Genomic DNA, 48,201 nt, shown 5'->3' with positions numbered 1-48,201 from the left:
CATACAAATAGAAATAAAAAAGTCATCCTTTCTCATAAATTTACAGATAGAATCATGTTTGATTTTTATAATTTTTGTAAAATAGTTTTGACGTATTTATTTTTTCACTATAAAATAATATTCATTCATCCAAATTTAACCAGAAGTATATAAAAGATATATTTTTTATATGCATAGGTATGTATTTTTTTAAGTTTTAGGGGGGAAAGGTTAATATGAAAGTAAAGAAACTAGTTACGCTTGCAGTACCATTTATGCTATTAGCCGGTTGTGGAACGGAGAAAACAGATGCAAAACCAAAAGAAAAAGTGGAATCAAAAGCAGAAACAAAAGAGAAGTTATCGAAAGACAAGTATCCTGAGCGAATAACAGCTATATCAACTGAATTCTTGCAGAAAGTTACTGAAATGTCTGAAATAGCAAAGGATAGAACAACTAGTGATAAAGAAGTAACTGAGAAAATATTAGCGCAAGTAAAGGCTATACAGAAAACCATTAAGAAGTTTGATACTATTGAACCACCAGTAGAGTATCAAGACGCCCATAAAGACATATTAAAAGCAGTAGATTGTTATAAAGAAGCATACTCGATTCAAGAAGAAATTTTAACATCAGACAAGAAAACAGACGAGAAAGCACTTAAGGATAAAGCAGATAAGTCAAAAGACTTAATTAAAAAAGGATCTGAACTTTGGGCATCTGGTTACAAACCAATTCAAGATGTGATAGTGGGTAAAACGAACGAAATTAAGGATAATTCTGACTCTAAAACTGACAGCCCTTCAACTTCTGATACTTCTACTCTTAGTAATAAAGATGTGCAACTATCAATAAGTGGTAAAGAATTAGTAGGAGAATGGGGGAAATACGAAGGTTCTGAATTTATCAAAGCAATTGAGTTTCGTGAGGATGGTACATATATCGCTTATGATGACAAAGGTAAAACACCTTATGAGCAAAACCATATGGAAGGAAGCTGGTTCTACACTCAAGAAAAAAACCAAGTATCATTAACGGCGAAAGAAGTTGTAAAAGACGGGAATAAGATCGATACAAGTCAGTTAAAGATAGCAGTAGACTACAAGGTTGATTCATTTAAAGACGATTCGTTCAAGATGACAGACGCAAAGGGAAATAGTCTACAAGCAGTAAAACGTAAGTAATTCATGCAAAGTATGTATGCTATTTGATTTTAATTCATTCAAAAAAGACATTTACTTTTTCAGTAAGTGCCTTTTTTATATCAAAGAAACAAATATCACATTAGTGTAATTATTCAGTTTTTTTATTTAGCTATATATCATTATAGTGTACCTTGTTTATATAAGTACAGGAGACTGATAAAATCATAGTTAGGAGTGTCTCATAAGACTTGTATCAAAAATGATGTGATATTTTGCGGAAAATCGGTTATATACGTGTCAGTTCAACATGGATATTATTTTTGAAGAAAAAGTTTCCGGAGCAACAAAAGATCGTGAGCAACTTCAAAAAATGTTAGAGAATATACAAGAAGATTACATCATTTATGTTACGGACTTAACTCGGATTACTCGTAGTACACAAGATTATTTGAATTAATCGATAACATACGGAGTAAAAAGGCAAATTTAAAATCCTGAAAAGATACATGGCTGGATTTGTCAGAAGATAATCCCTACAGTCAATTCTTAATTACGGTTATGTCGGGTGTAAATCAATAAGAACGTGATCTTATTCGTATGCGGTAGCGTGAAGGAATTGAACTGGCTAAGAAAGAAGGAAAGTTTAAAGGTCGGTTAAAGAAGTACCATAAAAATCATGCAGGAATGAATTATGCAGAAAAGCGTTATAAAGAGGGAGATATGACTGTAAAACACATTTGTAAAATTATAAATGTGTTTAGGGTCTCATTATATAGAAAGCTATCGGAAAGGAACAGTTGATGAGTTATACCGAAAATTTGAAATATATAATAGAAAATAAGTTTCATATAGAGGTGGAATTATATGCCTAAAATTGACAATATGTTAGCGATTCTATGGATGCTTCGTTCAGGTGAAAAAATTACTGCAAAACAAATTTCAGAAAAGTTAGAGATGAATATAAGGACTGTGTATCGTTATATTGATACAATTTCAACTAGTGGCGTACCTATAATTTCAGAACCCGGACATAACGGTGGATACACTTTATTGAACAATTTTATCGAGGCTCCTCTTTTTTTTGATTTTGAGGAGCAAACTTCACTATTTCACGCTGCTGTTTTTGCAGAAGAAGCCGGATATTATGGAGGGGAAGCACTAAATAGGGCCATTTCAAAACTAAGTAAATACTCAAATCAAGAGCAAGAAACAAAGATAAACCACCATTTAACTAGTCTTGAAGTAATAAGTCGATTCAGTTCACTCTCTATAGAACCTTTTTTGAAGGCATTGGAGCAGTCCGTAGCAGACGGATACTCAGTAAAAATTCTTTACCATAAAAGTAGCGAAAAGCAATTAAATGATAGATTGGTCGATCCATACAGGATTATCTATTGGAATAATAAATGGTATGTGATTGGATTTTGTCATCTTAGGAATGATATTCGTAGTTTTAGAGTAGATCGAATTGAAAGTTTAACGCTAACCGAAAATAAGTTTAACCGGCCAGAAAATTTTTCAGCACGTGACTTTTTTATAAAAAATCTTCTTCCAACAATAGAAGATAAGGAAGGGATTATTTCTTTGGTTATTAGTGGGGATAAAAATGTTTTGGCTGATATTTGCCAACATTGGTTTTTAGGACATTATTTACAAGAACGGACTTCAAATCAAGCAGTTTTTCTTCTTGAAAAAGATATGCTACATAAATATGTACCTTATTTACTTTTACCGTATAATAAATCCATTAAAGTTATTGAGCCAATAAGTCTTAAGAAAAGGCTTATTGAAGTTCTGTCGGAATTAATACAATTTCATCAAGTATAATAACTTCCCTGACGCTAACTGTCAGGGAAGTTATATTATAATAGCTATATAAATTGTGATTGGAGTGTTATTGGATGCAAACAAAAAAAGCTTTTCTATATGTATTTAATACAATGTCGGACTGGGAATATGGATATTTAATTGCTGAACTAAACTCAGGAAGATATTTCAAAAAAGATTTAGCACCTTTAAAAGTAATTACAGTAGGAGCTAATAAAGAAATGATAACCACTATGGGAGGACTGAGCATAAAACCAGATATTTCCCTTGATGAATGTACTCTTGAGAGTAAAGATCTTTTAATTTTACCAGGAGGGACTACTTGGAGTGAAGAAATTCATCAACCTATCTTGGAAAGAATTGGCCAAGCTTTAAAGCTTGGCACTATTGTTGCTGCAATTTGTGGTGCAACTGATGCCCTCGCGAATATGGGATACTTGGATACTAGAAAGCATACAAGTAATAACTTAGAATATACTAAAATGGTATGTCCTAACTATAAAGGAGAAAAGTTCTATGAGTTGGGAACTGCAGTATCTGATGCGAATTTAGTTACTGCATCAGGAATAGCTCCTCTGGAATTTGCAATGGAGGTACTGAAAAAAATAGATGTATTTACACCAGATGCATTACATTCATGGTATAACCTAAATAAGACTCATAAACCTGAATACTTCTTCCAGTTAATGAATTCAATAAATAAATGATATAACTAAAAAGCTCAATTTCTCTATTTTGATTTGCAGAGAAGTTGGGCTTTTTAATTTGGAATTCCCTTATCGTTGTAAATCGGCATTTTCCTGACGCTATCCCTATGTAACCTTCTACATATAATGTCCATTTATAGGTACATTTCATTAAGTAGAAAGTAATAAATTTATTGAGGTTTAATAATTCTAATACTGATAATTTGACATACTTAATACCAAAAGTTGCATGTTATATTATTAGGCACAACAATATAAATAATACCATTTGTTTATTCCGTAAATAATGTTGATAAAAAGGTTAAAGGATTTTTAAAGATAAAAATAGAAATCTATATAAAAAAATATTTAAATGGTAGGGATATTATGAAAATCGGTAAGTTTGGAGAAGTAAATAACATAAGTATTGATACAATTAGACATTATATGGATCTCAGTCTCATTATTCCTGAAAAAAAAGGAGGGTACTATTTTTTTGATGAGTATTGTCAAACAGATTTAGAACTTATATTACATTACAAAGATTTAGGATTTAGCTTGAATGAAATTAAAGAACTATTTTTTTATAAAAATTTAGCGAAATCTATGAATTACGAAAAAGATACCTTTTACCAATCTTTATTTAAACTGAAATATGACAAGATGGAACAGGAAATAGAACTTTTGGAGAAGAAACGGGATAAATTAAAGGGAGTGTTACATGATTTATCATTAACAAATGAAACTTCTAATTCAATTATAGGGATAGATTTAAATGTACTACACTTACTTACATGTTCTAAGTGTAATAGAAAACTAATTCTTCAAGATGGTATTATTAATAACAATCAAATTGTTGAAGGAAAGTTAAATTGTAATTGTGGTGAAGAATACATGATTACTTCAGGAATTATAACTGCTGGTAAATTATTTAAAGCAAATGAGCGGACGTCACTTGATGATACTATTTCGGATTATATTCATGAAACTGATAATGAATATTTGGAAAATATGCATAGAGAAGGGGAATGGGCGAAAAAGAAACTACTACATTTAGATTTAAATAACAAATTAATACTGGATATAGGATCAGGACTTGGGTTCTTTTTGAGGAACATTTATGAAGAACTACCGGAAGATTGCCTATACATCGCAGTGGATCGAGATTTCAATAAACTATTATTTTTAAAAGATGTATTAGCGAGAAGAAATCCGAGAAGAAATATTCTCTTTATCTGTGCGGATTTTTTGAACATCCCTATTCAAAAGCAGTCTGTTGATATTGTAATTGATCACTCTGGTACGAGCAATTATAGTTTTGAGCATGAGAATTTTTTACTTCACGAATTAAATCCACTTTTTAAATTTAATTGTTATTTATTAAGTTTATTTATTTTATTTAAAAATTTCAGCTCAAATAGTCAAATTACAAATAACTTTCGAGCAAATTTTTCACTTTCAAAAGTAACGAAAGAAATCCAAAATCTACAGTTTCAATCGATTGATGAAAGTATTTCAAATTATTTGAAACAAGGCGGAAAGTACGAGGATTTCTTTGTTCAAGGTGAAGAAATTTATACATATTCATTTTTCGGAAAAAGATGGGGTTAACTCCATCTTTTATTTATTTCCCCTTAAAATTATTCAAATCGTACATATTGCGATTGGGTTGACCCAAGAATTTACAATGTACGTAACACAAAATTAGGCAGGGGGAAAAGTTATGGCAAGTTTACGATTACATATAGAAAATAAAAAAAGCAATCAAGAACTAAGAAATATTTGCTTATATTCAATTGCAAAAACAGTATCAATATTCGGTAATTCTATTTATAATTTCGCATTAGGATTATATGTTTTACAAATAACCGGATCTGCTTTAAATTTCGCGATTACGCTTATTTTAGGGACGATTCCAATGATTGTTATGAATCCATTTGCCGGTGTAATTGCTGATAAGGTTGATAAAAAGAAACTCGTCGTTTGTATGGATTTACTAAGCGGATGCTTATTAATAACGGTTTATATATTAAGCAGCTATTATGGGTTAAACCTATTTATCATTTATACTACTACCTTTCTTATGACAGGATTTACAACATTTTTTGGAATAGGATTAGAGGCTGCAAAACCAAATATCGTCTCTAAAGAGAGACTAATGAGTCTTAACTCTATAAGTAAAATTATCGACTCTATATCTTTAATTCTAGGACCTATGTTAGGAGGCATTGTTTTTGCAGTCTTTGATATGAAAACTTTTATAATTATTAACGGTATTTCATTTATCCTTTCAGCTATATCCATATTGTTTATAAACTTTAAATTGTGCGAGCAATACATAAAAGAGGAATGTTCAATTAGGGAAATTAATTTTATTAAAGATATAAAGGAGGGATGCTCTTACTTAATGGAGCGGGAAAGCCTAAAAAATACGTTTAGTATTTTAATTTCACTTAATTTTTTCCTTGGATTTGCTGTAACTGTTCCATTGCCATACATTATTAATACAGTTCTCAACCTTAGTTCTAAACAATTCGGTTTGATTCAAGGGACTTTTCCAATAGGTATGATAGTTGGTGCAATCATAGTAAAAAAGATAACGAATCGCTTTTCTTATTCCTATCTATTGAAAAAAATAAGTTTTATGGTGGCAATTTTTATGATAGTTTCAGGTGTCCCTGTTCTATTCAAAAGTATTGAAATGAATAATATTGTATTTGTTCCTATGTATTGCGCTATTATGTTCTTTTTAGGGCTAATGATAGCATTAATCGATATCCCTTTAATTTATTTTATGCAAAAAGAGATTCCAGATGAATATAGAGGCAGAGTACTTAGTATTGGATTAAGTTTAGGTAAAATGATGCAGCCGATAGCACTGATATTATCAGGTCTATTATTAAATCATATTCCAGCCTACGCGCTTCCAATTGGAGGAGGAATCGCATTTCTTATTTTGAACCAGGCTTACTCAAATAAGTTAAATTTCGAAATTCATTCAAAAGGGTATAGTGTTGAACGTGATTAAATAATATCGAAAAAGCGCCGGATCCTTATCCTGCGCTTTTATATCTTAATTCAAATGTTCTTCCAATAATACATTTATCAATATCATCTTCTTCAATGCTAATAAATAATCCCCATTTTTTCAAATTGAGTTTGTAGAAATATTGTTTGTTGTATCATGTCTCTTCACTGAATACTTAGACAAAAAAGATCTTAAACGTTGAGAAATGAATTAGAGGGGGGATGGAAAAAGTATACGGTGAGTGGATTTTCTACCACTATAATACATGTTATCATATGTTCATATTGTTAAAACCTAAATTTTCCATCAAGGACGAGAAAAGGAGCTGTTATTTACTTTATTCTAGTCAAATACAGCACTTTTTTAATAGAGTTGTACATAAGGAAAAATGCGATTCAAATATATATAACGTCCTAAGGCACAATAAACAATATTCGTAGAGGAAATGAACGAGGAACAACAAAGAAAGAGTTGGAATGAAAGTAGAAATAATCTAAATCAAAGGGGTATATATCAATGAAACGTAAAATATTAACTGTAGTCTTACCAATTACATTAGCGTTAGGGGTAGGTTGTAGTAAGGATGTCTCCGAAACAAAGAAAACTGATAGTATAAAAGCAGCAGAAGAAAAGCAAGATGATGGTAGACTGAAAAGTGCTCATGAGTACAAAGAGAAAGTTAATGATGTAGCAAAAGAGTGGGTGAGTCAGTATCAGGTTATATCAGAAGTAATAGCAAAAGACCCTTCATTTGCTACTACAGAAAATGAGTTTAAAATAGAGATAGGTAATTTAAAAGTTGTAACACAGAAAATGAAAGAGATAAAACCACCTAAGAAATATGATGATTTACAGAAAGAGTTGTCTGATGCAATGTTAATGTACGAAGACTCTTTATCGGAAATGATAGAAGGTCTAGATAAAGGTAACCCTGAAACAGTTACACAGTCTTCTAAACATATGGATGATGCTTTAAAGAAGATAACAAAAACAATAAAGACAATCAAAGAAATAAAGGATAAATAGAAGTAATTAGATATCCTAATTTTGAAGTAGAGTATGATGCTGCACGTGTATTTATAGAACTTGAATATACCATTGGGATTAATTATTATATTAGTCTACCAAATAATCAATGTAAATTAGAGACTTTAGAGTTTAAGAGATTACTTTGAAGAAATACAGTGGTGACAGAAGGACACGATATTAATATAAATTAAAACACAAATTATAAAAAGCGCAGGATGGTGATCCTGCGCTTTTCTATCGTAATTCAGCTGTTTTTCTAATAACAATCTTATCAATATCATCTTCTTCATCACCAATAAATAACCCGCGTTCTTTTAAATACGCCTCAAAATATAAATCTGCTTCTGCACGTTCATCATATGGTTTTACAGATAGAACGAAACCTAATTTGTTTTGTTCCTCTAAATGAGAAGTGGAGATGTAGGCCGGTACATTGTGGCGTAAAAAGAGTTCTTTAACCGGAATAATCATATCTTTCATTAATTTCGTTAACATACCCATTTCAAACTCGAAATTAAAGCGATCTATGCTACATAAATCAGCGAATACTACACCGATAAAACCTGTATTAAATACTTCTTGATAATCTACTTCTTCGTTACCATAAAAATTCTTTTCGATTAAATAATTGATAAAGTAAGCCACACCATCACTTTGTTCAAATGGTTTCGTTGAAAGAACAAAGCCGATTTTCTTTTGTTTATGTAAATACACACATGACATATATGCTGAAATGTTATGTTCTTTAAATAGAGAGCTTGTTGCTCCAGATAGACCATCTAATACGTGATGAACAATTTGAAGTTTTTTACGGGCGAAATAATAGGATTTCTTTTGTAACTCCAATGTATCAATAAAGACAGAGCCGATAAAGCCTGTATTTGAAATAATAGGTGTTTGCTTTTTTCTTCCTCTGCGCTTTGATTGAGCCATTGTAAAAATCATCCCTTCATGTACAATTAAAATAAAAAGAACGTTTGTTCGTGTATTTATATTTTACTATTAAAACGCTATAAAGTAAAGGGTTTTTGACGAAAAAAACAACAAAAAAGACACCTGTAAAAGGTGTCTTAAACGCTGTAGGGAAGAGGATTCATCCATACAATTTATATTATATTATGATACAGAAACAATCTCTTCTGTATCTTCTACATCTAAATGACAGTCCATTGTACGAACATCTTGATCTTCATGACTTCCGAAATAAATAGTAATTTTCATATGTATCGCTCCTTTATTCTAGGAATACCTAAAATAATTACTAGTAATGTTAATATTTATTATATACCACTTTTTTCATTCCGACAACGTTATATCATTTTTTATTCTTTTAGGGCGCAAAGAGTGATGTAAAGAGATATTTTTATAGAAATAGGTACATTTCTTATATGTTATATTTAATACTGAAGTATTCGAATACAAATATTATGAAAGGAGCAAAATGAATGAATTTTAAACAGTTACTAATAGATAATTTTACATATAAAACTTCATATATCGCGCGGCAGGCACAGGGAATGAATGTAAAAGAAACGAAGGATTACATTGCTGTCGACTGTGGTTTACCTGCAGATACATTTAATATCATTACTTTACTAGACAATCATTTAACGGAAGGTTTCGAGAAACTATATAAGGAGGTAGAATATTTTAATCAAAAGAAATTTCCAATGAGTGTTTGGTTTTGGGACGAGAAATCAGAGGATAACATAGAGAACAAATTAGTAAAGATTGGATTAAAAGAAGCAGAACAGAATATCACGATGGTAGCAGACTTAAATACAGTTCATCCAACAATAAACATGCCAGAAAGTTTTACAATACACCAAGCCTCTTCGTCAGGACAAATTAAAAAGTTTGGAGAAGTGTTAGCCAGTCTATTTGGTACATTAGAGGAAGGGATACATGTTCAAGCTTTTTACAATCAAACTGCTTCTTTCGACTTATGGAATAGTGAAAATATGAAACTGTACTTAGGACTTTATAAAGATGAAGTTGTATCGGTAGGCTCATTAGTATGTACAAAAGATAGTATTGGTATTTATGATATAGCAACGAAAGAAGAAATGAGAGGAAAAGGATTTGGTTCTACTATGTTTAATTACTTGCTGCAAGAAGCAAAGGAATTAAACGTTGTTCAATGCGTATTACAAGCTTCACCTGATGGGATTAATATTTACAAAAAGGCTGGTTTTCAATCTGTTGGACAAATGACTGTATTTGAAAATCGACATTTATTTGAATAAATTATCCAAGTCAAATTGCTTTCATGTAGGAGTTAATACATCATTATGAAAAAGAAATATATTGTTACAATCATTTGCACCTTTACTGTAATAGGTTCTTTTGTTTTCCATAAAGTAAATGAACTTAAGTACACAAAAGCTATTAATCAATTGAATCCTATAAAAAATATTGCACATAGAGGCGCTTCTGCGTATGCGCCAGAACATACAATAGCAGCATATATATTAGGACAACAATTGAAGGGCGATTATATAGAAATAGATCTTCAAATGACAAAAGACGGACATTTAATAGCTATGCATGATGAAATGGTAAACCGTACTACAAATGGTACGGGGCCAGTTAAGGAATATACATTAGAAAAATTAAAGCAATTAAATGCAGGCTCTTTTTTCAATGAAAAACATCCAACTTTAGCAAAGAAAGAATATGAAAAGGCTAAAGTTCCAACACTAGAAGAAATAATTGAAATGTTTGGGCATCACACGAACTATTATATTGAAACCAAATCACCTGATGAATATCCAGGAATGGAAGAAAAGTTATTAGAAATTATCAATCACTATGAAATACAGGATAAAGTTATTATTCAATCATTTAGTGAAGAAAGTCTGCAAAAGCTACATAGTTTACAATTTAATATACCTCTAGTCCAATTACTTTCTTACAAGAAGGCAGTTCAATTAGCTGAATCAGAGATAGAGAAGTATAGTACATATTGCATAGGTCTTGGTATGAACTACAAATATATTGATGCAGCTTATGTAAAGAAAATAAAGAAACACGGATTAGAAGTTCATCCATTTACTGTAGATAATGCAACAGACATGAAAAAGTTACTATTATGGGGAGTTGACGGGATGTTTACGAATTATCCGGATCGTTTACATTCAGTTTTGAAGTTAAAAAACTCATGAATTAAAAGTAGAATTCTTAAAAGAATAATATAAGAGGTTATTAAAAAACGATGTAAGGATCCACTGTTATTCAATAAGAGTTCGTCATCCAGATGATAACATCATTAATTACATAAAGCCGATATTGAAATGAAATCCGAAAAAGAATCCAATACTTTTATTGGATTCTTTTTATTTAGTTCTAAGTGACTAACTTAAAGCAATATGATTTTGAATTTATAAATAAAATATTACATTGAGTATGATTTTTCATAATAATCATCAGAAAGTAACGAAAATGTAATGAATTTTAACTACGCTTTTTATATTTTTTTGATACACTGGCTACGAGAGGAATACCGATTAATGTAGGTAAAAACCAAAACCATATAGGCGGCAATAAATTAATTATGGGAATATGAATACCTATGTTTACTAATAGTGCGGTAACGGCACCGATATAAGAGCCTAACATACCTCTAATATGGTGATGAAGCCAATTTTTCCATCGTTTTTTTCGTGCAAGGTAGCCATAAATTGCAAAAGCATAAGAGAAAATTGCTACATAAAATAAATATGCGATTTTATCCCAGTTTATAATGGATAATATAATTGCAGTAAGGGTGATGACCACATAGGATGCATGATATATTTCCCCCCATTCCGTATGTTTTCCTTTCTTCTTTTGAGCAACCATCGCTACAATACCGGTGATTAAGCATATTGTCCCAAATAATATGTGGATGGTTAAAAGAATGTTAAAAATGCTCATAATAATTCCTCCTTTCTTATTTTTATAGTATTGCAGTATAGGAGAAAAGTTGAAACATATAGTTTATTCGTCTTAATATATTGAAATAAAGGTACTCTTAGAACAAATTTAAACGGACAAATTTTCTTGAATTTAGTGAGTCCCGTATTACGTGAAATGAAGGAGTGACTTCCATGTTTACATCTATTACATATTTACAATCAGGGAATGACAAGCAACAAAAGGTATATGATGTTTTGAATAAATTAAACATAATGGAGGATTTAGCTTTGTATAGCCCCGTTCTTTGCGGGACTATCCCAATAAGAATTGATACTCTTCAATCTGACTTAGATATAGTAATGGAAGTACATAACTTTGATGTTTTTGAACAAGAAATGAGATCTTTATATGGCTCTTATGAAGGATTCAAAATAAAAAAGAAAAAAATAAAAAATACCGAATCGATAAAAGTAAATTTTGAATTTGAAGGTTTTGAATTTGAATTATTTGCTCAGCCTAAGCCAGTGCGTAACCAAAATGCATATAGACATATGATAGTAGAGCACATGCTATTAATGCAGCATCCCCATATAAGGGAAGAAATTATTCGCTTGAAAGAGAACGGTTTGAAAACAGAACCTGCTTTTGCTCAAATATTAAATATTGACGGAGATCCTTATGAGGAACTTATTTTGTTAGGGCAGGAAATGAGATTGTGGTAAATAAAATACACAAAAACTCCTCTATAGAAAAAGAGGAGTTTTTGTTATGTCATTAGCTTACGGATTAATTCACTTAACAATTTAATCCCGTGAGTGATTTGTTCAGGGGAAGCATATCCATACGATAAACGTATGTACTGATCTGATTCTTCTTCATAAATACGTCCTGGGTTTAAAAGAATTCCTTTTGACAATGCCTCTGAAAATAGTTTTTTCATTGGAATGCTAGGTGCAACCTTTAACCATATAAAGAATCCACCGCTAGGAATATCCCACGATGCAACGTCTGCACAATACGTATTTAAAGCTTGTATCATTATTTGTCTTCGTTCTTTTAGTTGAATTCTTACATTTGCTACATGTTTTTCATAAAAACCTTTATTTATCCATTCAGCAGCAACTCTTTGGGATAATGAACTCGATCCATAGTCTGTTTGCATTTTTATATCTGACAATCTATCAATTACTGGTTCTGGACCTATGATCCATCCAATTCTAAGTCCAGGACTAAGTGTTTTAGATAGGCTACCAACATATAATACATGTCCATGTTTATCTATCGACTTTAAAGGAGCTGGAGGGGGTTCATCAATCCATAACTCGCGGTAAATATCATCTTCAATAATAGGTAACTGTTCTTTTTCACATATTTTTAATATTTCTGTTCTTCGCTTCTCAGACATTAATACCCCTGTTGGATTTTGAAAACAAGGAATTGAATATAAAATATTTTTCTTCTGACTGTATTTAATTCGTTTTAATAACTCGTTAGGTAAAACACCGTGAGAATCCATAGCTATACCAGATAGATTTATATTTGCTGATTGAAATACATGAAGTGAGTATAAGTAAGAAGGTTGTTCAAGTAAAACAGTTGATTCTCTATGTAAAAGGCCAATTGATATTAATTGCAATGCTTGTAATGCACCAGAGACGATTAATATAGAGTTAGGTGATGCATGTATTCCGAATGATTTTACGTATTTACTTATTGCTTCACGTAACGGTAAAAAACCTTTTTGTTCTTCATATCCAAAATAATCTAATTCCTCACATACACTTTTCATAATGGACTGCATTGTTTCTAGTGGAAAAAGTTGAGGCGCAAGTTCACCTTTACTAAGATGAATAAGTGTTTTATTTGCTTCTGCTTCATTTATTTCTCGTACCATTAACTTGCTAGGTTTATGAATACCAGCTTTAACATATTCACTCCAATCAGGCGGAGGATTCGTCGCTAATAATGACCATGTATTATTCGTTACAATTGTTCCTGCTCCGATTTGTCCTTGAATTAATCCATCTGCCATAAGTTCATCTAGCGCAGTTATCACAGTACTTCTATTTACATGAAATGATTTTGCTAACTGCCTTTGACTAGGAATTTTGCTTCCAATTGGCCATTCGCCATTTTCAATTTTTTCTTTCATATAATCTATCAACTGCCGATATTTGGGCAGTTTTTTATTCGTTGTCATATAAAGAACTCCCTCGATTACTTTAAAAATGAAAAGTGGTTGGTTTTCTTATTAAATAACTGGTTGAAGACATTGTATCAACTATTAAATATGATGAAAAGAAATAATTGGTAATTATAAAATGGTTGGTTTGAAGGGGAGAGAAAAAATGAATAATAAAAAATGGGATTTTCGGATTATTTGTGCTCATGCTTTTACGATTCTAATATGGGGGACTGCCTTTCCAGCAATTCGTATGGGGCTTGAATCTTATACACCTGAGCATCTTACTTTACTACGTTTATTAATCGCTTCATTTATACTGCTAGTTTTTTCCTGTATATACAAACTACGACTACCGGATTTGAAAGATATTCCAGCAATCTTTATATTTGGTGCTTTAGGGTTTACTATTTATCACATTGCATTAAACTACGGCGAAAAAACAGTAAATGCCGGATCTGCAAGTTTAATTGTTTCAGTAACACCTATAGTAACGGCAATACTTGCTTCTGTTTTTATGAATGAAAAAATGAAATTAAATGGTTGGATCGGTGGTGTAATTAGTTTTATAGGGATTGCTTTCATATCATTTAGTCAAGGAGATTCTATTCAATTGAATAGCGGGGGATTATTTATATTATTAGCGGCGATTTCAGAAAGTCTATTTTTCGTTTTCCAAACATCTTACTTAAAAAAGTACGGTTTCTTACCATTTACCATATATACAATTTTGTCTAGTACTGTATGTATGCTTATTTTTTTGCCAGGAATGTATACAGAAATACTAGCAGCTCCTCTTGAAGTTAACTTGAGCGTTATATATTTAGGTGTCTTTCCAACAGTACTCCCATATATTGCATTGGCCTATATTATATCTCGTGCGGGTGCTTCTGAAGCAACAAGTTCTCTATATTTAACGCCAATAACTGCATGTTTTGTCGCTTGGATATGGTTAGGAGAAGTGCCAACTTTAGTTTCGATACTTGGCGGAGGGATTACTATACTTGGAATTGTGATTGCTCATATTCCAGTATTAAGAAAAGAAAAACATAGCAATTTAGCAAATAATCAATCCGTATAATGCAATTAAAAAATGATTTTATGATACTTTTTTATATAGTTTCTTTCTTATGTTGATAAATATAATATTTTGTATTTCAGTTAAATATTGTATGTTACATTTTATGTAGTAAGCATTTTAAAAGGAGCTGACAACATAATGAAAGGAAAAAGAAATATTTTCACATGTATTTCTATTGTAGGAATCGGACTAGCTAGTTTTTCTAATTCTAGTTTCGCAGCGAGTGTAACGGACAATTCAATGCAAAATTCTATTCCTGTAGTTAATCAACAAGTAGCTGCTGCAAAGGAAATGAAACCATTTCCCCAGCAAGTTAATTATGCAGGTGTTATAAAACCGAATCATGTTACACAGGAAAGTTTAAATGCTTCTGTAAGAAGTTACTACGATAATTGGAAAAAGAAATATTTGAAAAATGATTTATCTTCTTTACCTGGTGGTTATTACGTAAAAGGAGAGATTACGGGTGATGCGGATGGGTTTAAGCCACTTGGAACTTCAGAAGGTCAAGGGTATGGGATGATAATTACAGTATTAATGGCTGGTTATGATTCGAATGCTCAAAAAATCTATGACGGTTTATTTAAAACAGCAAGAACTTTTAAAAGCTCTCAAAATCCTAATTTAATGGGATGGGTTGTCGCAGATAGTAAAAAAGCACAAGGTCATTTTGATTCTGCTACTGATGGGGATTTAGATATTGCGTATTCTCTTCTTCTTGCTCACAAGCAGTGGGGATCAAATGGAGCAGTTAATTATTTAAAAGAAGCACAAGACATGATTACAAAAGGTATTAAAGCTAGTAATGTTACAAATAATAGCCGACTAAATTTAGGAGATTGGGATTCTAAAATTTCACTTGATACGAGACCATCTGATTGGATGATGTCACACCTTAGAGCATTTTATGAATTTACAGGTGATAAAACTTGGCTCACTGTTATTAATAATTTGTACGATGTTTATACGCAATTTAGTAATAAGTACTCTCCAAATACAGGACTTATTTCAGATTTTGTTGTAAAAAATCCACCACAACCCGCACCTAAAGACTTCTTAAATGAGTCAGAATATACAAATGCATATTATTACAATGCTAGTCGAGTACCTTTAAGAATTGTAATGGACTATGCGATGTACGGCGAGAAGCGAAGTAAAGTCATTTCTGATAAAGTATCTTCATGGATTCAAAATAAAACGAATGGAAATCCTTCTAAAATTGTGGATGGTTATCAATTAAACGGATCCAATATTGGTAGTTATCCAACTGCTGTATTCGTTTCGCCATTTATTGCTGCAAGTATAACAAATAGCAATAATCAAAAGTGGGTAAATAGCGGTTGGGATTGGATGAAGAATAAGAGAGAAAGCTATTTTAGTGATAGTTATAATTTATTAACTATGTTATTTATTACAGGAAATTGGTGGAAACCTGTACCTGATAATAAAAAGACACAAAATCAAATAAATGATGCAATTTATGAAGGATACGATAATTAATTAAATTTGAGAATGGTTACTCAAGAAAGGAATTAGCATACGCTAGTTCCTTTTCCATCTATTGAAGGTCCTTTGCTACATGATGTGGTTGCTATAAGTGGATTAGTTAACCCAAGTTTTTTTGAATTTGCGCACCGTACAGTGAATGTAGATACATACGGAGATACGAAAGGACAAACATTTGCTGATTTTCGCCCTAGTTCAATATCTAAAGGAGCCCGTATAGCTTTAAAAATAGATGAACAAAAATTTATTCAAGATTTTATAAAAATCATGTTATAGGCTGTTGGCGAAAAAGGGAATTATTTCAATACGTTGAATTTAAAATATATCCTCTTTATAAAGGAGCTTACAATATTGAATATCCAGTTAAAGGTTGTTACGAGAGAGAATTGGGAAGATGCATTAAAGTTACAAGTTAAAGAAAATCAAAGAAAATTTGTTCCGTCTGTAGCAGTCTCACTTGCTAAGGTATATATAAAACCAGATGGTGACAATGTAGAATATATACCATTTGCGATATACAACGGCGATCTAATGGTTGGTTTTGTTATGCATGCTGTTGTAAAAGAAACAACTGATATGTATTGGATAAATGGATTTATTATCGATCAAAATCAGCAAGGGAATGGCTACGGAAAAGCGGCATTACAGGAAAGTATCTATTTAATAAAAAATACATATAAGGCGTGTAAAGAAATTAGATTAACAGTACATAAAGATAATATCTCTGCAAAGAAACTATATGAACGTTATGGTTTTCAGTCATTGGAACATGATTATGATGGTGAGCAAGTATATCGCTTATTCGTTTAATTATTATGTAGCAAAGGTGTGAAATGAATTATGCAATTTACTGAAGTCAAAATTGAAGTATTTATCCCTGAAGAATACATTGAAATGTTGAGGAATGAGTTAAATAAAATTGGTGCTTGTAAAACGGGAGAATATGATCATTGTCTGTCCTATAGTTCTGTGAAAGGATACTGGAGACCGTTAAAAGGCGCATCACCTTTTAACGGGGAAATTGGTCAGATTTGTGAAGGGCAAGAATGTAAAATTGAAATAAAGTGCAAACGGGATCTTGTAAAGGATGCACTTGAAGTTATTAACCAAATTCATCCGTATGAAACACCTATGATTTATATTATCCCGATATTAAATGACTATTTTAATCAAATATAAAGTAAATGAATGGGAGGAATAACAATTGAAAAATAAATTTCATCATATTGTACGAGCTGTTATGATTAAAGATAAAAAATTGTTAGTGGCTGAATACATTGGCCATCATTATTTTTTACCAGGTGGTCATGTTGAAGTTGGCGAATCAGCTGCGAATGCATTAATAAGAGAAATACGAGAAGAACTCGGAGTAAATTGTAGTATAAAACAATTTTTAGGAGTCATAGAAAACAAATGGCAAGATAAAGAAGTTCTTCACCATGAAATCAATCATATTTTTGAGATAGATTCACAAGAGTTACATATTGATTTCGTACCAAAATCTAAAGAATCTCATTTAGCATTTCACTGGATAGATTATAATCAAGAAGCTTTACATACTTATAAAATCATGCCAGCACCTTCAGTTAAAGAGTTACTAGAAAGAAAGTTAAGTGAGGAACTATTAAACTGTTGGATTAGCAATTTTTAAACGCCTCTATCAATAGTAAATCCGTCTGCCAAAAGGAAAGTAAGAAAATAGGCTAAAAAACAAGGTACATCACCTAGAGTAATTTCATATTTTGTTGATGTACGTATTTAGTCTATAGCCTTGTTTCTACTTTGGTTGCAAAAATATATTACTTTTCATATTTGAGCGGAATTTACATTTATAAATGGAGGGTTTCATAATGAATCAATTTCAACAAGAACTACAATCATTGAACCTTAATGATTATCAAACTGGTAATGTTGTGTATTGGGATCAACAACAAAGTCAATATCCATACTACTACATTCAAGACGATGCACGTCGTTGCGGCGGATGCGGAGGTTGTGGTGGACGCTGTGGCGGATGTGGCGGCAGATGTGGTGGTTGTGCAGGTCGTTGCGGCGGATGCATAGGATGCGCTGGATGTTTCGGTTGCTTTAATTGCTGGAACTGGTGGATCATTTAAGTATAGAACATCAAAGCTAATTTACTTGAAAGAAAGGTGTGAAAACTATTTTGCACTTTTCTTTCTAGCTGTAATTTTTATGCGTATTGAGGGGGATGTATTTGTATACATATGATAAGTTGATTGCTTGGGTAGAGAATATAAAAGAAAAAAACCATATCTCTGCAACAGCACTTTGTATTATAAAAAATAATAAAATCGTACTAGAACATTATAGTGGTTATCAATCAAATACATCTATAAACAAGAAAGTAACAGCATCTTCACAATTTAACGTTGCTTCTGCTAGAAAAAGTTATTTAGGATTAATGATAGCGTATGCGCTTTACGAGGGGAAAATAAACTCTATTGATGATGAAGCGATAAAATATTTTAAAGACTTTGATCCTGTATTGCTCGGTAAAACGACGATAAGACATTTAGTAACACATTCGCACGGATTAGAAGAAACGAATGACGGGACAATTTTTCGTGAATTTGAACCGGGACAATCATGGGCGTATAGAGATATTAATGTAAGAATGATGACACATCTTATTTATCAGCTATATAATAAAAGTTTTCCTGAATTGTTAAGAGAGCGTGTGTTTAAACCTGCTAATTTTCAAGAAACCGGTTGGAGAGTTCAGCAAGATGAAAATTTAGTTGACGTTGTTAATAATCCAAATGAAGACGCGATTAGTGAAATTGGTACAGTAGATGACGGTACTGAAAAAAATCTATTTGTCTCAGCTAGAGAATTTGCACAGTGGGGAAATCTTCATCTAAATCAAGGCAAGATACATGATAAACAAATTGTTCCACAAGAAGTTATAAAAATTGCTACAAGTTTGCAGAGTCCAACATATATAAACAAAGATCTACCGCAAAATGGCTTGTTTTGGTTCGTACAAAATAAACCTGCAAGATTAAGTGAACTTGGTGAACGCGTTCCAAAAGGATCTTATCAAATATTAGGGATTACAGGACCGACTATTTTAGTAATACCCGAATATAAAGTAGTTGTTGCAAAAATGTACAATAAAAGATACAACTACGGTGGTGATAATTATTTATATTATTTACGTAAATTTAGCAATTTAGTCGCTGATACATTTCGTAACAGTAATAGGGCATAATTACTCCTATAATGAAAAGGAGTGAAAGAAAATGAAAGATAAAATAAATAAAAACAAAAAGCAAAACATTAAAGATGTAAAAACAGAACAAAATGCGATTTATAGCGATCCTAAAGACGCAGCTAATATGCAAACTGTACCGCAGCCGAAGGATTTTGATGAAATCGAATACTAATTTTTATTCATCCGACTAAATATCGAATAAAAAATACATCTTAAGTCCCATCACATGAAAGAAATCTTTTGATATCCTATGTACATAAGCATTTGAAAATGTCTTATCTTAACAAAGCTTTCTTTAAGTAAATCTAATATAACCTGCAAAAAGACACTTCATAATGGAGTGTCTTTTTGTGTATATGAACTTAATTACCATTTTCCGTACAGTATCTTGAAATTTATGATGGATATACTAACTGTGAAAATTCATGTCAAGATGAAAGAAGGGGACAGTTAGTATGAAACAAAATTCAATAAATCCGTTACTAATTGTTCTAGGTACAATCATTGTTCAAATTGGCCTTGGAACAATTTATACATGGAGTTTATTTAATCAGCCCCTGGTCAGTAAGTTTGGATGGAACCTCAATGCCGTTGCGATAACTTTCTCCATAACAAGCTTTTCTTTATCATTTTCAACTTTATTTGCAGGAAAGCTACAGCAAAAATTAGGACTTCGTAAACTCATCGCTACTGCAGGGATTGTTCTGGGACTCGGTTTAATACTTAGTTCACAAGTTTCTTCCTTACCATTACTATATTTATTAGCAGGTGTTGTTGTTGGTTATGCAGACGGAACTGCTTATATTACATCACTATCTAATTTAATTAAATGGTTTCCAAATCGGAAAGGCCTTATTTCTGGAATATCTGTTTCTGCATATGGAATGGGTAGCTTAATCTTTAGATATATAAACGGAAGTCTTATCGATAGTCTTGGTGTATCACAGGCATTTTTATATTGGGGTATCATTGTTTTACTTTTAGTATTAACCGGATCATTCTTCTTACGTGAAGCAATAGTAAGTAACGCCGTAACTGAGACATTACACAATGATTATACGCCTCGTGAAATGATACGAACGAAACAAGTATATCTCTTGTTTTTTATGCTATTCACATCGTGTATGGGTGGTCTGTATTTAATCGGTATGGTAAAAGATATTGGGGTACAGCTCGTTGGACTTAGCGCAGCGACTGCCGCTAACGCCGTCGCAATGATTGCAATCTTTAATACAGTAGGTAGAATCATTCTTGGAACGTTATCAGATAAAATTGGTCGAATTAAAATTGTCTCTGCAACGTTTATTATTATTGGATTGTCAGTCTTTACTTTAAGTTTCATTCCACTAAATTACGGCATTTATTTCGCTTGTGTAGCAAGTGTTGCCTTTTGCTTTGGTGGTAATATCACAATATTCCCAGCTATTGTTGGAGATTTTTTCGGCTTAAAAAACCATAGTACAAATTATGGGATTGTATATCAAGGTTTCGGATTCGGTGCACTTGCAGGTTCATTCATTGGAGCATTACTTGGTGGATTTCAACCGACCTTTATTACAATTGGTGTTTTAAGCGTTATTTCTTTCATTATTTCGATATTAATTCGTCCACCAAAAGCAGAGAAGAAAAAAGAAATAAAGCATTTACATCGAAAAGTAGCGTAATACTAAAAAGAGTCCTAATATAGGGCTCTTTTTTATTACAAAACATTTAATTTTCTCTTTTTATTTATTATGTAACCTATTATTGTGTAGGAAGAATGGCGTTACTTAATTGAAAGTGAAATGATTTGAGAAGCAGTAAAGTTGTTTATTTCTTAAGGGATCAAGTAGCAGATTAGTAGAATATTCATATTGTTTTATAAAGGAACTAAAATGTTGTTAAAAAACATTTAGAAAATTAAAGTTAACCAACTTTGTAATGGAATGTGCACTTTATTCATAGACCATTATTTTCTTATAAATTTATCATGAAGGTAGTTGGCTTATATTGGTTACAACCATAATTTCTTCTGTTGTGGCATTCACTACAACAAATATTGATGATATTTTTATACTCCTTGTTTTATTTTCACAAGTAAAGACAGGAGAAGAAGATAGAACTTTCCAGGGGAAAACTAAGATGAAACAACTTTATATTGTTATTGGACAATATTTGGGGTTTAGTGTAATTATTTTTCTAAGTATTATTGGTTCCTTAAGCTCTTTTTTCATTCCTATATCGTGGATCGGATTATTAGGATTCGTACCAATTTATATGGGTGTTAAAGGACTTTTATCGCATCGTTCTAATAAAAGTAATGAAGTCATTGATAACGCTTCTGGTTCATTATTTAAAGTAGCTGCGATTACATTAGCTAATGGAGCTGACAATATCTCAATTTATATACCAATGTTCGCTAGTCAAACCTTGGGAGCAAATATCGTTACATTAATTATCTTTTTTTCCATGATAGCAATATGGTGTTTTATTAGCTACAGATTGATAAGAGCTCATATTTTAGCTAAAGAACTTGAGAAAAATTGTCATATTATAGTTCCAATTGTTTTAATTGGTTTAGGAATATTCATTCTTTTTCGCAGTAATACAATAGCATTATTTTATTAAAATGTTGAACTGACGGACGCTTTAATTAAAATAGATTGAACAATGTATAAAGCCTTATTACAGATGAAATGTAGTAGGGCTTTTCTTTATTTTAGTGAAATGAAACAATTGTATTAGGCTCTACAACTACTAAGTTAGACAGGACATTACGATTATTAAATTGAATAGATACCATAAAAGGAGCGTGATAATTAAAATGAAAATAGTAAAACAATGGGTCCAGGAAGATAGTGATTACATAAGAGAAAAAGTAATTGAATATAATCAAAAACATATTTTAGATGAAGAAAAAAAGCCTTCAGAAAAAATTAGTTTTATAGTGAAAAATGAAAATGAAGAAATAGTAGGCGGTATAACTGCAATTACATTTTGGCACCACGTACATGTTGATTTCCTGTGGATTTCTGAAGAATATAGACACGAAGGCTATGGAACTAAGTTAATAAAACTTATTGAAGAATTTGCAATTGAAAAAGAATGTAGGCTAATCAATTTAGATACTTTTAGCTTTCAAGCACCGGATTTTTATAAGAAGCATGGTTATAAAGTAATTGGAGTGAGTGAAGATTACCCGAAAGGACACAATCATTACTATTTAGAAAAAAGGTTATCAAGTATATAGAATCCAAAATTGAATCAATCATAGCATAAAGAGCGTACGTTGAATGATCATCTTCAAAATACGCTCTTTTTATATAGAAATGAAGGGTTATTGATTATAAACTTTGCAAAGAGCAGTTAAATGAAATACTCAATTAACTTTTTTATATTTTAAAGCGATTAAATGGTAGAATGTAAAAAGACAGAAAATTCCTATTGTTAGAGGTGGACTTAGATGAAAAAAGTAAATGTTACATATGCACTTTTATACGATAAAACGAACGAAAAGATCTTAATGGTAAAAAACAAAGGGAAAAATGGTTCTTATTACACATTACCAGGTGGCGCAGTTAAATTTGGGGAAACATTAGAAGAGGCAGTAATTCGGGAAGTGAAAGAAGAAACAGGGTTACATATATGTGTAAAAGGGATTTGTTCCATTAGCGAAGCCTTTTTCGAGGAGAGAGACCACCATGCCATTTTCTTTAATTTTTTAGGCGAAATAATAGGCGGAGAGACATATATATCCCGGCCTAAAGAAATTGAAGAGATTACTTGGATGGAATTACATATAGCAGCACCGCATTTACGTATTCCGGAACATTTGCTAAATATGTTAAAAAAGAAAGAAACGGTACCTTACGTTTTTAATGGAACTATCGTTCATCAATCTTCATAAAAATATTATTTCATTTTAGGCGGGGGAAAAAATGGAGTTTATCGTTAATCACAAACATTTCACACAAGCACTTTCAGATGTAAGTAAAGCCATATCGACAAAAGCTTTCATTCCTATATTATCTGGCATAAAAATAACAGCAGATCAATCTGGAATTACTTTAATCGCAAGTAACTCGAATATTTTCATCGAAAAATTTATACCAAGTTCCATAGAAGACGAACGAATTACGACTATCTTAAAAGCAGGAACTATTGTTGTACCTGCAAAATACTTTATTGAAATTATAAAGAAAATGCCAAGCGATGTATTAATAAAAAGTCAGAATGAGCAAACAATTACCATACAGTCAGAAGAAATTACTTTAAACTTAAATGGCTTTCCAGCAAATGAGTTCCCTAACGTACCACAAATAGACGATCATGCAGAAATAAAAATAGAAACGAAACAATTGATTGATGCGTTTAAACAAACAGTCTTTGCAGTAGCAAAAAATGAATCTAGACCCGTTCTTACCGGAGTACATATCGAGTTAGACCATAATAAATTAATTTGTGCTGCAACTGACTCTCATAGACTAGCTATACGTGAAACACTAATTTCTACTAGTATGAAAGCAAATTGTATTGTACCAAGCGCAACCATTAATGAGCTTTTAAAATTAATGAACAGCAATTTAGAATTCGTTTCTATTTATCTTTCAGAAAGTCACATTATTTTTACATTCGGCACAACTACATTATATTCAAGACTAATCGAAGGGAAATATCCTAATATTTCTACACTCATTCCAAATGAATTTCAAACTGTTATTAACATAGATAGAAAAAATATATTACAAGGTGTAGATCGTTCAAGTTTATTAGCAAGTGAATGGGCGAATAACAACGTCAACTTAGAAATCATCAATGAATCCACTATTAAAGTTTCTTCTAATGCTTCTCAAATCGGCAAAATATCTGAGACACAACAAATAGATACCATTCGTGGTGAAAAACAATTAAATATATCTTTCGATGGACGTTTTATGGTTGAAGCCTTGAAGGCAATAAAAGAAGAAACAATTACTTTAAGCTTTGGTGGCTCTATGAGACCGATATTGATTGAAGCAGGAGAACAATCTGCAATAGTACATCTTATATCACCAGTAAGAACTTATTAGGAACAAAGGAAGGTATCACATTATGTACAAGCATACATTATGTTTTATTAAACGAAATGAAGAAATACTGATGCTAAATAGGGAATATGACCCTGTAAAAGGACTATGGAATGGGGTAGGAGGAAAAATAGAAAAGGGAGAAACACCTTTAGAGAATGCGATTCGCGAAATAAAAGAAGAGACTAATATAGAAATTAAGCAGGACCAAATCCAATTTAAAGGCATTATTAAATGGGAGGATTCTTCATATTCTGGCGGTATGTATGTTTATCTAGTAGAGCTACTTGACAAATTTACATATCATACTTCAAAAAAAGTTACTGAAGGAATTCTAGATTGGAAAGAGATTTCTTGGATTCTTAGTGATTATAATTACGGTGTAGGAGAGATGATACCTAAATTTTTAGTTGAAGTGCTCCACAATGAATTAATATTAGAGCACAATTTTGTTTTATCTAATCATAAATTAATAGATTATAGGAATAAAGAATTAGCTAAGCAGGACAGCTCTATAGATAATATAATTCAATTATAAAAAGTAAGAATTGTAATCTATCATACACAGCAAAATAATTATCAGCTAAATATAAAAGCCATAGATTATTCGATGAGTAGCTAAGGAGAAAATTTATATGAGGATGAATGTGATGAAGAAAATAATTATTTTACTCATAGGTATCGTTCTAATTACTATTGCTTTTTATCAATACAACAAAAAAGATGGTTTAGCTAAAAATGATAAGGTGTATGTAGAAGACTTTAAAGTTAAAAATGATTCAAACAAAATACAATCTGCTATTAATAAAGCAGAGTCAGGTAAAATTAAAACTGTATTGCTTGATGATAAAAAATATAAAATCACGTCACCGATCGTTATTAAAAAAGGTGTAAAATTATTATTTGGTTATGGAACACAATTAGTCGTTGAGGGGAACTTTAGGGTTCTTGAACTAGAAAAGAATGCTTCTATAGAAGGAGCATATATAGCTATCGATGATCCCAAGTTCAATTCAGAAGTAATCTATTTGGATGGAAAAAATAAGTACTATAACACTTGGCACAAAACACAAATAAAAGATATAAATATTATCAATTGGACAGAAACGAATAAAGGTACCGGCATTTCTTTGTATTCTGGTGGGAAGGAAAATGAAATTTCATATATTAATTTTGAAAATATAAAAGTTGTAGGGATGGAAACGGGGTTAAAATTAGTAGCAAAGAAACCACAATCTGGACATGCATGGATAAATGCCAACCGTTTTATGAACTTCTCTCTTGAAGATTGTGTAAATATGATTTATTTGGATGGTAATGTAACAATACCAAATGAAATTAGCGGGAACCAATTTACAAACCTTCAAATACAGCCTTCAAATAAAACGAAAAGTATTGTAAGGGTAAGCGGACAGCATAATGAGATTCATGGAATGGTGTGGGATTTGAATAAAATAAAACATGAAAACGAACTTATTGAACTAACTGATAAAAGCATGAATACAATTATTGAAATGTCCAGTATACCAGCAAATAGAGTTTTAGATAGCGGAAAAGCAAATATAGTGAAATAAACATTAAAACAAAAAAAGAGCGAATTCCATATAAGAGAGTTCGCTCTTTTTATATTTATAATTATATTTTTCTCCACCAAGCTGATGAAGGATAGTCTTTAGATTTTAACGTAATAGATTCACCAATTTGAGGCGTTGTAACTTTAACTCCTAAACGGTTCGCTTCTTTCGTAACACGTTCTATCGGGTCACTCCATTCGTGTAATGCTAATGTAAAAGCACCCCAATGAATCGGAAGAAGTAATTCTCCTTTTACATCAATATGAGCTTGTACCGTTTCTTCAGGCAACATATGAATCGCAGACCACCTTGGATCATATTGTCCACATTCCATTAACGTAAGATCAAATGGACCGTATTTATCACCAATTTCCTTAAAGTGAGGGGCATAACCGCTATCACCACTAAAGAAAACTTTAGTTTCTTGACCAAGAATAAGCCATGAACACCATAACGAACAATCTCTATCTGTCATACTTCGTCCAGAGAAATGTCTTGCAGGAGCACAAACTAACTTAATATTATCAAACGTAATTTCATCCCACCAATTATGTTCACTAATTTTATTAGGTGAAACATCCCATTTAATAAGATATTGTGCAACTCCAGTCGGAACATAGAAATGCTTTGCACGATCTTTTAATTGCATAATACTTTTATAATTTAAATGATCATAGTGATTATGAGAAATGATAATCGCATCAATTTCTTGAAGATCTTCACGTTCTAAAGAAAACGTACCACTATAACGTTTACTATTAAAGACTGGGAATGGGGAAGAGGCATCTCCAAACATAGGATCTAATAACAGTTTTTTACCTTCTATTTTTAAAAGAGACGCAGAATGACCAAACCACGTAACGCTCTCTAAAGATCCATTATCTTTATTCGATAAAACAATAGGTAAATTTTTCACAGGACGCAACTTAGTTTTCATTTTAAAGTAATCAGTCGTTAAACCTATAATATCTTTCGGTTTAAAACTTACATCAGTGTGAATTTGATTAATATATTTCTTTTTCATTCGTTCTCCTTTTTACGTTTAACAATATACGTATGTTGTAATTGTAGCTATTTGTAGTGTAAACTATATCATTTTATCTTTCATCTTAAATGAAGTACATTTCATAAATTCGTCAAATTCATTATTCGTATATATAAAATACAAACCATGCAGCAGATAAAATCAATATTAAGTAAATGTAAATTGTTTTAATTGAGTAAATTCCTTCTTAAAAGCAACAAAGAACATACGTTTCGTTATATGTTATAGAAGAAGATAGGCCTCTAATTATTAAAAGGAAGGAGAGGACGTAAGTGCAAATAGAGAGAAAAAAGAAAGTAAAATGTAAACTATCAAAATCTGAAATCATTCATTTGTATACTGAAGGGAAGAGCACCTCAGAAATCGCTATGCTTGCTAATGTGTCTGCAAGGTATATTCATATGGTTCTATCAGACAGCAACGCTCCAAGGCGCGCTATAGGGAGTTGGAAGAGAAAGTATGACATAACAGAAATTTTTTTTAAACGTGGTCAAATAATATGGCTTATATTTTAGGGTTTATAGCAGCAGATGGTGTCATACAAAAAGAAAATCAATGCGTCAGTATATCACAGAAAGAAAGTTACATTTTAGAAGACATAAAAAAAGAACTAAAAACAAACCAGCCACTATACCAAAACAAAAAAACGGGCGTATATATGCTAAATATTAATAGCAAAACAATAAAAGACGATCTTATGAACATACACGGAATTATGCCATGTAAATCATTTAATATCGAACTTCCTTATGTACCAAAAGAATATTTACATCATTTTGTTCGTGGGTATTTTGATGGGGATGGTTACGTCAATTACGAAACTTATACAGTTAGTTTTGTAGGTGGATCCTATAATTTTATGAATTCTTTAAATCAAATACTACAAAATCACAATTTACCAACTGATTTACTAAATCAAAATAAACATTACCGCGTCATTTTAACAGGGAGAAAATCAATACAACTATTTTCAACTTGGATTTATAAAGACAAAGATATTTATTTGCATAGAAAATATGAAGTATTTCAGAAAGAAAGTCTAAGTATAGATCAATTACAAGATCGGAAACTAAAAAGAACTCAAGCCGCTGTTAAGCAGAGGAAACAAAATTTTCTTAACGAATATATGAAAAATAAATGTATCGGTACAGCTTGTTCTAATTTAGAAATAGGCGAATCAACTTTTAAACGTTGGTTAAAAAATGATAATCAATTTACAAAAGACTATGAAAGAATTCATTCATTATAAAAATGTAAGAAACCTTAGTATATCTATGCTAAGGTTTTTAATTTGGGATTATTAGAGGACACTCATTTTCGTTTATAGAACTTAATAAATACATAGATTTTACAATGAATTTATTAGTAAGGGAGGGAATATGAAATGCTCACTAATAATAGTCCGGAGAATATACTACATACAGCTTATGAAGCAAAAATGATTTCGTCTGGAGATAATTCGCCATCTATAAAAATAAAGGGAACGAAGCTTCAATATTTACTTGTAATGCTTCATCTTGGTTTTGAGTCAAATATTATGAAAATGGTGCTAGGTTGGATGAATGAGGAATTTGAAGAGCACATTAATTCATTAGAAGTAGAGGGGTTATTGAAACAAACAGGAGGGAGGTACTATCCAACATGTATGGTTATAACAGCTTGTGAAGGGAAAAAACTTTATAATCTTTGTGAACCTCTAATTAAACAAACACTTAAGATCATTGAAAACCATTCAAATCAAATTGAATTTATTTCAAAAAGAATCGACACGTTTAATCATTTATCTAAAGAATCGTATAGTCTTTTACTGTATAGTGGTGTGTTATTAGATTTTGGACAAATAAATTACATTGAAGAAAACTATTTAAAAAAGAAACGACCTTTAAGAAATAAGAAACGATATTATTATGCTATTCAAGAACAAGAACTAACAGATATAGAGGCTTTCGGGATGTATGGGAATACGTATTTAGATTTAGGAGAAGTTCAAATTAGTCTTTATGGAAATTCTCGATATTCAACATTAAATTTAATAACAGCAGATAACGAAACATTTGAAGAATGTTTTCAAAACAATGATACTGATATTAATTATAAGAAAAAGCAATTAGTAAAAGGTTTCGTAGCAGCAGATAGACAAATAGATTTAAATTTAAATGTAGTTTATGAAAAATTAGGCTTATATCAAAATTCACAACCTATTATCCCGGTGTTTAAAACAACAGACTTATCTACGCTTAACGAAATTGCAAACACAATCAGTGAAGATTTAGTCTTATTGTTTAAAGAAAACGATAAACCTTTAAAACAATACTTTGCCAGTAGCAGATACTCAAAAGAAATAACTTATGAAGAATTCTTTATCTGGTGGTATCACTTTTTCTATACAAAAGTAACTGAAGAATTAATAAAACAAGGTGTAATTATAACAAGCACACAAAAAAATCAAACGTACATAATCCATTAATAACTTTAAATTAAAGTGCTAATATACTTTTACAAATGTAGCAGCTGAATGGAGAAATAATTATTAGTAAATAAGAGATAATCTGAAATTAAAATCTAATATAAAGAAAACAAGATATTCAAAGGAGAGAAGAATCTTGCAAAAGAAATTTATCAATCCAGAAACGATGCCACCAACTTTTGGATACTCACATGTAGTCGAAGTTAGTAACGCTAAACGAACAATTTACATATCTGGACAAGTAGCAATTAACACTTATGGTCAAATAGTTGGCATTGGTGATTTAGCTACACAAACGCGACAAGTATTCGAAAACATTAAAAGTGCATTAGATACTTTGGAATTACAATTTAATGATGTAGTAAAATTAACATTTTTCTTAACAGATATTTCTCAAATGGCCAATGTTAGAGATATACGAGATCAATACATTGATACTAAAAATCCACCAGCAAGTTCAGCTGTAGAAGTTAGAAAGTTAATTAACGATAACTTTTTAATTGAAATCGAAGCAATTGCTGTAGCAAACTAATTTTAAAAACTTATTATGAATCATATCCATGCAATTCGTTTAATGTGTTCATTTAAAACGAATTGCATTTTTTATTGTCTTAAATATAATTTATATCTGGAGACATTATCATCAACAACTCATAAAACAACAACAAATAAGCACACAATCGATTACACAGAATGAATCCGATGAAAAGGGAAGCGTAACAATATACAATAACATATAATAAGTTTATTACTTTTATCCAGTTAACATAATATATATTATAGGTAGTTATAGAAACAAAGCAATATCAGGTATCAAAATCCAAGTAAACTATACTTAATGAGACGAAACGGAGATTTTTAGTGAGATTCACATAAAATCTTATTTAAATGCATTTATACAGTTTTTTATCGTTTTTTTAGTTATTAATCCATCACAGCAAATCTTAATCAATAAATGATTAAGATTTAACGAATCAAAATCATTTTTGATCGGCAAGAAATTTTTACACGAAAAAATTATTTCTATACAAAATATAAATTACTAATTTTATTTTATGTTTAACTTAATGAATTTATTGCTATTTACACACGTTTTATAAATTTATATTATTTGTTGCTATTCCTTTTATTTACGCTTGACTTTTATTATTCCTATTGTTCTACACTCTAGTTAACATAACGTTTATTTTTAATATAAAAAAATCTCCCTCACCTTCAGGAAGATTTTTAGCTTGCAAGTATTTTCATTTATATATTTTTAGTAGCAATCCCAATTGTAAATAACATTGGAAAAATCTAGATTTAACAAATCGCCTTTTTTTATAAAGAAATTAGCAACACCAGAATCTCCCCACATAATATTTAATGAGTCGTCAGTATCGATTTGCAGCAATAAAATGTCATGTTGCTGGTATTTTTCTTCCCATTCTCTTGGATCTGTCTGTGTGAAAAATGGATAACCACCAATTTTATGTCCTTGATCTTCACATAAATCATCGTACAGTTCGCCTAATTCTGTATTATTTTCTTCATCAACGATTTTTTCCCAATCAATATCTTCACTAAAAATCTTTTCAAATCGATAATCTCGTGATGTTATTGGTTGATAACCTAATTCAAACTTTAGTTTCGCTGCTTCAGGTATGATAAATTCCTCTAATTCTAAAGTGTTTAAATAACTAAAATCAGTAATAACCTTATTTAAATCTTCTATAATTGTAGAATGATAAATAATTCGAAAGTCTTTTTGGATTGTTGGAAGATCAAAATCTGCTCCATAAAGCTCATCATCAGCACTTACGAAAAACTGTAACATTCCCTTTTGTGGCATATATTCAACATGCGGCATTTCTGCAAAGTTTAGTTGCGCAAGTAACAGCATAGGTTGCCCATTTGAATCTGTAGGATGCTCTTGATCTATAGGTAAATACGGATAACCACCAAACTTACTTTCAAAAAGAGTTGTCTCAGCTAATGTTCCAGACACTTTAACATACGGTTTTACACTTTCTTCTAAAATACTACGATACTGCTCTAGTTCTTTCGGAATTTGAAGTTGATACGTATTCTTCATCACAATTGCCTCCCTTTCATAATAAATTGAAAATGCCTTACTTAATTATATAGCAAGAGATAGCTTCGTTAAAAATTGTTAAAAATCCGTTTTCACCCTCGTTTTTTGCGCACTTGGTGGACAAAGTAGATTATGTTCTAAAACCTTTTTATTAATAGTTCGAATTAAATCCGCTGCTTCTGCAGTATTTGTATGTTCTTTTAGTTTCTCTTTTAAATTATCAATTTCCTTTGAAAGCTCAATCCACCTTGGTAACACATGATTATTCTTTAACGTTCTATACAATTGCTTTTCAGGATTGTACGAAAGATTTTTATCAAGATTAAGAGGTTTCCCTTTACCAGGTAAATTATCGAATGACCCTTTCTTTTCTGCCTCTTTAACAATAGAACTAATATGATCCTCATACGTATAGGAACAAACTTTCTCATCTTTTACTAAAATCTCTTGCTTTTTTATTTTTTTATCTAGTTCTTCTTGATTCCTAGATTCTCTCTCCTTTTTATTTTTTAGTGTCGTTTTTGTAAATTCCAATGCCCTTAATCCATCGAATAGCTTTTCTCGCCACCATACGCTATCGTGTCCGCCTTGAAACTCTTCATAAGTGGTTTGGTGTTTCTTCTTTTCTAAAGCTTTATATAGACGTCTATTAGCCGTTAAAAGAGGTTCGTTTTCAAGTTCACCTACTGCTATGTGAAAATAGAGATGAGTCGCATTAGAATCTATTGATGAAATTTGCTTTTCGATCCAAGGAATTGTATTTTCATAATCATTCTTTTTCCAATGTACGGATCCAGACATTGACAACACATTCCCGAAAATATGTGGATTTTGAAGTGCTGCATAAAAAGCTGCTAAGCCACCAAGACTGAAACCAGCAATTGTTGTATGATTCTTTTCTTGATAAACGTGATACTTAGCTTGAATCCACGGAAGTAATTCCTTCGTTAAAAATGCATTCATTTTATCGTTATAAGTTAGCTCTTCTAATCGATCGACAGGATCTATAGCAACAGCAATACAAGATGGGATTTCTTTTTCGTAAATTAAATAATTAAGTGTTTTTGTGATTGAAAGGTCATTAATGAATGAATTCCCATCAAATGCAATGAGAAGTTCTTGAAGATGTGAAGTGTGAGAATAATCATGAGGCGTATAAATATGAATTTTGCGTGTGTTATTTAAAATCGAACTATAAAAAGAATATGTTTCAATCTTTCCGGATGGATAATCATTTGAAGGAAAACGACTGCTATACTGCACGTCCATACCTATTTTTAACACAGACGCTTTATTGGCACCTTCTCCAAATACATTTTCATTAAATTGGTCTAGTTGGTACTGTTCACTACGCTTTATCCAATCATTTTCAAAAAAATCATTTACTGTAAAATAATAAGTTGAAATAAAACTCTTATTCGTCCTAAACGTAACATACCAAATATCTGTCTGTGACAATCGTTGTAATTGATTTACAGACAGATCCCAACCAGGAAAACTACCGAATACATAAACGTTTTCAGTATTTTGATCGCCTAACCATATATACGTTATAAGCAAATACTGATTATCTACAGGATATTGTTCTATTAGTGGCGTAGTATTTAACTTTATCTCATGCAAAAAAGTATACAAAGCTTTCTCGTTTCCATGTTTCAATTGATTCATAAGCTCCTCTAATTTAGGACTAACTATTGAAGTCACCCCTTTTCCTCCTTTATAGTTCTGTCTTTTCGTTAGAATACCTATATAAAAATTGCATTAGGATGTTATGTATCTAGTTGAGTTATTTATTAGAAAGTTTATCAATTGCTTGAATAGAAAGTTCCAACGCTTTTATTCTTCTTGTTAAAAGTGTTCTTTGAGGACTACCGGCTTTAGACTTATCGTAGGCTCTCTCAATTGATGGAAGCAAACCAGCAAGGATGTTACGAGATTCTGCTAACTCTTCTTGGTTATACTTATGACTTTCTTGATTCCAAACGTTTTCTAGCACTGCTAACCCTACACAAACAGCGTTAAGTCGTTTTTTCACTAATGTAGTATTTGTACCTTTTTGAGTCATCTGAGATAGTGCATTTTCAAGTTTACGGATTGTTGACTGTAAAGATTTAATTGATTCTACTTTATCTACATTTGATACGTTTTCCATATTAAACCTGTCCCTTCTTCGTTTCTAAATTAGTTTTCTTGATATTTGATAATACCATTTAGAAGCGAATTTTACTCGAAATATTTGAGTTGGACATGAATTGAAAGGAAAACGGCTAACAAACTTCTGTCTCCTCCCTCACACATTCTCTATATGTACTTCTTTTTTCTCGTTAAAATACCTACATGGACAAGTTGTTAATATTGTATATTTTATGAACAAAAAACGTACAAGTAGCATAACTTGTACGTTTTTAAACAGTAAGGTAATAAAGTAATAGCTTTCGGGTCTTTTCATAATTCATGAAATCTCTATACAAAATGGGATACGTAACAATTTCTGTTTCTAGAAAACGATATTGCGGAAACCACTCGAAAAACGATATCCTTAGCCACTTTATTTGACTAAACACAATCTCCTGTTCATTATTATTAAGCACGTAACTTAAAGTACCTGCTGTATGCATCCAATAATAATTTAAATCAGCGCTTATACAATCATCTTCTGTAAACATATTATTAAAATCTTTTCGTATTTTTCGAATGTCACAATTCGGAAACGGTTTATACAGCAGACTAGGCATTTTCTGCAATTCATTAAAAATAACCCTTTTTCCTAACTTCAACTTTCCACCCCTTTATTTCTCTATCCAACTTAATAATTTTTCATAATGATATTGAGCATCTGTATAGCCAAGATTATATAAATTAACGAGCTTTTCTTTACTTCTTTCTATTCCGCTTATTGGAAGCTGTACGCTAGGCTGAATAATATAAAAGTTGTCTTTTTGTTTTATTTGATGCATATAAGATATCGTCTCATTATAAAAACGATAATGTTCTACTAAAGATTCTGCGATATTCGGATATTTCCTATATAAAATTTTAGCTAGTCCAGAAAATTTATTTCGCTGCTTCTCATATCCTTCTGGTTTTGTCATAATTACAACGTTCTTTTCATAACCATCAGTTTGAGCTTTTAAAACCGGTATAGGATCTATAATTCCTCCATCTAGCAATTTTCGATTATCATATTCTACAGCAGGTGCTATAAAAGGCACTGAGCTAGATGCACGAATGATTTTTAAAATATCATTTCCATGTTCTGCTTTATTATAATAAATAGCTTGTCCTGATTCGCAGTCAGTCGTTCCTATAACAAACTGTTCATCTGAGTTTAAGAAAGTTTGAAAATCAAATGGTACAATTTTATTAGGTACTTCATCAAACAAAAAATCCATTCCGAATAATTCACGTTTTCGAATCAAATTTCGATAAGATATATAACGATGATCTGCTACTAGCTCTGTATTTACTTTTTTATTTCTCCCTTTTTGACGTGATAAATAAGTGGCTCCCATACAAGCTCCAGCGGATACGCCAACTACATAAGGGAAGAATAAGTTCTTTTCCATAAAATATTCGAGTACGCCTGCAGTATATAAACCTTTCATTCCTCCGCCTTCTAATACTAAACCGATATTTTTCATGCTATATCCCTCTGCTTCTTTTTTCTTACTTACATATTAGCATAAGATATTAAGATGAGGTTATATAAATGAATTGCAATAATAACCAGAAACTACTAAAGTAATATCATAATTTCTTAGTAAATAGCATGGTACAATATAAGTAACACATTCCACAAATAATGGAGGAGGAATTTCCTATGGGTTTATTTAGCGGTATTTTAGGAAATGCATCAAATACGAGTACAGAAAGTGTAGAACGTGATTTAGAGAAGATTATGTTAGAAGGTGAGAAAGTTGAACATGCTTATAAATTAATTCGTGATTTAATCGTATTTACAAATCGTCGTCTTATTTTAGTAGATAAACAAGGGATATCAGGTAAAAAAACAGAGTATCATTCTATCCCTTATAAAAGCATTACACAATTTAGCATTGAAACAGCTGGGCATTTTGATTTAGATGCTGAGCTTAAAATTTGGGTATCTAGTTTGAGTACGCCAATTACGAAGGAATTTAAAGGTGACGATAGTGTTTTAAGCATTCAAAAAGCGTTAGTAACCTATACGACAAAATAACGTCTTTTCGTATGTTTATTCACTTTCTAAATTACTAACCCGAGTATTTTGGAAGAATATGCATTAAATTTGTATATTTAATCTTAAATAACATAAAAAGGTAAAGCGTATTTCAAATGCTTTACCTTTCTTTTTTGTAATAAATAAGTGTAGTTTTATCATTTAATTTCTTTATTACTTCCGTTCTTTTATATCCCATCTTTTCGTATAGAAAACAATTTCTTTCTTCTTCTAAAATCGTAGTAAGTTCAAAACTTCGTGCTTCTGGAAACATCTCTTCGATTAAAATAAGTACCTTCTGAGCGATTCCTTTCCCTTGATAGTTTGGATGAATGAACATTGGACTAATCCAAAATTTAAATGGTATTTCTTTTTGAGATATACATATCGCTCCAACAAGGCTCGAATCTATTATCATCTTATAATAGTTACTGCTAAGATTATTTATCCTTAAAATAGTTTTTTCAATGGATTCATTTGCTGGATTTGTTTCATAGTCTTTATATTTATTTAATAAAGGGCTAAATGAGTCTATTTGCATTTGAAATAAAACTGCTGCATCATTTTCTGTTGCCTTCTCTAAAGTAATATCCATGTTACCAATTTAGTCGATTTCTTAATGAAGTTATATGAGCTGTATGATGACGTCCGTGCCATGCATATAGTCCTATTGCAGCAGCAAGTTTTGTTTCACCAGTCTCTGGATGGTTAAATGTCTTTTCCAGATCTTCAAGTTCTAAAGAATATAAAAGGTTAACCCATCTTTTATGTAATGAATCTAACATTACTAGTGAAACATCTACTGGTAATTTAGAATCAGGTAATTCTGCCCACTTCTCTTCTTTATAAGGTTTAATCGTTGGATTTTTTTCTGTTAGTGCTAATTTAAAGCGTATATAGCTATTCATATGGCTATCCACAACGTGATGGACTACTTGACGAACTGTCCATCCGCCAACGCGGTACGGTGTGTCTAACTGTTTCTGATCTAAATCTTTGATTGCCTTCGTTAGTTCATTAGGTAAATTTTCAATTTCTTGAATCCATGTATCAATCATTTCTTCAGTTATAGGACGTTTGTATGTAAATTGCCCAATTGGATAACGTAAATCATTCATGAATAAGTCCCCCTTATTATAAACGCGAAGTATTTCTCCAAATATAATGTACAAAATTCACATGTTCTCCATTTAATTCTACAGATGTTGTATCTGCTTCGTTATGATAAGAAGAAAACCCGCTTTTTTCTAATACAATTTGTGATGCGAGATTATTAGAAGTTGTTTTAGCATGAATCTCATTAATTTCCTTATTTTTCGCTACGTCTAAAATTAATTTTACAGCTGCAGTTGCAACTCCTTTTTTAGTAAACTTTTCTCCAACTCGATATCCTAGCGAACTGCTTCGAGTTTCCGAATCTATATCTACTAAATTTATTCGTCCTACAATTTCATTTTCTTCGTTACAAATTAAATAAAAATAAGATTCTCCATCCGCCTGTTCTATTAATAAATCGTCTAGTAGTTTTTGAAAATATTCAAAATCAAAATATTGCGAGCCACGATTTGGTACCATTGTTTCGAAAAAAGATTTATTCGTAAGTTCAAACGTAAATAAATCTTTAGCATCGTGTTTCTTTAATTGTTCTATGTATATTTTCATCGCATTTACTCCTTCTATATCTACTAACTGTTATATATTCTTTTTTAATCAACTATTTTCCTGCTATTTCTTTCGTTTCAGTAACACAGCAAGTAGCACTTTCGGATGAAAAAGATGAAATGGACTACGAATTAAATTCATCACTTTTACTAATCGAATATAAACATCAGAATCAGTTGCAGATAGTTGATATATTTGTTTCGTATACCATAGCTGAAATTTTTGTTTTATCGTTAATTCTCTTTTTAGCTGTGGATGACGTGATATTTCCGTTGTTGTCATTTCCCAAGGAGTTTGTATGATATGAGCGGTCTCTTTATAAAACTGCTGTGTAAATGCATGATCGAGCTTTTGTCTCCTTTGTAAAAGTAACTGCAATTGGTGAGCTTCCATAGCTGCAACTGAAACACCTTGCCCGAAAACAGGATCAAAACGACAATGTGCATCTCCAACGACCAATAATCCTTCTGGCATATTTGTAGTGAGATCAAATCTCCGACGTACTTGATAAGGAATTTTATACGTTTTGATCTCTGAAATTGCCTCCGCTTTATTTAGGAAATCCGTAACATTAGAAATTGATAGATTTTCAGCAAACTTATAAAATTCCTCATCTGTTTGTGGTGCTTTCTCATTTGCATATCCGCTGAAAGTAACAAAATAACGATTATCTTCAATCGTTTGAATAAGAACACCATACGGATTGTCAGGAAAACTTGGAGACATTAGCATATTACAACAGTCTAATTTCTCATTTTCTTTAAGCTTAAACATTCTAGTTGCGTAAAATAAATCAATACGTACTTTCTCTTCTTGCACTTCGATATTGTATTCACGTAACCACGATATGCTTTTTGAACTAAATCCACTTGCATCAACAACAATATCTGCTTGTATTTCTTCTTGTGTGCCTGTCTCTAAACATTTAGCTTTTACTCCACATACTTTGTTAATCTTTTCATCTACTAATAATCCTTCAACCAGTGTTCCAAATTTGCTGGTGATATTTGGAATTTGATGTATTCGTTTTTGAATATGCCATTCAAGCAAAAACCTACTTTGTTGAATCATATGTACTTCTCCTATGAATTGCTGTTTCCATAAACCAAATTGATGCCATTTTAAATCACGAGTAAAGTTATTTACGATACTACCTGCTTCTATTAATTCATTCGTAATAGTAGGAAACAATTTTTCAATTGCGTTTTCTCCACCTTTTAATAACACATGAGGATGATTACTTTGTGGAACTCTTTTTCTCGAAGACTTTCCATCCCATCTTTCACCAGCTTCTATAATGATTACTTCTTTAAAAGAAGTTGATAGAGCTTTTGCTGCGAGCTTTCCTGCCATACTTCCGCCAATAACGATAGCCTTATTAAACATGTTTTCCCCCTTAATAAAAAGAGATCCTGCTTTGTATGAATGAAACAGGATCTTAAACTAATTAACTTCTTTATCATTATACTTAAAATACATCAGTAAATTGCAACGTTAAAATTAAAATACCTAATCCCCATACGTAATACGCGAATACTTTTAAGGAGTGACGTTTTAAATATTGAATCATCCATGAAACGGCTATGTAACCAAAAAACGCAGCTGATAACGTTCCAACAATTAAAGATGTACTAGAAATAGATTCTGCTTTCCCTTGAAAAACATCTACAAATTGCAAAATGATTGCTCCGACAATGGCTGGAGTTGATAATAAAAAAGAAAAGTAAGCCGCAGTTTCGCGGTCTAACTTCCTCCATAATGCAGCGACGATTGTCATACCAGAACGAGAAATTGCCGGAAAAATAGCAGCCGCTTGAAATGAACCGATGATAAATGCGTCTTTATATGTAATGTCGTCCATTTTTTTACGACCATTCTTTTGTTTATCCGCCATGTAGAGAAAGAATCCAGTCACTAAAAACTCCCAACCAATCGTAATACCTGTTTTTGAAATATCCTCAAAAAAGTCTTTAAATAACAATCCGATTACAACTGCGGGTATCGTTCCGACAATAAGTAGTAGCATTAGTTTTGATAATGGATTTTTGATTAAATATATAAATTCTTTTTTGTAATAAATAAACAACGCAAGTAAAGTGCCAATATGCAGCATCGTATCTAAAAACAATCCTGCTTCATCTAATTGAAACAAATGTCTTCCTAAATAAAGATGTCCTGTACTACTTATCGGTAAAAACTCTGTTAAACCTTGTATAATCCCTAATATAAAAGCTTCTAACCAATTCATGATGGTCCCCTTTCTTGTTTGCTTGTACCAATATATGAAGGGTAAATTTTCGATATGAAAAAAACTATATTTCTCTATGAATTTACTTTTATTTTATGGATATATATGTAAAAGGAGGTGCGAAGGATTACTATGTGGCAACATACGAAATTAGGCAATATATTACTGTGGATAGGACCTATTCTTGTGTTCGTTGGGTTATGTATGACAAATGTTATTTCTGATATTCCTTTCTTTGAGGGAAAACATAAAACGATTGGAATTGTACTTATATGTATAGGTGTATGCTGCTTTATTGTTGCAAATCATTTGAAAAAAGGAGAAAAATATGAGGACTAATTTTAAATAAAAAACAATCCCAGTATGTGTGCTAGGATTGTTTTTTTATTACTTATTTATAGAATACTTTATCAACGTTATATTTTGCTTTGTATTCATTAATGATATATGTTTCGTAAATTTCTCTTTCTGTTGGATCTTCTACGATACATGCATCAATGCGGTATACTTCATCACGGTGATTTTTAATTGGTGAAACATTGTCTTCAAAATGCTTCTTAATACGTTGTCTAATTTTACGAGCCTTACCTACGAAAAGAAGTTCGTCATTAATATTGTAAAACATAAAAATGCCGCCTTTATCTCTAGGGAACAAGTGGAAATCGATAAAACCATTAATTGGAGTGATTATTGGCTCGTCTCCTTTAATAACTTGTTTACGTTCAGTAATTGAAACATCAGCTTCAGGAATATTAATTTTAATCAAGTTCATTCACGTCCTCTTTTATTATAAAGATAAATAATAGCATACATATGTAAGAAAAGCTACGCTAAGAGGCATATTTCATTTTATAATTCAAATATTATAGGTGTATCATGTAAACTCTTCTTCCAAATCATATGATCACTTGATTCTCCCCAGTAATCCTTTAGTACATAACTAGGCTCTCCAAACTTCTTCGTCCATATACTTTGCGCTTTTTTGTAGCCACTATCTAAACAGAATTCTGTTATTCCTCTGCTAAGTAACGTAAGAAACATTGTGTTTAGTAGCAAACTTCCGATACCCTTTTTTTGATACTCTGGCAGTATAAAAACAGTTCCTATTTCATACAAATCCTTAAGTACATCGCCTGTACAACTATTAATCAACGTACTTGCTGGACCAACTTCAATTGTTCCAATGATTTTATCGTTATTTGTATCAATTGCTAATAAAAAGTAACGTTTTTCTCCATTACTATCAAAATCTGTTTTCAAATATTGCTTTTTCATGTTAATTTCATTTTCTATGTCATCCAATAGTTGTGATAATCCTTCGTCTTTATATGTATTCGTAATAACTATACGGAAAAATAAGTGTAGTTCCTCTAAATCATCCGAATTTGGTCTCCTAATTGCAACGTTATACATGTTTTAAGTCTCCATTCTATACAAGTGTTAAAACCATACTCTATATACTCTATTCAACAATTTTCTACAAAGCCCTGCATAGATCCAGCAGTATAGAAAGCTCAGTATAAATATTGATAAAATAATTTTTATATCCATAGTTGTATGAATAGTAGGACCAAGTACTGGAAAGCGGAAAATATCTAGAACAATCGTAATTCCTATAAGTAGACAAATCGCAGAAAAAGAAATTACCCAAATTCTCCTCTTGAATTGTATAAAGGAAAGTCCTAAGGCTATACCTAATAAACCTGTAGTAAATGGGAAAACAATTAGTTCACTTGGCTCAATAATAAATAATAGGAGAATAGTAAGAATGTAAGAAAGTACTCCCTCGCGAATAGAGTAGCAAATAGCCAAAAAAATTGGTAATGTCGCAAATGGGCTAATGAATAACCCTATACCAGGAATTAAGTTCCCCGCTGCTTGAAACATGGTCGCCAAAGCACTCATTAAAGCTGTTATGACTAGCTTATTTGCTAGGGACAATTTTCTTTTATGAACAAAGTTCGCATCATTCTCTATCATAAGTTGACACCAATAATGTACAAACCGATTCATCAAAATACCCCCTAAAGATACCTAATTCATCACTTTCTATATTATTCATACACTAGTGGTTTATGAGCTGCTTTCTACTTGTTATGAGTTACTAGACAATAAAAGGCTTTTAGGGGGAGGAGAAATTGTACGTTTTGAAACAAAATGAAATCCTTGTATTATTAAACTGCGAGTGTATATCGTATTAAGGAATAATTTCAAATATGGTACCTTTGTTAAAATCAGTTACTTTCATAGAACCGTAAACTCCTAAATATAACCTAGTTTGATCCAAATTTGTTCCTAAACTCATATAATAAGCTGCTTGCGTACCAAAATCATAATTGGTTTCAATAACATGAAAGTCAGTATGTTTACCGTCTGTACCGGCTCTAGTATATGCTAAAACCCCTTTAATTGATGGCCGAGACTCTTCTTTCCTAGCAAGGTCAGTAAATACAACACTACCATTTAAATTGGGGATTGCAGTTCCCATATATGGCTGAACGCCTGTTAGTGAAGTTCCACCAAACTTATCTGGTCTGGGGTCTTTATGAAAATAACTAATTAGTGGCTGAATACGCTTTGCAGATAATTCTATTGTTTCATTATAATAAGCCATTGCCCTCTCATCCAAAGTAGGATTCTCAGAACAGTGCCTTATAAAAGAAGTAGGTAATTCTCCTTCCCATCCCCGCCAACCAAAATTAATAAATCCAACTTGATTGGGAGTGAATCTCGTTACATGCATTTGAACAATTTCGGTAACCGGTATTGGTTTATATTGAACAAATGAAAAAATAGACTCTACAATATCTTGCCCAACATTACCGGCGTATTTGATATATTGATTATAAAATCTTTGGAATGAAATACCGGTTATATTACGAACACCTTTCGCAATTAATGTAAGTGTTTCTTGTATAGATAGAGGAAGTTCATTAAAGCGTGTAACGACTGGAGGATTATTTATGAATGTATTTTTACTTACATCGATTTCAATAATTTTACCTGCTATTTCTAAATCATCTTGGCTTAAATTGAACGGATCATAACCCGAGCCACCATCTCCATTTGTAAAAACAAGTTTCCTCGTCTCTGGAGAAAAGTTTAAAGTATTTACTCCATTATGATTAAAAAATGGGCGTTTTATATTAAGTAATGTTCTGCGTTTTTGAGGGTGACCGTTTGATTGTAAAATCCATTCTTCAATTGTATCGATATGATCATATTGCGTATCTCTATTTAGCCATTTTAAGTTTAACGTTTTCGGGTCACAAGGATTCGGTTTAAATTGTTCAGAAAGTGCACCTGGTCCTTGGGTTCCAGCGACTGAATAATGAAGATAAAATAAACCGTTTTGATAAAATTGTGGATGAAATGCTAGTCCAAGCAATCCACGTTCATCATAACCACTACTGGACACGCCTTCTTCAGATGTACCTAATGTAATTATTAGATGACGAATATTTAAAAATGTTTTTATGACTCCGTCTCCTATGTAGAAAATCTCCCCTAATTGAGTTGCAATAAATAGTCTTTCAGCCGAGTCACCTGGAAGAATAGCTGTTTTTATTACAGTGGGTAAATTTATGTGATGAACAATGGGTCGTAAACGAACCTTCACTTTTGTCAATTAACTTTACACTCCTCTATATTCTTTTTAATAGAAGAATATGATTAGAGTGATCTTATTAGTATTAAATAAGTTGCATTCCTTTTTTATTACAATTTTGTATATAATATCATTATAAATAAACTAAGGAGCTACTTATGACAATTTTACTACAAATCATCTTACCACTTATATTTGCACTATATTTATTTATCATCTATCGTAATACGACTATTGGAAAAGCCGCTTTTCTTTTAGCAGTCATTATTGGGATTTTTGGTTTAGAGAACATTTTTCAACATGCTAATCTAACAAATCATGCTATTTATCCATATTGGGGCAGTTTGAAGGCTGTTGTTATCGTTTTATCAGTCATATTTCTATTTAAAAAAGGTAGTTTAACAGGAGGATATTGATTTGTAATGCTGTACATTTTTTCTTATTAGACTGCTTTTATTTTATAAAAAAAGAAATGTTTATGTAAAAACACGAAGTGATGTGTTACATATGTCTATAAATATTATTTCTATAGTTTCTATAATAATATGGATTGTGTTGATTACAGAACTTATAAACCCTTCAAAAGAACAGAATGGACGAAAAATAGTAATGTTATTAACTGCTGGTTCCGCATCAACACTTATTTTAACGGTTTCATTTATTCAAAATATCTCGTTTTGGAATTGATAGTGATATAACTAACAAAAATATGTATACATAAAAAAGATTAGGACCGTACATATTAGACATATCTAAAATGTACGGTCCTTTTGTTTGCTAGTGGTTCACTTATAAGTATGTGATTCTTTTACAATTCGAATTTCTTTTTAAGTTTCTTATATTTTCTATACGAATGTCTAACAATGTTTAACATAAAATACGGTATTTTAACATCGAAAGGCAATTTATAAATGAAAGGCAAATAAAATGTAAAATATGCCTTTTCTAGGTCTCTCCACTTACTATCTTCTTTTGCTTTTAAGAAATCAGATACATCGACTACATAACCTCTTCCTTTTTCCATCATCACATTTTTCCCGTGAACATCACAAGGAGTTAATCCTTGTTTTCTTGCATACTCTAAAGCTTTATTGATATCAAGGATCACCTGTTTAGGAATTTTAATCCCCTTATGAATAGCATCGTATAAGGTAATTTCTTTTAAACGCTTCAATACTATGAAATTTTCTCCTTTATATATAAGCTTTGAATAAGAAGGATGATTTCCGATTCTGCGGTATACTTCTGACTCTTTTTCAATTCCTTCCCCTTCTCGCGCATAAACTTTCACGACCCAATCTTTGTATTCTTTGTGCATGAATACTGCAGCATAATTACCTTTCCCTAAACACTTCCAAAGTCTAGGAATATCTTTAACTACTACAGGCTCGAATTCATCCTCACTTCTTATGCTTACCTCTTTTAATAATTCGTCCTTTATTAATTCCACAAAACTATTTATACTCATCATTTCCACTCCGGTTTTGCTAAAAGGGGGCCCACCCACATTTTAACGAAAATATACACTAAGCGAATTTTAGCATAAAACGAGTCATCTTTCTTCTTAAAAATAAAAAGAGGACTTGTTCTATTTGAACTGTTGAATACTTAATATGTATTCCGCTATTCATAGTCAAAAACCGTACAACATAAAAATATTTCTAACTATTTTCATTTTTTTAGAGGCGACTGTATAAAGCCTTTCTTAGTGCAAGTGCTCTTAGTTCATTGGCCATGCCAAATCCATATTTGATTTTAAAAAACGACACTAAGAAAAAAACCTTGTTACAAATGTAGTGTAGCAAGGTTTTTTTAAATTATTGAATTCTTATTCCACTACTATCTTTGTTAGCTAACACTTTTATTGTTTTAATAGTCTTTTGTTTAATTCCCACAATGCTGTTTTGTTGCTATCCCATTTCAAAAGCGTTACTGCTTCCTCAAAGCATAACCATTTATAATTTAAGTGTTCTTTAGATAATGAGATGTTTTTTGTAGGGACTTTAACTCCAAAAGAAAATTCTTTTATTACATAAACCTTATCTCCTCAAAGGAATTCTCCAACCACATCCTCTACTGGTAGTGAAGACACAGAATCTAATTGTATATATGAACATTCACTTGTAATACCAGCCTCTTCAAACGCTTCCCGTTTTGCTGATTCAATAGGAAGCTCACCGTCTTCTCCACCATCAGCTATCCCTTGCCAATAACCATAATCACTTCGGTTGAAAATCGCATATTGAATAGAATCGTCAGTTTTTATATAAGGAAATATCAATACTTGATATGGTGCTCTCATTGCTTAACCTTCTCTCGAAAATAAACTTTAAATAAATAAAAATAAAGAGCCGACATCACAATTCTACATTAATAATGCAGGTTTATGGTGGTGGCCCTCTATTTTTAAAGAATTTTGTTTTTCATAAACAGGCTTACTCTTGACGAAGGAAAAAATGCTTATTCCCTGTCGAATTCGCTTAGCATGTTTTTTTCTAAATGTTAGCAGTACCCCATATTATTCAATTGCCCCAGCAACGTCATAATCATTTAAATCTAATTCAATTAGTTGTCCCAGAGCTAATTTAGCAAGTTCAGACCCTAAATATGGACCTGCAGTTAAACCTGAAGCACCTAATCCGTTCGCAACGAGAATACCTTCAAAATTAGGGAGCGGACCAATAACAGGTAAGAATCCAGGCGTAAATGGTCTGAATCCAACTCTCGTTTCAAGCATTGTAGCATTTTCTAATCCAGGTGCAACTGTTAATGCTTTATGGAAAACTTCATTTAAACCACCAGCCGTTACACGGTGATCGAAACCAGTATCATTTTCATGTGTTGCACCAATTACGACATGGCCATTATCAAATGTTAAAATGTATTGATCATTTGGCGGCATAACAACTGGCATATTTTCTGTTGCTGTATTTTCCATTTGCAGGTGAACAATTTGTCCTTTTTGGAACGTAACTAAGAAATTAATTCCTAAAGGGTTTAAGATTTCGTTTGCCCATGCACCTGCAGTTACAATAACCTTTTCTGTTAAAATTGTTTCATCGTTTACTTTAACTCCAGTAATATGGTTACCTTCACGGACTAATACTGCATCGCCTTTTATAAAAGTTGCACCATGTTTTTTCGCAGCGCTTATTAATGCGTTGCGTAATAATCTTCCATTTACTCGTGCAGCACCACTAATATGAACAGAACTATATTCTTCTGATAATGCCGGGAATAATTTTTTCGTTTCTTCAGCTGATAAACGCGTAATTTCACCAATCTCTGGTGCATCTTCACGGCGTTTATAAGCTCGCTCTTCCATTTGATCTAGTTTTTTCTCATCAGTATGTAAACTAATTGCACCTACACGGTTGTAACCTGTATCCGTTTCACCGTCTTCTTCTAATTGCTGAATTAACGAAGAATAGTAACGTGCACCGCCTTTAACAATTTTATACCATGCTTTATTACGACGTTGCGAAAGCCATGGACAGACAATACCTGCTGCTGCATCCGTTGCTTGACCTACTTGTTGACGATCCACTATAGTAACGTTCGCGCCAGCCTTAGCAAGATGATAAGCAGTAGACGCTCCTAAAATTCCAGCTCCAACTACAATATACGATTTCATTTCAAACACCTTTTCTCTTTTACTAATTATATAAATATAAGAACATTTCTTAGTATAATGGAAGGAATACTTTTTTCAATGTACTCATCGCAATTAATTGTTGCATCATTGTGACTTTCCTAATCTTATTTCTTCTTTTTGCGAAATAAATCAATTGTTTTATAGCCTTGTGATACAACCTCAATCATCTTTTCAAAACGTTTTTCACGTGTTTTTTCTTGTTTTACAGAAAACAGATTACGTGCCCAATCTTTTTTGTATCCAGGTGTTAAACTTTGATAAAACTTAAGTTCAGTTGGGTGATTAGCTAATAAAGCTTCAACATCTTGAATTCGATCTGCATAATCAGCTACACATTGGCTCATTGCAGGCGTTTTCGTCGCTTTTTTCTTTTCACGTTTTAAACCTACAACAGTAAAGACTTCATCCATACTTACCATTCGTGCAAATTTAATATCGCTTTCTCCCACATAACCATCTTCTCCAACGTTTAATGCCGGAAACATCTCATCACGGTGAATAAAAGTACTATAACGAGCATTACCTTTTTTCGGATATGCGAAGAACACGTAACCTTTTTCAATTAGTAATTCTTCATTACTAATAATAAAATTCGTTTGTTTCACCATTTCATCAAGTGTTTCTACAAAAATAAAAATGGCATCGTGTTCTTTTGAAAATACAGTTTCTTTCCCTGTAAAAACTTCGTAATCACTTGGTTCATTAATAACAACCATATTCGTATACTTATTAAGTTTCAATTTATCGATAATTGACATAAAAATCTTCCTTTACATTCAAAATTCATTGTTTATACTTTTTCATACTGTTCTAGTGTATTATATCTATTAAGAAAATCAAACTTTAATAGTTGTTTTAAATTTAAATTAATAAAATAGCCGGTTCGTTTTATCATAACTCAATAGCAAATAAAGTATATAAAAGCTCTCTATATTGATCTTCTGTAATTTCACGTTTCGTTTTTTCGCCATGAACTATTTCAGTGAAACTAGTATTCGTTAAAGAGACATGGCCAGATTCCGTCAATT

The 48,201-nt window shown here is 31.6% G+C and carries 50 protein-coding genes and 6 pseudogenes; 33 read left to right on the top strand and 23 right to left on the bottom strand.

Annotated features, from left to right (window positions below):
- The first annotated feature begins 215 nt into the window (after window positions 1-215).
- The 7 genes and pseudogenes from DN390_RS28370 (at window position 216) to DN390_RS28335 (ending at window position 7,691) form a co-directional block, all read left to right on the top strand.
- Window positions 216-1,163, top strand: a complete 948-nt coding sequence (locus DN390_RS28370; protein WP_147809115.1) for a DUF7018 domain-containing (lipo)protein — start codon at window positions 216-218, stop codon at window positions 1,161-1,163.
- Window positions 1,164-1,396: 233 nt separating this feature from the next.
- A pseudogene (locus DN390_RS28365) lies at window positions 1,397-1,925 on the top strand (recombinase family protein).
- Window positions 1,926-1,988: 63 nt separating this feature from the next.
- A complete protein-coding gene (locus DN390_RS28360) occupies window positions 1,989-2,951 on the top strand; it encodes a helix-turn-helix transcriptional regulator (RefSeq protein WP_147809114.1) in 963 nt (320 codons plus the stop codon).
- Between the two features lie 74 nt (window positions 2,952-3,025).
- The gene (locus tag DN390_RS28355) at window positions 3,026-3,658 is read left to right on the top strand and encodes a type 1 glutamine amidotransferase family protein (protein ID WP_098297041.1); all 633 of its coding nucleotides are present in this window, start codon (window positions 3,026-3,028) and stop codon (window positions 3,656-3,658) included.
- 366 nt (window positions 3,659-4,024) lie between these two features.
- The gene (locus tag DN390_RS28350) at window positions 4,025-5,248 is read left to right on the top strand and encodes a methyltransferase domain-containing protein (protein WP_147809113.1); all 1,224 of its coding nucleotides are present in this window, start codon (window positions 4,025-4,027) and stop codon (window positions 5,246-5,248) included.
- A gap of 112 nt (window positions 5,249-5,360) precedes the next feature.
- Entirely contained in the window at window positions 5,361-6,665 is a 1,305-nt protein-coding gene (locus DN390_RS28340; RefSeq protein WP_147809112.1) for an MFS transporter, read from the top strand.
- Window positions 6,666-7,181: 516 nt separating this feature from the next.
- Window positions 7,182-7,691: a DUF7018 domain-containing (lipo)protein gene (locus DN390_RS28335; RefSeq protein ID WP_147809111.1), complete on the top strand. Its 510-nt coding sequence runs from the start codon at window positions 7,182-7,184 to the stop codon at window positions 7,689-7,691.
- A 237-nt stretch (window positions 7,692-7,928) separates the two neighbouring features.
- Here DN390_RS28335 and DN390_RS28330 read toward each other — a convergent pair whose 3' ends face one another.
- Window positions 7,929-8,627: a hypothetical protein gene (locus tag DN390_RS28330; RefSeq protein ID WP_060631039.1), complete on the bottom strand. Its 699-nt coding sequence runs from the start codon at window positions 8,625-8,627 to the stop codon at window positions 7,929-7,931.
- A gap of 512 nt (window positions 8,628-9,139) precedes the next feature.
- Between DN390_RS28330 and DN390_RS28325 the strand changes: the two genes are divergently transcribed.
- On the top strand, window positions 9,140-9,940 hold the full coding sequence (locus tag DN390_RS28325; RefSeq protein WP_147809110.1) for a GNAT family N-acetyltransferase: 801 nt from the start codon (window positions 9,140-9,142) through the stop codon (window positions 9,938-9,940).
- A 45-nt stretch (window positions 9,941-9,985) separates the two neighbouring features.
- Entirely contained in the window at window positions 9,986-10,858 is an 873-nt protein-coding gene (locus DN390_RS28320) for a glycerophosphodiester phosphodiesterase (RefSeq protein ID WP_147809109.1), read from the top strand.
- A gap of 289 nt (window positions 10,859-11,147) precedes the next feature.
- Here DN390_RS28320 and DN390_RS28315 read toward each other — a convergent pair whose 3' ends face one another.
- A complete protein-coding gene (locus tag DN390_RS28315) occupies window positions 11,148-11,609 on the bottom strand; it encodes a DUF2306 domain-containing protein (protein ID WP_000021740.1) in 462 nt (153 codons plus the stop codon).
- 173 nt (window positions 11,610-11,782) lie between these two features.
- Between DN390_RS28315 and DN390_RS28310 the strand changes: the two genes are divergently transcribed.
- A complete protein-coding gene (locus DN390_RS28310) occupies window positions 11,783-12,313 on the top strand; it encodes a DUF4269 domain-containing protein (protein ID WP_147809108.1) in 531 nt (176 codons plus the stop codon).
- A 44-nt stretch (window positions 12,314-12,357) separates the two neighbouring features.
- Here DN390_RS28310 and norG read toward each other — a convergent pair whose 3' ends face one another.
- Window positions 12,358-13,791 carry an efflux pump transcription regulator NorG gene (norG, locus tag DN390_RS28305; protein ID WP_147809107.1) on the bottom strand — a complete coding sequence of 478 codons (1,434 nt, stop codon included), beginning with the start codon at window positions 13,789-13,791 and terminating at the stop codon, window positions 12,358-12,360.
- 148 nt (window positions 13,792-13,939) lie between these two features.
- Here norG and DN390_RS28300 point away from each other — a divergent pair, with 148 nt between their 5' ends.
- The 16 genes and pseudogenes from DN390_RS28300 to DN390_RS28230 all read left to right on the top strand — a co-directional run bounded on the left by DN390_RS28300 (window position 13,940) and on the right by DN390_RS28230 (window position 26,217).
- Window positions 13,940-14,854: a DMT family transporter gene (locus tag DN390_RS28300; RefSeq protein ID WP_147809106.1), complete on the top strand. Its 915-nt coding sequence runs from the start codon at window positions 13,940-13,942 to the stop codon at window positions 14,852-14,854.
- Window positions 14,855-14,992: 138 nt separating this feature from the next.
- On the top strand, window positions 14,993-16,354 hold the full coding sequence (locus tag DN390_RS28295) for a family 8 glycosyl hydrolase (protein WP_147809105.1): 1,362 nt from the start codon (window positions 14,993-14,995) through the stop codon (window positions 16,352-16,354).
- Between the two features lie 54 nt (window positions 16,355-16,408).
- Window positions 16,409-16,636: pseudogene (locus tag DN390_RS28290) on the top strand (nucleoside hydrolase); the annotation flags it as partial.
- A 75-nt stretch (window positions 16,637-16,711) separates the two neighbouring features.
- A complete protein-coding gene (locus DN390_RS28285) occupies window positions 16,712-17,170 on the top strand; it encodes a GNAT family N-acetyltransferase (RefSeq protein WP_060631047.1) in 459 nt (152 codons plus the stop codon).
- A 30-nt stretch (window positions 17,171-17,200) separates the two neighbouring features.
- Window positions 17,201-17,539, top strand: coding sequence for a divalent cation tolerance protein CutA (gene cutA / locus DN390_RS28280; RefSeq protein WP_060631048.1), 339 nt, complete (start codon window positions 17,201-17,203; stop codon window positions 17,537-17,539).
- A gap of 25 nt (window positions 17,540-17,564) precedes the next feature.
- On the top strand, window positions 17,565-18,011 hold the full coding sequence (locus tag DN390_RS28275; protein WP_098952520.1) for an NUDIX domain-containing protein: 447 nt from the start codon (window positions 17,565-17,567) through the stop codon (window positions 18,009-18,011).
- Between the two features lie 199 nt (window positions 18,012-18,210).
- Window positions 18,211-18,477, top strand: a complete 267-nt coding sequence (locus DN390_RS28270; RefSeq protein WP_001071388.1) for a heterocycloanthracin/sonorensin family bacteriocin — start codon at window positions 18,211-18,213, stop codon at window positions 18,475-18,477.
- Between the two features lie 101 nt (window positions 18,478-18,578).
- Entirely contained in the window at window positions 18,579-19,595 is a 1,017-nt protein-coding gene (locus tag DN390_RS28265) for a serine hydrolase domain-containing protein (RefSeq protein WP_147809104.1), read from the top strand.
- A gap of 31 nt (window positions 19,596-19,626) precedes the next feature.
- Window positions 19,627-19,770, top strand: coding sequence for a hypothetical protein (locus DN390_RS30910; protein ID WP_179955794.1), 144 nt, complete (start codon window positions 19,627-19,629; stop codon window positions 19,768-19,770).
- A 283-nt stretch (window positions 19,771-20,053) separates the two neighbouring features.
- Window positions 20,054-21,262, top strand: coding sequence for an L-lactate MFS transporter (locus tag DN390_RS28260; protein WP_147809103.1), 1,209 nt, complete (start codon window positions 20,054-20,056; stop codon window positions 21,260-21,262).
- Window positions 21,263-21,587: 325 nt separating this feature from the next.
- Window positions 21,588-22,205, top strand: coding sequence for a cadmium resistance transporter (locus tag DN390_RS28255; RefSeq protein WP_147809102.1), 618 nt, complete (start codon window positions 21,588-21,590; stop codon window positions 22,203-22,205).
- 196 nt (window positions 22,206-22,401) lie between these two features.
- Window positions 22,402-22,827, top strand: a complete 426-nt coding sequence (locus tag DN390_RS28250) for a GNAT family N-acetyltransferase (protein ID WP_147809101.1) — start codon at window positions 22,402-22,404, stop codon at window positions 22,825-22,827.
- Window positions 22,828-23,040: 213 nt separating this feature from the next.
- Window positions 23,041-23,484: an NUDIX hydrolase gene (locus tag DN390_RS28245; RefSeq protein WP_097952182.1), complete on the top strand. Its 444-nt coding sequence runs from the start codon at window positions 23,041-23,043 to the stop codon at window positions 23,482-23,484.
- 31 nt (window positions 23,485-23,515) lie between these two features.
- A complete protein-coding gene (gene dnaN / locus DN390_RS28240; protein ID WP_147809100.1) occupies window positions 23,516-24,646 on the top strand; it encodes a DNA polymerase III subunit beta in 1,131 nt (376 codons plus the stop codon).
- Window positions 24,647-24,668: 22 nt separating this feature from the next.
- A complete protein-coding gene (locus tag DN390_RS28235) occupies window positions 24,669-25,181 on the top strand; it encodes an NUDIX hydrolase (protein ID WP_147809099.1) in 513 nt (170 codons plus the stop codon).
- A gap of 97 nt (window positions 25,182-25,278) precedes the next feature.
- Window positions 25,279-26,217: a hypothetical protein gene (locus DN390_RS28230; RefSeq protein WP_147809098.1), complete on the top strand. Its 939-nt coding sequence runs from the start codon at window positions 25,279-25,281 to the stop codon at window positions 26,215-26,217.
- Window positions 26,218-26,278: 61 nt separating this feature from the next.
- Here the strand turns inward: DN390_RS28230 and DN390_RS28225 are convergent, their stop codons facing one another.
- Window positions 26,279-27,241 (bottom strand): MBL fold metallo-hydrolase, encoded by a 963-nt coding sequence (locus DN390_RS28225; RefSeq protein WP_147809097.1) that lies wholly within the window; start codon window positions 27,239-27,241, stop codon window positions 26,279-26,281.
- A gap of 293 nt (window positions 27,242-27,534) precedes the next feature.
- On the opposite strand from DN390_RS28225, the pseudogene DN390_RS28220 reads away from it, so the two are divergent.
- From DN390_RS28220 to DN390_RS28210, 3 genes and pseudogenes are all read left to right on the top strand, one after another.
- Window positions 27,535-28,511: pseudogene (locus DN390_RS28220) on the top strand (LAGLIDADG family homing endonuclease).
- 135 nt (window positions 28,512-28,646) lie between these two features.
- On the top strand, window positions 28,647-29,729 hold the full coding sequence (locus DN390_RS28215) for a hypothetical protein (protein ID WP_147809096.1): 1,083 nt from the start codon (window positions 28,647-28,649) through the stop codon (window positions 29,727-29,729).
- A 136-nt stretch (window positions 29,730-29,865) separates the two neighbouring features.
- The gene (locus DN390_RS28210) at window positions 29,866-30,261 is read left to right on the top strand and encodes a RidA family protein (RefSeq protein ID WP_147809095.1); all 396 of its coding nucleotides are present in this window, start codon (window positions 29,866-29,868) and stop codon (window positions 30,259-30,261) included.
- A 726-nt stretch (window positions 30,262-30,987) separates the two neighbouring features.
- On the opposite strand, the gene DN390_RS28205 is transcribed toward DN390_RS28210, so the two are convergent.
- The 5 genes from DN390_RS28205 to DN390_RS28185 all read right to left on the bottom strand — a co-directional run bounded on the left by DN390_RS28205 (window position 30,988) and on the right by DN390_RS28185 (window position 35,444).
- Entirely contained in the window at window positions 30,988-31,803 is an 816-nt protein-coding gene (locus DN390_RS28205; protein ID WP_147809094.1) for a YwqG family protein, read from the bottom strand.
- A gap of 78 nt (window positions 31,804-31,881) precedes the next feature.
- On the bottom strand, window positions 31,882-33,507 hold the full coding sequence (locus DN390_RS28200; RefSeq protein WP_147809093.1) for a DnaJ family domain-containing protein: 1,626 nt from the start codon (window positions 33,505-33,507) through the stop codon (window positions 31,882-31,884).
- 82 nt (window positions 33,508-33,589) lie between these two features.
- Window positions 33,590-33,955, bottom strand: coding sequence for a hypothetical protein (locus tag DN390_RS28195; RefSeq protein ID WP_147809092.1), 366 nt, complete (start codon window positions 33,953-33,955; stop codon window positions 33,590-33,592).
- A 253-nt stretch (window positions 33,956-34,208) separates the two neighbouring features.
- Window positions 34,209-34,580: a YxiJ-like family protein gene (locus tag DN390_RS28190; protein WP_147809091.1), complete on the bottom strand. Its 372-nt coding sequence runs from the start codon at window positions 34,578-34,580 to the stop codon at window positions 34,209-34,211.
- Window positions 34,581-34,592: 12 nt separating this feature from the next.
- Window positions 34,593-35,444 carry a patatin-like phospholipase family protein gene (locus tag DN390_RS28185; RefSeq protein ID WP_147809090.1) on the bottom strand — a complete coding sequence of 284 codons (852 nt, stop codon included), beginning with the start codon at window positions 35,442-35,444 and terminating at the stop codon, window positions 34,593-34,595.
- 179 nt (window positions 35,445-35,623) lie between these two features.
- On the opposite strand from DN390_RS28185, the gene DN390_RS28180 reads away from it, so the two are divergent.
- Window positions 35,624-36,001, top strand: a complete 378-nt coding sequence (locus tag DN390_RS28180; protein WP_147809089.1) for a PH domain-containing protein — start codon at window positions 35,624-35,626, stop codon at window positions 35,999-36,001.
- Window positions 36,002-36,122: 121 nt separating this feature from the next.
- On the opposite strand, the pseudogene DN390_RS28175 reads toward DN390_RS28180, so the two are convergent.
- From DN390_RS28175 to DN390_RS28155, 5 genes and pseudogenes are all read right to left on the bottom strand, one after another.
- Window positions 36,123-36,596: pseudogene (locus tag DN390_RS28175) on the bottom strand (GNAT family N-acetyltransferase); the annotation flags it as partial.
- A 1-nt stretch (window position 36,597) separates the two neighbouring features.
- A complete protein-coding gene (locus tag DN390_RS28170) occupies window positions 36,598-37,119 on the bottom strand; it encodes a YfiT family bacillithiol transferase (RefSeq protein WP_060631066.1) in 522 nt (173 codons plus the stop codon).
- A 16-nt stretch (window positions 37,120-37,135) separates the two neighbouring features.
- Window positions 37,136-37,663, bottom strand: a complete 528-nt coding sequence (locus DN390_RS28165; protein WP_060631067.1) for a GNAT family N-acetyltransferase — start codon at window positions 37,661-37,663, stop codon at window positions 37,136-37,138.
- A 63-nt stretch (window positions 37,664-37,726) separates the two neighbouring features.
- Window positions 37,727-39,049, bottom strand: a complete 1,323-nt coding sequence (locus DN390_RS28160) for an NAD(P)-binding protein (protein WP_147809087.1) — start codon at window positions 39,047-39,049, stop codon at window positions 37,727-37,729.
- Window positions 39,050-39,131: 82 nt separating this feature from the next.
- Window positions 39,132-39,911: an undecaprenyl-diphosphate phosphatase gene (locus DN390_RS28155; protein WP_147809086.1), complete on the bottom strand. Its 780-nt coding sequence runs from the start codon at window positions 39,909-39,911 to the stop codon at window positions 39,132-39,134.
- 132 nt (window positions 39,912-40,043) lie between these two features.
- On the opposite strand from DN390_RS28155, the gene DN390_RS28150 reads away from it, so the two are divergent.
- Window positions 40,044-40,250 (top strand): hypothetical protein, encoded by a 207-nt coding sequence (locus tag DN390_RS28150; protein ID WP_060631070.1) that lies wholly within the window; start codon window positions 40,044-40,046, stop codon window positions 40,248-40,250.
- A 52-nt stretch (window positions 40,251-40,302) separates the two neighbouring features.
- Here the strand turns inward: DN390_RS28150 and DN390_RS28145 are convergent, their stop codons facing one another.
- The 4 genes from DN390_RS28145 to DN390_RS28130 all read right to left on the bottom strand — a co-directional run bounded on the left by DN390_RS28145 (window position 40,303) and on the right by DN390_RS28130 (window position 43,539).
- A complete protein-coding gene (locus DN390_RS28145; RefSeq protein ID WP_001048941.1) occupies window positions 40,303-40,683 on the bottom strand; it encodes a nucleotide excision repair endonuclease in 381 nt (126 codons plus the stop codon).
- Between the two features lie 77 nt (window positions 40,684-40,760).
- Entirely contained in the window at window positions 40,761-41,324 is a 564-nt protein-coding gene (locus tag DN390_RS28140) for a GNAT family N-acetyltransferase (protein ID WP_060631071.1), read from the bottom strand.
- A 27-nt stretch (window positions 41,325-41,351) separates the two neighbouring features.
- The gene (locus DN390_RS28135) at window positions 41,352-41,924 is read right to left on the bottom strand and encodes a YybS family protein (RefSeq protein ID WP_147809085.1); all 573 of its coding nucleotides are present in this window, start codon (window positions 41,922-41,924) and stop codon (window positions 41,352-41,354) included.
- A 184-nt stretch (window positions 41,925-42,108) separates the two neighbouring features.
- Complete coding sequence (locus tag DN390_RS28130; protein WP_147809084.1) at window positions 42,109-43,539, bottom strand: PQQ-dependent sugar dehydrogenase; 1,431 nt, start codon at window positions 43,537-43,539, stop codon at window positions 42,109-42,111.
- A 137-nt stretch (window positions 43,540-43,676) separates the two neighbouring features.
- Here DN390_RS28130 and DN390_RS28125 point away from each other — a divergent pair, with 137 nt between their 5' ends.
- Both DN390_RS28125 and DN390_RS28120 read left to right on the top strand, forming a co-directional pair.
- On the top strand, window positions 43,677-43,934 hold the full coding sequence (locus DN390_RS28125) for a hypothetical protein (RefSeq protein WP_147809083.1): 258 nt from the start codon (window positions 43,677-43,679) through the stop codon (window positions 43,932-43,934).
- Between the two features lie 91 nt (window positions 43,935-44,025).
- Window positions 44,026-44,205: a hypothetical protein gene (locus DN390_RS28120; protein WP_147809082.1), complete on the top strand. Its 180-nt coding sequence runs from the start codon at window positions 44,026-44,028 to the stop codon at window positions 44,203-44,205.
- 121 nt (window positions 44,206-44,326) lie between these two features.
- On the opposite strand, the gene DN390_RS28115 is transcribed toward DN390_RS28120, so the two are convergent.
- The 5 genes and pseudogenes from DN390_RS28115 to DN390_RS28095 form a co-directional block, all read right to left on the bottom strand.
- Window positions 44,327-44,986: a protein kinase family protein gene (locus DN390_RS28115; RefSeq protein WP_098952545.1), complete on the bottom strand. Its 660-nt coding sequence runs from the start codon at window positions 44,984-44,986 to the stop codon at window positions 44,327-44,329.
- 393 nt (window positions 44,987-45,379) lie between these two features.
- A pseudogene (locus DN390_RS28110) lies at window positions 45,380-45,820 on the bottom strand (NUDIX hydrolase).
- A 216-nt stretch (window positions 45,821-46,036) separates the two neighbouring features.
- Window positions 46,037-47,152, bottom strand: coding sequence for an NAD(P)/FAD-dependent oxidoreductase (locus DN390_RS28105; RefSeq protein WP_097952495.1), 1,116 nt, complete (start codon window positions 47,150-47,152; stop codon window positions 46,037-46,039).
- Between the two features lie 125 nt (window positions 47,153-47,277).
- Window positions 47,278-47,931 (bottom strand): YdeI/OmpD-associated family protein, encoded by a 654-nt coding sequence (locus DN390_RS28100; RefSeq protein WP_147809081.1) that lies wholly within the window; start codon window positions 47,929-47,931, stop codon window positions 47,278-47,280.
- Window positions 47,932-48,064: 133 nt separating this feature from the next.
- A pseudogene (locus tag DN390_RS28095) lies at window positions 48,065-48,201 on the bottom strand (arylamine N-acetyltransferase family protein); the annotation flags it as partial.

The sequence above is a fragment of the Bacillus sp. SH7-1 genome, assembly GCF_008042405.1.
Lineage (GTDB): Bacteria > Bacillota > Bacilli > Bacillales > Bacillaceae_G > Bacillus_A > Bacillus_A thuringiensis_N.
This window is presented reverse-complemented; position numbering and strand designations above follow the sequence as displayed.

Coding starts and splice junctions, on each gene's coding strand:
- DN390_RS28315 (WP_000021740.1), bottom strand. CDS start 11,609: ATGAGCATTTTTAACATTCTTTTAACCATCCACATATTATTTGGGACA.
- DN390_RS28370 (WP_147809115.1), top strand. CDS start 216: ATGAAAGTAAAGAAACTAGTTACGCTTGCAGTACCATTTATGCTATTA.
- DN390_RS28155 (WP_147809086.1), bottom strand. CDS start 39,911: ATGAATTGGTTAGAAGCTTTTATATTAGGGATTATACAAGGTTTAACA.
- DN390_RS28235 (WP_147809099.1), top strand. CDS start 24,669: ATGTACAAGCATACATTATGTTTTATTAAACGAAATGAAGAAATACTG.
- DN390_RS28350 (WP_147809113.1), top strand. CDS start 4,025: ATGAAAATCGGTAAGTTTGGAGAAGTAAATAACATAAGTATTGATACA.
- norG (WP_147809107.1), bottom strand. CDS start 13,791: ATGACAACGAATAAAAAACTGCCCAAATATCGGCAGTTGATAGATTAT.
- dnaN (WP_147809100.1), top strand. CDS start 23,516: ATGGAGTTTATCGTTAATCACAAACATTTCACACAAGCACTTTCAGAT.
- DN390_RS28115 (WP_098952545.1), bottom strand. CDS start 44,986: ATGAGTATAAATAGTTTTGTGGAATTAATAAAGGACGAATTATTAAAA.
- DN390_RS28355 (WP_098297041.1), top strand. CDS start 3,026: ATGCAAACAAAAAAAGCTTTTCTATATGTATTTAATACAATGTCGGAC.
- DN390_RS28360 (WP_147809114.1), top strand. CDS start 1,989: ATGCCTAAAATTGACAATATGTTAGCGATTCTATGGATGCTTCGTTCA.
- DN390_RS28160 (WP_147809087.1), bottom strand. CDS start 39,049: ATGTTTAATAAGGCTATCGTTATTGGCGGAAGTATGGCAGGAAAGCTC.
- DN390_RS30910 (WP_179955794.1), top strand. CDS start 19,627: ATGAAAGATAAAATAAATAAAAACAAAAAGCAAAACATTAAAGATGTA.
- DN390_RS28320 (WP_147809109.1), top strand. CDS start 9,986: ATGAAAAAGAAATATATTGTTACAATCATTTGCACCTTTACTGTAATA.
- DN390_RS28310 (WP_147809108.1), top strand. CDS start 11,783: ATGTTTACATCTATTACATATTTACAATCAGGGAATGACAAGCAACAA.
- DN390_RS28300 (WP_147809106.1), top strand. CDS start 13,940: ATGAATAATAAAAAATGGGATTTTCGGATTATTTGTGCTCATGCTTTT.
- DN390_RS28150 (WP_060631070.1), top strand. CDS start 40,044: ATGTGGCAACATACGAAATTAGGCAATATATTACTGTGGATAGGACCT.
- DN390_RS28195 (WP_147809092.1), bottom strand. CDS start 33,955: ATGGAAAACGTATCAAATGTAGATAAAGTAGAATCAATTAAATCTTTA.
- DN390_RS28120 (WP_147809082.1), top strand. CDS start 44,026: ATGTCTATAAATATTATTTCTATAGTTTCTATAATAATATGGATTGTG.
- DN390_RS28180 (WP_147809089.1), top strand. CDS start 35,624: ATGGGTTTATTTAGCGGTATTTTAGGAAATGCATCAAATACGAGTACA.
- DN390_RS28215 (WP_147809096.1), top strand. CDS start 28,647: ATGCTCACTAATAATAGTCCGGAGAATATACTACATACAGCTTATGAA.
- DN390_RS28225 (WP_147809097.1), bottom strand. CDS start 27,241: ATGAAAAAGAAATATATTAATCAAATTCACACTGATGTAAGTTTTAAA.
- cutA (WP_060631048.1), top strand. CDS start 17,201: ATGCAATTTACTGAAGTCAAAATTGAAGTATTTATCCCTGAAGAATAC.
- DN390_RS28340 (WP_147809112.1), top strand. CDS start 5,361: ATGGCAAGTTTACGATTACATATAGAAAATAAAAAAAGCAATCAAGAA.
- DN390_RS28270 (WP_001071388.1), top strand. CDS start 18,211: ATGAATCAATTTCAACAAGAACTACAATCATTGAACCTTAATGATTAT.
- DN390_RS28205 (WP_147809094.1), bottom strand. CDS start 31,803: ATGAAGAATACGTATCAACTTCAAATTCCGAAAGAACTAGAGCAGTAT.
- DN390_RS28295 (WP_147809105.1), top strand. CDS start 14,993: ATGAAAGGAAAAAGAAATATTTTCACATGTATTTCTATTGTAGGAATC.
- DN390_RS28330 (WP_060631039.1), bottom strand. CDS start 8,627: ATGGCTCAATCAAAGCGCAGAGGAAGAAAAAAGCAAACACCTATTATT.
- DN390_RS28335 (WP_147809111.1), top strand. CDS start 7,182: ATGAAACGTAAAATATTAACTGTAGTCTTACCAATTACATTAGCGTTA.
- DN390_RS28230 (WP_147809098.1), top strand. CDS start 25,279: ATGAGGATGAATGTGATGAAGAAAATAATTATTTTACTCATAGGTATC.
- DN390_RS28100 (WP_147809081.1), bottom strand. CDS start 47,931: ATGTCAATTATCGATAAATTGAAACTTAATAAGTATACGAATATGGTT.
- DN390_RS28145 (WP_001048941.1), bottom strand. CDS start 40,683: ATGAACTTGATTAAAATTAATATTCCTGAAGCTGATGTTTCAATTACT.
- DN390_RS28260 (WP_147809103.1), top strand. CDS start 20,054: ATGAAACAAAATTCAATAAATCCGTTACTAATTGTTCTAGGTACAATC.
- DN390_RS28125 (WP_147809083.1), top strand. CDS start 43,677: ATGACAATTTTACTACAAATCATCTTACCACTTATATTTGCACTATAT.
- DN390_RS28105 (WP_097952495.1), bottom strand. CDS start 47,152: ATGAAATCGTATATTGTAGTTGGAGCTGGAATTTTAGGAGCGTCTACT.
- DN390_RS28185 (WP_147809090.1), bottom strand. CDS start 35,444: ATGAAAAATATCGGTTTAGTATTAGAAGGCGGAGGAATGAAAGGTTTA.
- DN390_RS28165 (WP_060631067.1), bottom strand. CDS start 37,663: ATGAAAATATACATAGAACAATTAAAGAAACACGATGCTAAAGATTTA.
- DN390_RS28135 (WP_147809085.1), bottom strand. CDS start 41,924: ATGAATCGGTTTGTACATTATTGGTGTCAACTTATGATAGAGAATGAT.
- DN390_RS28250 (WP_147809101.1), top strand. CDS start 22,402: ATGAAAATAGTAAAACAATGGGTCCAGGAAGATAGTGATTACATAAGA.
- DN390_RS28325 (WP_147809110.1), top strand. CDS start 9,140: ATGAATTTTAAACAGTTACTAATAGATAATTTTACATATAAAACTTCA.
- DN390_RS28245 (WP_097952182.1), top strand. CDS start 23,041: ATGAAAAAAGTAAATGTTACATATGCACTTTTATACGATAAAACGAAC.
- DN390_RS28140 (WP_060631071.1), bottom strand. CDS start 41,324: ATGTATAACGTTGCAATTAGGAGACCAAATTCGGATGATTTAGAGGAA.
- DN390_RS28170 (WP_060631066.1), bottom strand. CDS start 37,119: ATGAATGATTTACGTTATCCAATTGGGCAATTTACATACAAACGTCCT.